Annotated in this window: 51 protein-coding genes; 24 read left to right on the forward strand and 27 right to left on the reverse strand. The window is 65.8% G+C overall.

What is annotated here, in order from left to right; translation table 11 throughout:
• Together DKM43_RS12655 and DKM43_RS12660 are read right to left on the reverse strand one after the other, a co-directional pair.
• The coding region (locus tag DKM43_RS12655; RefSeq protein ID WP_145960524.1) for a hydantoinase/oxoprolinase N-terminal domain-containing protein at positions 1-878 on the reverse strand (878 nt) is incomplete at its 3' end.
• 7 nt (positions 879-885) lie between these two features.
• Positions 886-1,800 carry a hydroxymethylglutaryl-CoA lyase gene (locus DKM43_RS12660; RefSeq protein ID WP_109798867.1) on the reverse strand — a complete coding sequence of 305 codons (915 nt, stop codon included), beginning with the start codon at positions 1,798-1,800 and terminating at the stop codon, positions 886-888.
• Between the two features lie 334 nt (positions 1,801-2,134).
• On the opposite strand from DKM43_RS12660, the gene DKM43_RS12665 reads away from it, so the two are divergent.
• Both DKM43_RS12665 and DKM43_RS12670 read left to right on the forward strand, forming a co-directional pair.
• A complete protein-coding gene (locus tag DKM43_RS12665) occupies positions 2,135-4,660 on the forward strand; it encodes a TonB-dependent receptor (protein WP_109798868.1) in 2,526 nt (841 codons plus the stop codon).
• A 106-nt stretch (positions 4,661-4,766) separates the two neighbouring features.
• Entirely contained in the window at positions 4,767-5,429 is a 663-nt protein-coding gene (locus DKM43_RS12670) for a GntR family transcriptional regulator (protein WP_109798869.1), read from the forward strand.
• On the opposite strand, the gene DKM43_RS12675 is transcribed toward DKM43_RS12670, so the two are convergent.
• From DKM43_RS12675 to DKM43_RS12690, 4 genes are all read right to left on the reverse strand, one after another.
• The gene (locus DKM43_RS12675) at positions 5,426-5,800 is read right to left on the reverse strand and encodes a (2Fe-2S) ferredoxin domain-containing protein (protein WP_109798928.1); all 375 of its coding nucleotides are present in this window, start codon (positions 5,798-5,800) and stop codon (positions 5,426-5,428) included. The genes DKM43_RS12670 and DKM43_RS12675 overlap by 4 nt on opposite strands.
• A 40-nt stretch (positions 5,801-5,840) precedes the next feature.
• Entirely contained in the window at positions 5,841-6,263 is a 423-nt protein-coding gene (locus tag DKM43_RS12680) for a DUF2497 domain-containing protein (RefSeq protein WP_109798870.1), read from the reverse strand.
• 66 nt (positions 6,264-6,329) lie between these two features.
• Positions 6,330-7,799 (reverse strand): TolC family outer membrane protein, encoded by a 1,470-nt coding sequence (locus DKM43_RS12685; RefSeq protein ID WP_109798871.1) that lies wholly within the window; start codon positions 7,797-7,799, stop codon positions 6,330-6,332.
• 5 nt (positions 7,800-7,804) lie between these two features.
• The gene (locus DKM43_RS12690) at positions 7,805-8,428 is read right to left on the reverse strand and encodes a protein-L-isoaspartate O-methyltransferase family protein (protein ID WP_109798872.1); all 624 of its coding nucleotides are present in this window, start codon (positions 8,426-8,428) and stop codon (positions 7,805-7,807) included.
• Between the two features lie 190 nt (positions 8,429-8,618).
• Here DKM43_RS12690 and DKM43_RS12695 point away from each other — a divergent pair, with 190 nt between their 5' ends.
• The 3 genes from DKM43_RS12695 to DKM43_RS12705 all read left to right on the forward strand — a co-directional run bounded on the left by DKM43_RS12695 (position 8,619) and on the right by DKM43_RS12705 (position 12,411).
• Positions 8,619-10,142: a fumarate hydratase gene (locus DKM43_RS12695; RefSeq protein WP_109798873.1), complete on the forward strand. Its 1,524-nt coding sequence runs from the start codon at positions 8,619-8,621 to the stop codon at positions 10,140-10,142.
• A gap of 82 nt (positions 10,143-10,224) precedes the next feature.
• The gene (locus DKM43_RS12700; protein ID WP_109798874.1) at positions 10,225-11,649 is read left to right on the forward strand and encodes a histidine kinase; all 1,425 of its coding nucleotides are present in this window, start codon (positions 10,225-10,227) and stop codon (positions 11,647-11,649) included.
• A 12-nt stretch (positions 11,650-11,661) separates the two neighbouring features.
• On the forward strand, positions 11,662-12,411 hold the full coding sequence (locus DKM43_RS12705; protein ID WP_109798875.1) for a LytR/AlgR family response regulator transcription factor: 750 nt from the start codon (positions 11,662-11,664) through the stop codon (positions 12,409-12,411).
• A gap of 26 nt (positions 12,412-12,437) precedes the next feature.
• On the opposite strand, the gene DKM43_RS12710 is transcribed toward DKM43_RS12705, so the two are convergent.
• From DKM43_RS12710 to DKM43_RS12720, 3 genes are all read right to left on the reverse strand, one after another.
• Positions 12,438-14,270, reverse strand: coding sequence for an AMP-dependent synthetase/ligase (locus DKM43_RS12710; protein ID WP_109798876.1), 1,833 nt, complete (start codon positions 14,268-14,270; stop codon positions 12,438-12,440).
• Positions 14,271-14,380: 110 nt separating this feature from the next.
• A complete protein-coding gene (ggt, locus tag DKM43_RS12715) occupies positions 14,381-16,138 on the reverse strand; it encodes a gamma-glutamyltransferase (protein ID WP_109798877.1) in 1,758 nt (585 codons plus the stop codon).
• Positions 16,139-16,148: 10 nt separating this feature from the next.
• A complete protein-coding gene (locus DKM43_RS12720) occupies positions 16,149-17,198 on the reverse strand; it encodes a quinone-dependent dihydroorotate dehydrogenase (RefSeq protein WP_109798878.1) in 1,050 nt (349 codons plus the stop codon).
• A gap of 475 nt (positions 17,199-17,673) precedes the next feature.
• Between DKM43_RS12720 and DKM43_RS12725 the strand changes: the two genes are divergently transcribed.
• The 9 genes from DKM43_RS12725 (at position 17,674) to DKM43_RS12765 (ending at position 25,179) form a co-directional block, all read left to right on the forward strand.
• Positions 17,674-18,129, forward strand: coding sequence for an RrF2 family transcriptional regulator (locus DKM43_RS12725; protein WP_109798879.1), 456 nt, complete (start codon positions 17,674-17,676; stop codon positions 18,127-18,129).
• The gene (gene sufB / locus DKM43_RS12730; RefSeq protein WP_109798880.1) at positions 18,126-19,607 is read left to right on the forward strand and encodes a Fe-S cluster assembly protein SufB; all 1,482 of its coding nucleotides are present in this window, start codon (positions 18,126-18,128) and stop codon (positions 19,605-19,607) included. The genes DKM43_RS12725 and sufB overlap by 4 nt, the downstream gene beginning before the upstream one ends.
• On the forward strand, positions 19,604-20,113 hold the full coding sequence (locus tag DKM43_RS12735; RefSeq protein WP_109798881.1) for an endonuclease domain-containing protein: 510 nt from the start codon (positions 19,604-19,606) through the stop codon (positions 20,111-20,113). The genes sufB and DKM43_RS12735 overlap by 4 nt, the downstream gene beginning before the upstream one ends.
• 11 nt (positions 20,114-20,124) lie before the next feature.
• Positions 20,125-20,868, forward strand: coding sequence for a Fe-S cluster assembly ATPase SufC (sufC, locus tag DKM43_RS12740; protein ID WP_109798882.1), 744 nt, complete (start codon positions 20,125-20,127; stop codon positions 20,866-20,868).
• Complete coding sequence (locus DKM43_RS12745) at positions 20,865-21,602, forward strand: SufD family Fe-S cluster assembly protein (protein ID WP_109798883.1); 738 nt, start codon at positions 20,865-20,867, stop codon at positions 21,600-21,602. Before sufC ends, DKM43_RS12745 begins: the two co-directional genes overlap by 4 nt.
• A 26-nt stretch (positions 21,603-21,628) precedes the next feature.
• Positions 21,629-22,810, forward strand: coding sequence for a cysteine desulfurase (locus DKM43_RS12750; protein ID WP_407938498.1), 1,182 nt, complete (start codon positions 21,629-21,631; stop codon positions 22,808-22,810).
• Entirely contained in the window at positions 22,807-23,325 is a 519-nt protein-coding gene (locus DKM43_RS12755; RefSeq protein WP_109798885.1) for an SUF system Fe-S cluster assembly protein, read from the forward strand. The genes DKM43_RS12750 and DKM43_RS12755 overlap by 4 nt, the downstream gene beginning before the upstream one ends.
• Before the next feature lie 35 nt (positions 23,326-23,360).
• Positions 23,361-23,729: a HesB/IscA family protein gene (locus DKM43_RS12760; protein WP_109798886.1), complete on the forward strand. Its 369-nt coding sequence runs from the start codon at positions 23,361-23,363 to the stop codon at positions 23,727-23,729.
• Positions 23,730-23,823: 94 nt separating this feature from the next.
• Positions 23,824-25,179, forward strand: a complete 1,356-nt coding sequence (locus tag DKM43_RS12765) for an oxygenase MpaB family protein (RefSeq protein ID WP_109798929.1) — start codon at positions 23,824-23,826, stop codon at positions 25,177-25,179.
• Between the two features lie 20 nt (positions 25,180-25,199).
• Here the strand turns inward: DKM43_RS12765 and DKM43_RS12770 are convergent, their stop codons facing one another.
• From DKM43_RS12770 to thrS, 3 genes are all read right to left on the reverse strand, one after another.
• Entirely contained in the window at positions 25,200-26,144 is a 945-nt protein-coding gene (locus DKM43_RS12770) for a hypothetical protein (RefSeq protein WP_109798887.1), read from the reverse strand.
• Between the two features lie 65 nt (positions 26,145-26,209).
• The gene (locus DKM43_RS12775) at positions 26,210-26,959 is read right to left on the reverse strand and encodes a sulfite exporter TauE/SafE family protein (RefSeq protein ID WP_269089619.1); all 750 of its coding nucleotides are present in this window, start codon (positions 26,957-26,959) and stop codon (positions 26,210-26,212) included.
• Complete coding sequence (gene thrS, locus DKM43_RS12780) at positions 26,956-28,950, reverse strand: threonine--tRNA ligase (protein ID WP_109798889.1); 1,995 nt, start codon at positions 28,948-28,950, stop codon at positions 26,956-26,958. The genes DKM43_RS12775 and thrS overlap by 4 nt, the downstream gene beginning before the upstream one ends.
• A 398-nt stretch (positions 28,951-29,348) precedes the next feature.
• Here thrS and DKM43_RS12785 point away from each other — a divergent pair, with 398 nt between their 5' ends.
• The 5 genes from DKM43_RS12785 (at position 29,349) to DKM43_RS12805 (ending at position 38,330) form a co-directional block, all read left to right on the forward strand.
• Positions 29,349-30,083, forward strand: a complete 735-nt coding sequence (locus DKM43_RS12785) for an alpha/beta fold hydrolase (protein WP_236632572.1) — start codon at positions 29,349-29,351, stop codon at positions 30,081-30,083.
• A gap of 7 nt (positions 30,084-30,090) precedes the next feature.
• Positions 30,091-31,038: a tetratricopeptide repeat protein gene (locus DKM43_RS12790; protein WP_236632573.1), complete on the forward strand. Its 948-nt coding sequence runs from the start codon at positions 30,091-30,093 to the stop codon at positions 31,036-31,038.
• The gene (locus DKM43_RS12795) at positions 31,035-32,039 is read left to right on the forward strand and encodes an LLM class flavin-dependent oxidoreductase (protein WP_109798891.1); all 1,005 of its coding nucleotides are present in this window, start codon (positions 31,035-31,037) and stop codon (positions 32,037-32,039) included. The genes DKM43_RS12790 and DKM43_RS12795 overlap by 4 nt, the downstream gene beginning before the upstream one ends.
• A 272-nt stretch (positions 32,040-32,311) precedes the next feature.
• On the forward strand, positions 32,312-36,973 hold the full coding sequence (locus tag DKM43_RS12800; protein ID WP_109798931.1) for an NAD-glutamate dehydrogenase domain-containing protein: 4,662 nt from the start codon (positions 32,312-32,314) through the stop codon (positions 36,971-36,973).
• 127 nt (positions 36,974-37,100) lie between these two features.
• Positions 37,101-38,330 (forward strand): NAD(P)/FAD-dependent oxidoreductase, encoded by a 1,230-nt coding sequence (locus tag DKM43_RS12805; RefSeq protein WP_109798892.1) that lies wholly within the window; start codon positions 37,101-37,103, stop codon positions 38,328-38,330.
• Here the strand turns inward: DKM43_RS12805 and queG are convergent.
• The gene (gene queG / locus DKM43_RS12810) at positions 38,327-39,340 is read right to left on the reverse strand and encodes a tRNA epoxyqueuosine(34) reductase QueG (RefSeq protein WP_236632574.1); all 1,014 of its coding nucleotides are present in this window, start codon (positions 39,338-39,340) and stop codon (positions 38,327-38,329) included. The genes DKM43_RS12805 and queG overlap by 4 nt on opposite strands.
• Before the next feature lie 82 nt (positions 39,341-39,422).
• Here queG and DKM43_RS12815 point away from each other — a divergent pair, with 82 nt between their 5' ends.
• From DKM43_RS12815 to msrB, 4 genes are all read left to right on the forward strand, one after another.
• Positions 39,423-40,424 (forward strand): ABC transporter ATP-binding protein, encoded by a 1,002-nt coding sequence (locus DKM43_RS12815; protein WP_109798894.1) that lies wholly within the window; start codon positions 39,423-39,425, stop codon positions 40,422-40,424.
• The gene (locus tag DKM43_RS12820) at positions 40,421-41,653 is read left to right on the forward strand and encodes an ABC transporter permease (protein ID WP_109798895.1); all 1,233 of its coding nucleotides are present in this window, start codon (positions 40,421-40,423) and stop codon (positions 41,651-41,653) included. Before DKM43_RS12815 ends, DKM43_RS12820 begins: the two co-directional genes overlap by 4 nt.
• A gap of 93 nt (positions 41,654-41,746) precedes the next feature.
• Positions 41,747-43,084, forward strand: coding sequence for a cytochrome P450 (locus tag DKM43_RS12825; protein ID WP_109798896.1), 1,338 nt, complete (start codon positions 41,747-41,749; stop codon positions 43,082-43,084).
• 150 nt (positions 43,085-43,234) lie between these two features.
• Entirely contained in the window at positions 43,235-43,747 is a 513-nt protein-coding gene (gene msrB, locus DKM43_RS12830; RefSeq protein WP_236632575.1) for a peptide-methionine (R)-S-oxide reductase MsrB, read from the forward strand.
• 90 nt (positions 43,748-43,837) lie between these two features.
• On the opposite strand, the gene rpmB is transcribed toward msrB, so the two are convergent.
• Complete coding sequence (gene rpmB, locus DKM43_RS12835; RefSeq protein ID WP_109798897.1) at positions 43,838-44,122, reverse strand: 50S ribosomal protein L28; 285 nt, start codon at positions 44,120-44,122, stop codon at positions 43,838-43,840.
• A gap of 121 nt (positions 44,123-44,243) precedes the next feature.
• Here rpmB and DKM43_RS12840 point away from each other — a divergent pair, with 121 nt between their 5' ends.
• Entirely contained in the window at positions 44,244-44,699 is a 456-nt protein-coding gene (locus DKM43_RS12840) for a nucleoside deaminase (protein ID WP_109798933.1), read from the forward strand.
• A gap of 39 nt (positions 44,700-44,738) precedes the next feature.
• Here DKM43_RS12840 and DKM43_RS12845 read toward each other — a convergent pair whose 3' ends face one another.
• From DKM43_RS12845 to DKM43_RS12905, 13 genes are all read right to left on the reverse strand, one after another.
• Positions 44,739-45,398: a ribonuclease T2 gene (locus DKM43_RS12845; RefSeq protein ID WP_236632576.1), complete on the reverse strand. Its 660-nt coding sequence runs from the start codon at positions 45,396-45,398 to the stop codon at positions 44,739-44,741.
• Positions 45,399-45,454: 56 nt separating this feature from the next.
• Positions 45,455-45,856, reverse strand: a complete 402-nt coding sequence (locus tag DKM43_RS12850) for a hypothetical protein (RefSeq protein ID WP_109798898.1) — start codon at positions 45,854-45,856, stop codon at positions 45,455-45,457.
• 14 nt (positions 45,857-45,870) lie between these two features.
• On the reverse strand, positions 45,871-46,737 hold the full coding sequence (nadC, locus tag DKM43_RS12855) for a carboxylating nicotinate-nucleotide diphosphorylase (protein WP_109798899.1): 867 nt from the start codon (positions 46,735-46,737) through the stop codon (positions 45,871-45,873).
• Positions 46,738-46,849: 112 nt separating this feature from the next.
• Positions 46,850-47,647: a LytR/AlgR family response regulator transcription factor gene (locus tag DKM43_RS12860; RefSeq protein WP_109798900.1), complete on the reverse strand. Its 798-nt coding sequence runs from the start codon at positions 47,645-47,647 to the stop codon at positions 46,850-46,852.
• A 125-nt stretch (positions 47,648-47,772) separates the two neighbouring features.
• The gene (locus DKM43_RS12865; protein WP_109798901.1) at positions 47,773-48,930 is read right to left on the reverse strand and encodes a sensor histidine kinase; all 1,158 of its coding nucleotides are present in this window, start codon (positions 48,928-48,930) and stop codon (positions 47,773-47,775) included.
• A gap of 33 nt (positions 48,931-48,963) precedes the next feature.
• Positions 48,964-49,770, reverse strand: coding sequence for a DsbA family protein (locus DKM43_RS12870; protein WP_109798902.1), 807 nt, complete (start codon positions 49,768-49,770; stop codon positions 48,964-48,966).
• An 11-nt stretch (positions 49,771-49,781) separates the two neighbouring features.
• A complete protein-coding gene (locus DKM43_RS12875; protein WP_407938499.1) occupies positions 49,782-51,176 on the reverse strand; it encodes a M48 family metalloprotease in 1,395 nt (464 codons plus the stop codon).
• Positions 51,177-51,201: 25 nt separating this feature from the next.
• The gene (locus tag DKM43_RS12880; protein WP_236632577.1) at positions 51,202-52,173 is read right to left on the reverse strand and encodes an alpha/beta hydrolase; all 972 of its coding nucleotides are present in this window, start codon (positions 52,171-52,173) and stop codon (positions 51,202-51,204) included.
• Positions 52,174-52,245: 72 nt separating this feature from the next.
• Positions 52,246-53,676, reverse strand: a complete 1,431-nt coding sequence (locus DKM43_RS12885; protein ID WP_109798903.1) for a PAS domain-containing protein — start codon at positions 53,674-53,676, stop codon at positions 52,246-52,248.
• A 90-nt stretch (positions 53,677-53,766) separates the two neighbouring features.
• The gene (locus DKM43_RS12890; RefSeq protein ID WP_109798904.1) at positions 53,767-54,612 is read right to left on the reverse strand and encodes an HpcH/HpaI aldolase/citrate lyase family protein; all 846 of its coding nucleotides are present in this window, start codon (positions 54,610-54,612) and stop codon (positions 53,767-53,769) included.
• A gap of 38 nt (positions 54,613-54,650) precedes the next feature.
• Positions 54,651-55,082, reverse strand: coding sequence for a DUF2141 domain-containing protein (locus tag DKM43_RS12895; protein WP_109798905.1), 432 nt, complete (start codon positions 55,080-55,082; stop codon positions 54,651-54,653).
• Positions 55,079-55,789 carry a sterol desaturase family protein gene (locus tag DKM43_RS12900; protein ID WP_109798906.1) on the reverse strand — a complete coding sequence of 237 codons (711 nt, stop codon included), beginning with the start codon at positions 55,787-55,789 and terminating at the stop codon, positions 55,079-55,081. The genes DKM43_RS12895 and DKM43_RS12900 overlap by 4 nt, the downstream gene beginning before the upstream one ends.
• A 91-nt stretch (positions 55,790-55,880) precedes the next feature.
• Positions 55,881-57,380, reverse strand: a complete 1,500-nt coding sequence (locus DKM43_RS12905) for a DEAD/DEAH box helicase (RefSeq protein ID WP_109798907.1) — start codon at positions 57,378-57,380, stop codon at positions 55,881-55,883.
• Positions 57,381-57,516 lie beyond the last annotated feature (136 nt).

Below are 57,516 nucleotides of genomic sequence, written 5' to 3' on the forward strand. Positions count from 1 at the left end.
GTGCCGCCGACATCGAGGGTGAGGATGTTGCGGATGCCCGCGTTGCGCCCCACCCAGATCGCGCCCGTCACCCCGCCCGCCGGGCCAGACATGAGGATGTTGACCGGGTGCTCCTCGGCCTTCTCGGCGCTCATCAATCCGCCGTCGGAGCGCAGCAGCGAAAGCTTGCCGTTCATGCCCGCTTCGGCAAGGCGCGAGCGCAGGTTCGAGACATACTTGCCCACGACCGGGCGCACGGCGGCATTGGCCACGGTGGTGAGGGTGCGTTCATACTCCTGCATTTCCGGCAGGACTTCGTGGCTGAGCGAGACCGGAACGCCCGGCATGATTTCGGCGACAAGTTCGCCCACACGCCGTTCGTGCGCGCCGTTGGCATAGGCATTGATGAGGCTGACGGTGATCGCTTCCACACCGTTGGCCTTGAGCACCGAAATCTGGGTGCGGATATCGGCATCGTCGATCGGGCGGATCTCCTTGCCTTCGGCACTGATCCGGCCCCTGATCGTGACCGTATCCTCAAGGGCGGCCAGCGGCTGCGGCTTGGGCCAGACGATCCATCCGGCAAGCCCGCCCGGCACGAAACTGCGGGCAATCTGCATGATGTGCCGGTAGCCTTCTGTGGTGACGAGGCCGACGCGCGCGCCCTTGCCTTCGAGCACGGCATTGGTGGCAACCGTGGTGCCGTGCAGGAAATAGTCGATATCGCCCGGCGTGATCCCGGCTTTCTCGCAGATCGCGCTCACGCCGTTCAGGATGCCTTCCGAACTGTCGTGCGGGGTGGATGGCGTCTTGTGCCGCCAGAATGTGCTGCTCGCGGTATCGAACAGCAGGAGATCGGTGAAAGTGCCGCCGACATCGACGCCAAGGCGATAGCCCATTGTTCGGTTACTCCTGGACAGATTTCGGAAATGCAGGTGCCTGGGCCACCATTGCAGGAAGCTTGCGGTCCATCACGCCGGACAGCCAGCGGTTGGCCTCGATCAGTTGCGCAAGGTCCATGCCGGTGTCCACGCCTGCGCGGTGCAGCATATAGACCACGTCCTCGCTGGCGACGTTGCCGGCGGCGCCCGGCGCAAAAGGACAGCCGCCAAGGCCGCCGAGCGCAGCGTCCACAACGCTCGCGCCCGCTTCGATCGCCGCCCAGACATTGGCGTTGCCCGTGCCGCGCGTGTTGTGGAAATGAACCCGCACCGGCAGAGGGGCAATGGCCTGCACCACGCGCTTCACAAGGCGGGACACGTGCGCCGGATCGGCCACACCGATGGTGTCGGCCAGCGCGATTTCGGCCGGATCGGCCTTGGCAAGCGCGGCTGCCATGGCGACCACGCGGTCTTCGCTCACCTCGCCTTCGAACGGGCAGCCGAACGAAGCGCCGATCGTGACCTGCCCCTTCAGCCCGGCCGCCTTTGCCATGGCGATGATGCTGCTGGCCGCCGTCAGCGATTCGTCGCTGGTCTGCGCCTGATTGGCAATGGCAAAGCCGTCGGTCGAGACACACACGGCGCCGAGTTCATGCAGGCGCCCGGTGGCAATCGCCCGCTCCGCCCCCTTCGCATTCATCACCAGCCCGATGTAGCTGACCCCGGCCGCATCGGGCAGCCCGGCGCAAACCGCTTCGGCATCGGCCATCTGCGGCACGCGCTTGGGATTGACGAAGCTCGTCACTTCGATGCGCCGCGCGCCCGCGGCAATGCTGCGGCGGATCAACTCCAGCTTGTCGGCTGTCGAGACGAGCGTCTTTTCATTCTGCAGCCCGTCGCGCGGGCCAACTTCGACGAAGCCGATCCTGCGCCCGCTCATGCCGCGGGTCCGACATGGCTGGGGTCTTCGGGAAAGGGGTGGCGCGCCGGTATCATCGCTCTCGCTTTTCGTTTCAGATGCAAAATCGGATCGTATGCAAAATTACTGTGTGACCAATGGCCAACACCCTGAAACCTGCCCATAGGTGCAGGAATCTTCGTGCCTTGACCAATCGAGTTTGTATACAATAAGCTGCCTCTACGACAAGCAGGCGTCAAGAGGGGGGTGAAAGCCCGAACGCCTGCCGGGTTTGTGATGTGCATCTTTGAAAAGGGTATCCGGTGAGTTCGCGCGGGATGCGCCGCCGCTGCCGGATCGAAAGGGAGGTTTGAGAATGCGTGCCACCCGTCTTCTGTTGAACACCGCCGTGCTTGGTCTGCTGGCAGCCAGTGCTGCGCCTGCCTTTGCGCAGGAAGCCCCGCAGGATGCGACGGGCGCCGATGAAGCCGGCGATGCGATCATCGTCACCGCCCGCCGCCAGAACGAGCGGTTGCAGGATGTCCCGGCCTCGGTTTCGGTGCTGACGGCCAGCGCGCTCCAGAATACCGGTGCGGTCAAGGCCGAGGACTTCACCCAGCTCACCCCCGGCGTGACGATCGTGACCGGCACCGCCGAAGCAGGTGACACGCAGATCAACATCCGCGGGATCAACGGCGCGCGCGATGCCGAAAGTTCGGTGGCGCTGGTGGTGGACGGCATCCTCAAGACCAATACCGCCCAGCTCAACCAGCCGCAGGGCACGCTGACCCAGGTTGAAATCCTGAAAGGTCCGCAGGGCGCGCTTTATGGCCGCAATGCTGCGGCAGGCGCCATCGTGCTGCAAACGCAGAAGCCCACCGAAACCCTCAGCGGCGGGCTTCGCGCCAGCTATGCCAACGAGAACACGGTCGAGGCGACCGGCTACATCGCCGGGCCGATTGCCGAAAATGTCGGCTTCGTGCTTTCGGGATACTATTTCCAGACCGATGGCTGGTGGCGCAATGCGTTTCTGGGCAATTCCAAGACGGTCGACGACAAGAAGAACTGGTCGGTCGATGGCCGCCTGATGTTCGGACAGGGCACGGCCACGCAGGTTGACGTGAAGGCCCGCTATGCCGAGTTCAGCGGCGCCTCGCTGCCGTTCAATGCCTCGTTCCACCTCCCGCTGTTCGCGGCCGTGAACCCGGCCTTCTACGAGGACGTGAACAAGCACCAGTTCAACTTCTACAACAACATCCGCGCCACCAACGACCAGAAGAGCTTCGATGCCTCGATCAAGCTCGATCACGAGTTCGGCAATGGCATGAAGGTGGCGGCCTGGGCGCTCTATTCCGACGTCAAGCAGGATCTGGTGGCCGACGGCACTTCGGCCGATTTCGCGCGCTTCATCAGCAATGCCGATCCGGCCGTGAACTCCTCGGTGGCAAGCTGCTTCTCCAGCACGGCAGCGCTCACGGGCTATCCGGTCAACCAGCCGGGCTTCATCGGCCAGATTCCGGTGCCCTTCATCTTTGCGCCCGCCAACGGTTCCACCTTCGGCCCATACAGCCCGACGACCTGCGACGGCACGCAATACCAGCTGCGCGAACAGGAAGACATCAGCGCCGAACTGCGCCTGCTGTCGAACGATGACGGCCCGCTGACCTGGCAGCTTGGCGCCTACTTCCTGCACATCAACCGCAAGACCGGGGTCAGCCTTGGCGCCGATACCGGGCAGGGCGTGATCAAGCAGCTCTACAACGCGCCCAACTCGGCCAATCCCACCTCGCTGCTGCTGGCCGACAAGTTCCGCACCAATGTCTATGCTGCGTTCGGCGCGGCGGAATGGAAGCCGTCGGAACAGTTCACCGCCGGGTTGGCACTGCGCTATGACATCGAGGACCGCGCTGCCAATTCGCTGGTGCCCAACGTGCTTGATCCGTTCACCGGCGGGCCGATCAACCCCGGCCTGGCCTTCGGCGCGTTCCAGCCGCAGAACGCCACGTTCAAGCAGCTTCAGCCCAAGGTCACGCTGAGCTATCGGCCGATGCCGACACTCAACCTCTATGCCAACTGGGGCATCGGGTTCAAATCGGGCGGGTTCAACAACCAGGGCTCGTCCGCCGTGGTGAACCAGAACTTCAACCAGTTCATCAATGCCGGCGTCACCATTGACGATCAGTATCGCAAGGAGCGGTCGAGCGCGTTCGAGGGCGGCGTGAAGGGCGAGCTGTGGGATGGCCGCATCACCTTCGATCTTGCCGGATATTACACCCGCGTCACCGATATGCAGTTCTTCGAGTTCTTCGTTGGCGGCTTCGGCCTGCTGCGCGTCGTCTCGAACATCGACCGCGTGGACATCAAGGGCGCGGAACTGAACCTTTCCGGCAAGATCATCGATGGCTGGAAGGTCTTCGGCTCGTTCAACGTGACCGACAGCGAGATCAAGAAGAACCGTTCGCGGCCCTATACGGTGGGCAACAAGTCGCCCTATACGGCGGACTGGACGATCAACCTCGGCACCGAGATCAACGCGCCGCTGAGCGACAGCGCCAAGCTGCTCCTGCGCGCCGACTATCGCATCACCGGGCCGACGTGGTTCCATTCGGTGCAGGATCAGGAGCGCCCGACGCTGTTTACCGGCCTGCTTCCGATTTCGGCGCTGGCGCTGCCCGGCTTCGTCGGGAATGCGCGCTATGACGTGGCGCAGCGTGATGCCTTCGGCGTCCTGAATCTGCGCGCGGGGATCAACATGGACCGCTATCGCATTGCCGTCTTTGCCGACAACCTGCTGGACCGGCGCTATGTGTCCGAAGTGATTCCGGCGATCGAATTTGGCGGATCGTTCATCACTCCCGGCGCGCGCCGCCTGATCGGGGTTGAAGTGGGCGCTACATTCTGATGAGGCCCGACAGAAGAAGGCCAGCCTGAAAAGGCCCGGCTCAAAAGGCCCGCAGGCAAGGGCAGGTTGACCGGCCTGTCCTTGCCCGCATGACGCAGGAGCTGACGTGTCCAAAGCCTCGCAGGAAGCCTATCGCAAGATCCGCGCAGGCATTCTTTCAGGCCATTTTCCGGCAGGCCAGTTCGTGCCGGAAGACGAGTTCGCGCAATATTGCGGCCTTTCGCGCACCCCGGTGCGCGAGGCGATTGCCGAACTTGTGGCGGAGATGCTGCTCCAGCGCTCCGACACGAACCGGGTTTTCGTGCCTGTCTGGTCGGACGATGACGACGAAGAGCTGTTCACCTTGCGCGCCATGCTGGAAAGCCATTGCGCCTCGCGCGCAGCAAGGCTCATCACCGACGATCAGATCGCCCGTTTGCGCGCGCACTGTGATTTCATAGACCGCGCAATTGCCGCGCCCGGCGGCCCTGATGTTTCCGGTTTTGTCGAAGGCAACCGCCATTTTCATGACGTGATCCTTGCCGCCGCACAGTCGGAGCGGCTGGCGCAACTGATGAAGTTCGTCGTCAGCCAGATCGTGGTGCACCGCACTGCCGAGCAGTATTCGCGGGCGGACATGGAGCAGAGCCAGCGTGACCATCGCGATCTGGTGAGCGCCTTCGAGTTGCACGACGCAGACTGGGCTCGCGCCGTTGCCAACACGCACATTCGCCGCGCGGCCAGCGTCTATCGCGCGATGCGGCAGGGCGCAGAGGCGCCTCAGGCTTAGGCCGCCGGGGGTTTCAGGCGGTATTCCTCGACTGGCACGCCGCCGATCACATGTTCCTGAAGGATGCGTTCCAGCACTGCCGGTGTGCAGGAATGATACCAGACATTGTCGGGATAGACGACCGCTACCGGCCCGGCGATGCAAACTCTCAGGCAGCCCACCTTGTTGCGCAGGATGCCTTGCGCTCCGCCCAGCTTGAGTTCGCCCATGCGGCGTTTGAGGTAGTTCCACGCCTCGTCGCCCACGCTGCGCGGCGCGCATTTGTCCTTTTCGGGGCCAGCGCAGAGCAGGATGTGCCGCTGCGGATTGAACCCGCCCAGCTTTTCAAGCGCGGCTTCCGCCTGCCGGATGTCTTCGGGCGATGCAGTCACGCCACTGGTCCCTGCAAGGGCAACGCCGGGCGGCGCGGCTTCAACCGCGCTTGCCCGCAATCCGGGCGATTTCGGCGGCGACCATGCGTTCGACCATGGCCGGCAGATTGCGGTCCAGCCAATCGGCCAGCATCGGCCTCAAGAGATCGCGCACCAGCCCCTCCAGCGAGGTTTCGCCAGAGCGAACGATCTGCGGTGCAGCGCCCGGCTGGGCCAGCATGGAGAGCGCCGCGAGCGATTCGCGCATGGCGGTGGCGGCAGTATCGGCGATAAGGCCGCCGTCTTCCTCGTCCGCATCGGCGGTTTCGGTCAGTTCGAGAACGTCGGCACGCGGCACGGGGCGGGCTTCAGCGACGGGGCCAGGCCGGGACCGCGCGGCCAGATCGGCCCGGCTGTCACGCGCGATCACCTTCTTGATCGATTCGAGGATTTCCTCGACAGACGGTTCACCGGCCTGACGCATTGCACACTTGCCCCTCTAGCTTCCCTGTTGCCGCCAATCCTTCTGCGACGTGCCGCGCGGCCTGTCTCAGCGCATCGGTGCAGGCGCGATTGTCGCATCCTGCGCGGGCGTGTCAACGGTGCGCGTGGACACGGCCTTCGGCTGGGGATCGCTGTCCCAGTCCCAGATGCGGTGGCGCACGCGCTCGTAGTTTTCCTGCGGATCGTAGAGCGTGCCGCCATCAAGGCCCAGATCGTCGGCATCCGCCTTGCCCATGGCCGCCAGCAGGTTGAAGCCCGCGACATAGGCATTGCGCCGCGCCGCCACGAGCTGCACCTGCGCCCGCAGGAGTTCCTGCTCGGCATCGAGAATGTTGAGGATGGTTCGGTTGCCCACGGTGTTTTCGGCGCGCACTCCTTCGAGGCTGAGTGCGGCGGCATCGACCGCTGTCTGGTTCATGGCGATGATTTCGTTCGCGGCCTTCCACGATGCGAAGGCCGAACGGACCGCAGCGATGACCTGCCGCTCAACCCCGATTTCCTGTTCGAGCGAGGCTGATTCGCGCGCCTGGGCCTGGCGGGTCTGGGCCGCGGGGCCACCACCCTGGAACAGCGGCACGCGCACGTTCACGCCCGCCTGGGCAGTGGTGATGCCTTGCCGCAGCACTTGCCCGGAGCCTTGAAAGCTGCCCTGAAACGCCTGATAGCTGGTGCTGGAGGACAGCGACACCGTGGGCTTTGCGGCTGCTTCGGCCACTTTCACGTCGAACCCGGCCGCCTTGCTGCGTTCGCGTGCGGCAATCAGATCGGGGTTGTTCTCAAGCGCAAAGTCCACCGCAGCGTCAGGCGTATCGGGCAGGCCCGGCAGGGGCGGGGGCGGCGCAAGGTTTGTCGGCGCCTTGCCGACGATCTGGATGAAGCGTTCTCGGCTGGCAACAAGGTTGACCTCGGCATTGCGCAATTCGCCCTTCGCCAGCGCAAGGCGCGAATTGGACTGCGCAACGTCGGTGCGCGTCACGTCGCCGATCTCGAAGCGGTCGCTCGTCGCCTTGAGGTTCACTTCAAGCACGCCGACATTGTTGCGGTTGAGTTCCACGATCGCGCTGTCGCGGATCACGTCCATGTAGGCGGCGACGACATCGCTGAACACGCCCGATTCGGTGGCGCGCAGGTCTTCCTGTCCGGCTTCGACGCGGGTCTTGGCGGCGCGCAGGGCGTTCTTGACCGACCCGCCCGAATAGATCGGCAGGCCAAGGCTGACGTCCACGTTCGCCGACCAGTCTGCCACGAGGAACGAGGCAGTATTGGGCTTGAGGATCTTGGTATAGTTCGCCTGCCCATTGAGGCTGGGCAGGGCGCGTGCGCGGGCGATCGGCACGCCTTCATCGGTGGCGCGCTGGTTGGCGCGGGCAGCCTGAAGGGTGGGATTGGAATTGTATGCGCTGACAAGCGCGTCGCGCAGATCGTCTGCACGGGCGGCGCCGATGACAAGCGGGGAGGCCGCAACCGTGGCGGCGCTGGCCGCCAGCAGCAGACGCAGCGCCATGGTCCGGGTCATGGGTATCAGAAGCTCCAGGTCTTGGGCGCGGCGTATTCGGGCAGCACCGCGAAATCGGCATCGGCAAGCGCTGTGGCCACCACCCTGCCTGCGGCCTTGCGGGCAAGGGCGAGCCGGGTGACACCGCGGTCAACGATGCCGCAGACGATGCGGCCATCATCGGCCAGCAGGGCCGCAAGCGCATCGGGCAGGACTTCTGCTGCCCCGTCGATCAGGATCAGCGAATAGGGACCGCCCTTGGCATCGGCGAGGCTGTCGGCGCGGACCGTGGTGCCGGCCAGTTGCTCGGCAAGCGCGGCGAGATAGCCGTTGGGCGAGAGCACGAGCACCGAATCGGCAGTGGTCGGCACTGCTGCTTCCAGCATCTGGCCATATGTGAGCGCAGGCGAGAGCACCTTGCCCTCTCCCAGCGGAACCGCCCGGTCCATGTAGGCCACAGCGCGGCGTTCTGCGGGGACGAAATCCTCGCGCGGGACGGCCGCGAAGGCGGCAAGAATGGCAGGCGAATTGACGCCGCTCACGCGGAGCTGGCTGTCGATCATCGCGCGGCGGGCAACCTGAAAGTCTGCGGCCGAACTGTCTGCGGCAGCGTTGTTTGCAGCAGCCGGGCGATCTTCAACCACGGTCATTCGAACCCTCATCTTCGCTAGACGGACGCGCAAGACCCCGTGCGGGGCCGCGTTCCCAGGTGATCCAATGGCAGGAGCCTGTAGATTATCGATGTGCCCTTTCCAAGGGATTTGGCCAAGGGATTTGCATGTCGCTCGTCGAAGCGTAAGGGGCGTTTGCAGTTTCTTGGGCTTTGAAGGAAATCCTAAAATGGCCGAAATGGTGACGATCAAGGAAGCCGACCTGATCGAGAGCGTGGCGGATGCGCTGCAATACATCAGCTACTTCCACCCGATGGACTATATCCGTGCCCTGGGCGCAGCCTATGAGGCCGAGCAGGGACCGGCGGCCAAGGACGCCATCGCGCAGATCCTCACCAACAGCCGGATGTGCGCCGAAGGCCACCGTCCGATCTGCCAGGATACCGGCATCGTCAACGTGTTCATCAAGTGGGGGCAGGACTGCCGCCTTGAATCCGACCTTTCCCTGCAGGACGTGGTCGATGAAGGCGTGCGCCGCGCCTATCTGAACCCCGACAACAAGCTGCGCGCATCGGTTCTGGCCGACCCGGCCTTCACGCGCCGGAACACTCGCGACAACACGCCCTGCGTCCTGCACGTGGAGATGGTCAAGGGCAACAAGGTCGTCGTCGACGTGGCCGCCAAGGGCGGCGGCAGCGAGAACAAGTCGAAGTTCAAGATGATGAATCCCAGCGATTCGATCGTGGACTGGGTGATCGAGATGCTCCCGCAGATGGGCGCGGGCTGGTGCCCGCCGGGAATGCTCGGCATCGGTATCGGCGGCACCGCCGAACACTGCGTGCTCCTTGCCAAGAAGGCGCTGATGGAGCCGATCGACATGGCCCAGCTCAAGCAGCGCGGGCCACAGAACGACATCGAGAAACTGCGCATCGAGATTTTCGACAAGGTCAACGCGCTGGGTATCGGTGCGCAGGGCCTGGGCGGCCTTTCGACGATCCTTGACGTGAAGATCATGGATGCACCCTGCCATGCCGCGGGCAAGCCGGTGGCGATGATTCCCAACTGCGCGGCCACGCGCCACGCGCACTTCGTGCTCGACGGTTCGGGGCCGACCTATCTCGAACGCCCGAACCTTGATGAATGGCCCAAGGTCCACTGGGCGCCGGATTCGGCGGCAAAGCGGGTCAACCTCGATACGCTGACGGCCGAGGAAGTGCAGAGCTGGAAGCAGGGCGATCGTCTGCTGCTCAACGGGCGGATGCTGACGGGCCGCGATGCCGCGCACAAGCGCATTCAGGACATGCTGGCCAAGGGTGAGCCGCTGCCGGTCGATTTCCGGGGTCGGGTGATCTACTACGTCGGCCCGGTCGATCCGGTGCGCGATGAAGTGGTTGGTCCGGCCGGCCCGACCACCGCGACGCGCATGGACAAGTTCATGGACATGATGCTGGAGCAGGGCCTCCTAGCCTGCGTGGGCAAGGCCGAACGCGGCCCGGCTGCCACACAGTCCATCGCCAACCACAAGAGCGCCTATCTGATGGCGGTGGGCGGCGCGGCCTATCTGGTGGCCCGCGCGATCAAGCAGTCGAGGGTTGTCGGCTTCGAGGATCTGGGCATGGAGGCCATCTACGAGTTCACCGTAGAGGACATGCCCGTGACGGTGGCGGTCGACAGCGAAGGGCGCAATGTCCACCAGCTTGCCCCGCTGGTATGGAAGAAGAAGATTGCCGAGGAAGGCCTGCTGCCAGCCTAACCTTTCGCTTCGATGAACGGCATGTTCCGCCCGACCGCCGTCATGGTGTGTCGGGCGGAATGGCATTAGGCTCATACCCGCAATGAGCGCAGCATTCGATCCCGCCAACCCGCGCGTGCCTGCCCGGCAGGTTATCCTTTCGGCAGCGGCCCTGTGGCTGTGCTATTTCCTGCTGGTCACGGTGCGCGGGCTGGTAGTGGACCTGGGCGATTTTGCCGATCTCCTGTGGCGGAGGGGGCTGGTAAGCGTGGCCGGTATCGTGGTTACGGTGGCCTGCTGGCCGCTGCTGCGGCGCTTCGATGGCCGTGCGCTGTCAGTGCGGGTGGCGGCGGCGCTGGTGATCATGCTGCCTGCCGCGCTGGCCCTTGCGGCGATCAACCAGTGGGCCTTCGCGCCAGTGGAACAGCGCCTTCTGGAAAAGCTGGCCGAAGAGGAGACGAGGCTGCGGCAGGATGCACCTGCACTGCCTTCCCTGCCTGCGCCCCCGACCGCACCTTCTCCGAAGGCTGCGCCTTCATCGCAGGTTCTGGTCATCGGCAAGGAAGGCCGGGGCGCCGTGAGCATTCGCCGCGATACCGCCGGGAACATGATGATCGACGTGCTGGACGAGGGCCTTGGCCCGTTGCCTACCCCGTCTGCGCCCCTGCCACCGGTGCCGCCGTCCGGCAGCGCAGCGGATGCGGCCAGACCGGTGCCAGCGACGCCGGCAGTTTCGGTGATCCGCAAGCTGGCCGAGAAGGAAGGGCTGTGGCGGCAGCTTACCGATGTGGCGCTGGGCCGCTATTTCCTGCTGATCGCGTGGGCCGCGCTCTACCTTGCGCTGGGCAACGGCGAACAGTTGCGCGCCGCCGAATACCGAGAGGGCGAATATCGCCGGGCGGCGAAGGCGGCGGAACTGCGTTCGCTGCGCTATCAGGTCAACCCGCACTTCCTGTTCAACGCGCTCAATTCGCTCTCGGCGCTGGTCATGGTGGGCCGGGCAGAGCAGGCCGAGCGCATGATCCAGTCGTTGTCACGTTTCTACCGGCACAGTCTGGCGGGCGATCCCACGGCCGATGTCCCGCTTGAGGACGAAATCGCGCTTCAGCGGCACTATCTGGAAATCGAGGCCGTGCGCTTTCCGGAGCGGCTGGTCTGCGAGTTCGATGTGCCCGCCCCGCTGTTGAGCGCCTGTGTGCCCGGCATGATCCTCCAGCCGCTGGTGGAGAACTCGATCAAGTATGGCGTTTCGGCAACGACCCGTCCGGTCACGATCCGCATTTCTGCGCGCGAGGCCGGAGGATTTCTGGTGCTGAGCGTGGCGGATGACGGTCCGGGCGCCGCAGCTGTCGCAGCGCCGGGCCGGGATGCGGCGACAATCGACAGCACCGGCATCGGTCTCGCCAACGTGAGGAGCCGCCTTGCCGCGCGCTTTGGCGAAGGCGTCGGCCGGGTGGAAAGCGGCGCTCTGCCAGCAGGCGGTTATGCCACGGTGCTGACCATGCCGCTGGTGCGCAACGAATGCTGATGGGGAGCTGATGTGCGGACGCTGATTGTCGATGACGAACCCCTGGCGGTGGAGCGGATGCAGATCCTGTGCGCGCGCATACCCGCGTTGCAGGTGGCGGGCACCGCCACTGATGGCGCTGCGGCGCTTCGCCTGATCGAGGCGCTGGCCCCCGATCTCGTGCTGCTCGATATCACCATGCCGGAAGTGGACGGCCTCGGTGTGGCGCGGGCGCTTTCGGGCAAGGAGCATCGCCCCGCCGTGGTCTTCGTGACCGCGCATGATGACTTCGCGGTCGAGGCCTTCGATTGCGAGGCGGTGGACTATGTCCTGAAGCCCGTGGCGCAGGACCGGCTGGAACGGGCGGTGGAGCGCGCGCAGACGCGGCGCGGCGCAGCGCCGGCCGTTTCGCTCGAACCGGAAAAGCCGCATAGCGAATGGATAGAGGAGTTCTGGGTGCCGCACCGTTCGGAGCTGATCCGGGTGGCAGCCAGCGATCTTGAACGCATCGATGCCGAGCGCGACTATGTGCGCCTGCACGTAGGCCACCAGAACGGGCAGGGCCGTTCCTACCTCATGCTGCACACCATTGCCGGGCTGGAGGCGCGTCTTGATCCGGAGCGCTTCATCCGGCTGCACCGGTCCACCATCGTGCGGCGCGATCGTATCGCAGGGCTGCGCCACGACGGGCTTGGCGTCTGGTCGGCCGAACTGGCCGATGGCACGGTGCAGCGCATCGGCCGGACCTATCTGGCCAAGGTCAAGGCAATGGCGGGCCGCTGAGCAGCACACCTTTTCTCTGCCGAGCTTCAGCCCTTGTAGAGCGCGTCGATCCTAGCGCCATAGCGTTCGCGGATCTTGTGGCGGCGGATCTTCATGCTGGGCGTCATCTCGCCGTTCTCGATGGTGAAGGCCTCGTCCGCGAAGGTGAACTGGCGCACCCTTTCGATCACCGAAAGATCCTTGTTCACCCGGTCCACCGCGGCGCGCACGGCATTGCGGAAGGCTGGCAGATCCTGCAGCGCCTTCATGTCGAAGGCTTCACCCTGCGCACGCGCCCATTCCAGCGCCCATTCCGCATCGGGCACGATCAGCCCGACGATGTAGGGGCGCTTGTCGCCTGAGACCATGGCCTGCGCGATCTCCGGCTGGAGCGTCAGCATGCCCTCGATCCGCTGCGGCGAGACATTGTCGCCCTTGTCATTGACGATCATGTCCTTTTTGCGGTCGGTGATGACGATGCGGCCCTTTGCGTCGAGATGGCCGATGTCGCCAGTGTGCAGCCAGCCTGCGTTCGGCCCTTCGCGCGGGATGGCGCGCAGGGTTTCGGCCTCGTTCTGCCAGTAGCCGTGCATCACCAGTTCGCCGCGCACGAGGATCTCGCCGTCATCGGCGATCTTTACCTCCACACCTTCCATCGGCGGGCCGACGGTATCCATCTTCAGGCCGACCTTGGGCCGGTTGCACGAGATCACGGGGCCAGCCTCGGTCTGGCCATAGCCCTGGAGCATGGTCAGGCCCATGGCATCGAAGAACACCCCCACATCGGGATTGAGCGGTGCGCCGCCCGATACCATCGCCTTGATCCGGCCGCCGAAGCGGGTGCGGATCTTGGGGCGCAGGGTGCGTTCGAGGATGAGATTCATTGGCGCATCGATCAGCCGCCCGCGTCCGGCCGCCTTGCGCGTGCCGATGGCCAGCGCCCGGTCCATAAGGTAGTTGGCGACCTTGCCCTGCTTTTCCACCTGCTTCATGATGCGCGTGCGCAGCACCTCGAACAGGCGCGGCACCACAACCATGATGGTCGGGCGCACTTCCTCGATGTTCGAGGCCAGCTTCTCCAGCCCTTCGGCATAGAAGATCTGCGCGCCCATGCCGATCGGCAGGAACTGGCCGCCGGTATGTTCATAAGCGTGGGACAGCGGCAGGAACGAGAGGAACACCTCTTCGCCCCAGCCGAAATCGTTGGCGAGGATTTCCGCCGCGCCAGCCACGTTGCACAGGATCGATCCATGGTGCAGGCGCACCCCGCGCGGGCTGCCGCCGGTGCCGCTGGTGTAGATGATGCAGGCCAGATCGTCCCGCCCGATTGCGGCGATCCGCGCATCCACCGTGCGCCGCGCCGCCGCGCCATCGCCGCCCGCCCCGTCCCTTGAGATCAGCGCCGACCAGTCGTGGAACGAAAGCTTGCCCGCCTGCATCTGGCGCAGCGGCTCCATGCCGATCACGTGTTCCACCCCCGGCGCGGCCAGCGCAGCGGGCAGAAGCGGCTGCGAAAGTCTGGCCGTGGAGACGATCACCGCCCGCGCGCCGGAGTTTTCGAGGATGTGCAGATGATCGCGTTCGGTGTTGGTCACATAGGTCGGGACCGTGACCAGTCCTGCCGCCATGATCGCGTGATCGGCGATGCACCATTCAGGCCGGTTTTCCGAGACCAGCGCCACACGGTCGCCGGGATTGAGGCCAAGCCCGCGCAGCGCCTCGGCCAGAACGCAGACCTGCCGTGCCGCTTCGGCCCAGCTTATGGCCTGCCACTGACCGTTCTGCTTGGCCGAGAGGAATGGCGCATCCCCGCGCGCATCCGCGCGATCAAGGAACATCGCCACCAGATTGGGGAAACCTGCGAAATCGGAAAGCTGCACGTGTGATTCCTCGCCCCCGGCCCTTGGCGGGCCGCGTTATCATCAGGCGCGTGAACCTAGTGGGCCGCTGCCCTTACGGCAACATGTGTCGCAAGGGCAGTTCAGCACAATCAGGGCGCAACGGCCGCACCCTCGCTGCGCGGGTCGGCCGCCCCGCGCCAGCGCCCGCCCACCAGTTCGATGGCATTGGCCTTGAACGAGGGGGAACGGGCCGTGACCTGCGCGTGGCCCAGTGCCTGAAGCGCGGGAATCATGGCTTCGAGGCTGGTGCCCTGCTCCACGAAGACAGCATTGCCGCCGGGGGCATAGATCACCGGAAGGGCGATGGCATCGCGCGCGGAAAGGCCCCAGTCGATCACGCCGATGATGGCCTTGGCCACCTGCGCGGGAATGGTTGTGCCGCCCGCCGCGCCGATGGCAAGCCGCAGCCGTCCGTCAGGCCCGTAGATCAGCGTGGGCGCCATCGAACTGCGCGGGCGCTTGCCGCCTTCGACGCGGTTGGCGGTGGGCTTGCCGTTGCGGTCGGGCACGATGTTGAAATCGGTCAGCTCGTTGTTGAGGAAATAGCCGCCCACCATCAGTCCCGAACCGAAAGGCCCTTCGATGGTGGAGGTATAGCTGGCAGCATTGCCCCAGCGGTCCACCGCGACGAAATGGGTGGTGCCATGCTCTTCCTGCGGAGCGGGGCGCGCAAAGGCGAGCGTGGCGCCGGGCGGGGTGCCCGCTGTGACCGAGGGCAGGGCGCGTTGCGCCGAGATCAGGGCCGAACGCTGTGCCAGATAGGCCGGATCGGTGAGGCCCCTGACCGGCACCTGCACGAAATCGGCATCGGCCAGATACTGTTCGCGGTCGGCATAGGCGAGGCGCTGCGATTCGGCGATGAGATGCCACGATGTAACGCTGGCCGGGCCAAGCGCCTTCATGTCGAAGCGTTCAAGCTGCTTGAGAATCGCGAAAACGGTGGTGGCCCCGGAACTGGGCGGCCCCATGCCGCAGATCCTGTGTGCGCGGTATTCGCCGCAAACCGCCGGGCGCCTCACCGCGCGATAGGCAGCAAGATCGGCCGTGGTCATGGGCGCGGGATTGCGCGGCGCGGTGCCGACCTTGGCGGCAAGGTTCGTTGCGTTCTCGCCGGTATAGAAACTGTCGGCACCGCGCGCGGCAATGCTCTCCAGCGTGGCTGCCAGCGCGGGGTTGCGCACCACGGTGCCTACGGGAAGCGGCTCGCCGTCGGCGCCGTAGAACAGCGCGCGTGCCGCCGGATCGAAGGCGCCTGTGCGGTTTGCCGCGCGCAGGATGGTTTGCAGGCGCGGCGTTATGGCAAAGCCGTCGCGCGCCAGGCGAATGGCGGGCTGGAACAGGGTGCGCCATGAAAGGCGGCCCTTTTCGTTGTGCGCCATTGCCGCCAGCCTGAGATTGCCGGGCACGCCCACGCTTTTTCCGCCGATCACGGTATCAGGCCAGACCAGCGGCTTCCCATCCACATGAAACCACAGCGGATGGGCCGCGGCAGGTGCAGTCTCGCGTCCGTCGATGGTCTCGACCGCGCCCGCCGCATCGCCCAGAACGAGGAAGCCCCCGCCGCCAATGCCAGAGCTTTGCGGCTCCACCACGGTCAGCGCCAGCATCGTGGCGATTGCAGCATCGGTGGCGCTGCCGCCAAGGCGCAGAATCTGCGCGCCCGCTTCGGCGGCGCGGGGGTCGGCGGCGGATACCAGCCCCGGACCATCAAGCGGCACGCCATCGCGCGCATCGGCAACCGGGGTGGCGCGCGGCGGCGCGATTGCGGCATCGGGCGGGGGAACGCAGGCCCCGGCAAGCAGGGCAAGCGATAGCGGCAGCAGGTGAAGCGGTTGGATCAGGGTCATGCAGGCAGTGCTATTCGCTGCCGACCGCCTCGGCAATGGATGTCAGCCCTGCTTCGCGCACCTTTGTTTCAAGCCCCTTGACGATCCGGCGCGCCAGCCCCGGTCCTTCATAGACCATCGCGCTGTAGATCTGGATCAGGCTGGCCCCGGCGCGGATGCGCGCCCAGGCGTCTTCCGTCGATGCGATTCCACCCACCCCGATCAGCGGAATGGCGCCGCCGCTCGCCTTGCGGAAATCGCGCAGCCGCTGGAGCGCCAGATCGCGCAAGGGGGCGCCTGAAAGCCCTCCGGCCTGTCCGGCATGAACCGAGCGCAGCGGCGGGCGCGTGATCGTGGTGTTCGAGACGATCAGCGCGGCAAGCTGCCGTTCCAGCGCGATGCGGCAGATCGCATCGATATCGGCCGGCTCCAGATCGGGCGCTAGCTTGAGGAAGATCGGCACGGCAATGTTGCCGCGCGCCTCGATCACCGCATCGAGCAGCGCCGCCAGCGCGCCTTCATCCTGAAGCGCGCGCAGGCCGGGCGTGTTGGGCGAGGAGATATTGACCGTGAGATAGGATGCCAGCGGCGCCATCAGCCGGGTCATCTGCGCATAATCGGCGATGCGGTCGGCCGAATCCTTGTTGGCGCCGATATTGACGCCGACAATGCCGGGCAGGCCGTTTGTGCCGGTTTCCCGCCTGCGGATCAGGCGATTGGTGACAGCCTGCGCCCCTTCGTTGTTGAAGCCCATGCGGTTGATGACCGCGCGGTCCTCGACCAGACGGAACAGGCGCGGTTTGGGGTTGCCCTCCTGCGCCAGCGGGGTGACTGTGCCCACTTCGACAAAGCCGAAGCCCATGGCCAGCATGGCATCGGGCACTTCGGCGTTCTTGTCGAAGCCCGGCGCCATGCCCACCGGATTGGGAAAGGCGATCCCCGCGACTCGCTGGGCCAGACTGGGCGTGGGCGCAAGCGGCGCGCCCGGTTGGGCAAGCGACAGGGCCTTGATCGTCAGGCGATGGGCGGGTTCTGCGGGAATGCGGAAGATCAGCGGGCGCAGCAGCGAATAAAGCGACACAGGCAAACGGTTCCGGTACTGCGGACGGCGCGACCGCCGGGCCGCAAGTGTTGCAGCCGTCCGGCGTGAAGCGCGCGTGAAGGTTCTCAAGATGTCTTTGCGACGAGTCTCGCCCGGTTCCAAGTGCCTTCTGTTCGATTCTGACAGCAATTGTCATTGAACGTGCAGGCAATGTTGCTCAAATGCCACCGAGATTGTCGAATCCATACAATTCACCTGCTGCTCTTTGCGGGTAGGAAGGCGCTGCGACCCGAAGGGCTCGGTGCAGTGATGTATCGGGTTCCTGACTTTCAAGGCGGCCGATGACCCTGCGGGGCCGGCCGCCCTTTTTTTCCGAGGCAGCAGGTCTGACGATGGCTTTCCGGGCGATTTTGCCGGGAGCATGGTTGCGCTCTTGTGCCATGCCGCCCCTGCGCCTAGATAACCGGAACGATTCGGTCTGATTTGCAGATCGCCTGTTCCGGAAAGCTGTTCGATGCGCCTGTCCAGCATGGCCGATTATGCCGTTGTCACGATGAGCGCCGCCGCGCGCCACTGCGGTCTGTCGGGTGGCACGGGGCAGCGCATCTCTGCCCAGCAACTGGCCGATGAAACCGGTCTGCCTGCGCCAACGGTGCAGAAGCTGGTCAGCAAGCTTTCTGCCGCCGGACTGCTGAAGGCAGTGCGCGGCGCGCGGGGCGGGCTGAAACTGGCGCGCCCGGCGGCGGCTATCACTTTGGCGGATATCGTCGAGGCCGTGGAAGGCCCCATTGCGCTGACGCCGTGCAGCGAGCATGGGCGGCACGATTGCACGCTTGAGGCCGCCTGCACCGTCCGTCCGCACTGGCCTGCCGTGGATGCGGCGCTGCGCGGCGCGCTGGCGGGCATACCGCTTACCCAATTGTCCCGTCCTGCCGGTGCAGCGGCATTGTCGGCTGAGGTTATGGCATGACTGATAACGTGGAAGTGAAGGATCAGGCTGCCCGCGAAGCTGCCGCCAGAGTGGCCGAATACGAGCATGGCTGGGTTGCGGACATAGAGCAGGAATACGGGCCGAAGGGCCTGTCGGAAGAGACGGTCCGCTTCATTTCGGCCAGGAAGGACGAGCCCGAATGGATGCTGGAATGGCGCCTGAAGGCCTATCGCCACTGGCTCACCATGCCCACGCCGGACTGGGCCAAGCTGAACATTCCCCCGATCGATTACAACGAAGCCTATTACTGGGCCGCGCCCAAGGCCAAGCCCAAGCTCGGCAGCCTTGACGAGGTCGATCCGGAAATCCTGCGCGTCTATGAAAAGCTGGGCATTCCGCTGGAAGAGCAGAAAGTGCTCGCCGGCGTGGAGGGCGCGCGCAAGGTGGCGGTCGACGCGGTGTTCGACAGCGTTTCGGTGGCCACCACCTTCCGCAAGGAACTGGAAGCGGCGGGCGTCATCTTCCGCTCGATCTCCGAAGCGATCCGCGAGTATCCGGACCTCGTGAAGAAGTGGCTGGGCAAGGTCGTGCCGATGCACGACAACTTCTTCGCCACGTTGAACTGCGCGGTCTTTTCCGACGGCACCTTCGTCTATATCCCCGAAGGCGTGCGCTGCCCGATGGAGCTGTCCACCTATTTCCGCATCAACGCGGAAAACACCGGGCAGTTCGAACGCACCCTGATCGTGGCGGACAAGGGCAGTTACGTGTCCTATCTCGAAGGCTGCACCGCCCCTCAACGCGATGAAAACCAGCTTCACGCCGCCGTGGTGGAACTCGTCGCGCTCGACGATGCCGAGATCAAGTATTCCACCGTTCAGAACTGGTATCCCGGCGATGCGCAAGGCCGGGGCGGCATCTACAATTTCGTGACCAAGCGTGCGCTGTGCCAGGGCGCGCGCAGCAAGGTTTCGTGGACGCAGGTGGAAACCGGCTCGGCCATTACGTGGAAGTATCCGAGCTGCGTGCTGAACGGCGAGGATTCGGTGGGCGAGTTCTACTCGGTCGCTGTCACCAACAACCACCAGCAGGCCGATACCGGCACCAAGATGATCCACAATGGCAAGGGGTCGCGCTCGACCATCGTGTCGAAGGGGATCTCGGCCGGCAAGAGCAACAACACCTATCGCGGCCTCGTCCGCGTGGCCCCGCAGGCCGAAGGCGTGCGCAACTTCACCCAGTGCGACAGCCTGCTGCTGGGAGCCGAATGCGGCGCGCACACCGTGCCCTATATCGAGGTGAAGAACCCCAGCGCCACGATCGAACACGAAGCCACCACCAGCAAGATCAGCGACGACCAGCTGTTCTACGCCATGCAGCGCGGCCTCGATCAGGAAAGCGCGGTTGCCCTGATCGTCAACGGCTTCGCGCGCGAAGTGCTCCAGCAACTGCCGATGGAGTTTGCCGTGGAAGCGCAGAAGCTGCTCGGAATCAGTCTTGAAGGATCGGTCGGTTGAAGAAGACTCTCTCCATCCGCCCTGTCGGCGAACGTGCCGAAGCGCCCAAGATCCAGAAGAAGGGGCGCGGCTGGGCCATTTCAGGCTCGCGCCTTGATGCGATCCATGATCGTGCACGCCAGCTTCGCCGCGAACCGGACGAGGCGCATGTCGCGCTGGCAGAGGAACTGGCCAAGGAAGACCTCGGCAAATACCGGTTCAAGCGCTATGCCGTGATCGGCTCGGCCATCGTCGATTTCGCCAGCCAGCCCTTGAAGCTGGTCGTTGCGCTTGATCGGGGCGAGGCGCCGGAAATCGAGCGCCGCCGCGATGCCAGCCTTGCCGAAGTCGGCCTCAAGGTGATCCGCTATGATGCAGCCGAAGTGCTCGGCGATCCCGAAGGCGCCTGCGCGGCTGTCCTGCGCGAGATGAAGGCCCGCTACGACGAACTGCGCGCCGCCGCCCGGCCCAAGCGACCCTCCCAAACGCGCTCCGGCGCCCGCCCGCAGCGCACCGTTCGCGGTTGAAAGACAGACCCATGCTCAAGATTGAAAACCTCCAGGCCACCGTTGCCGACAAGCCGATCCTCAAGGGTCTTTCGCTCACCATAAATGCGGGCGAGGTCCATGCCATCATGGGGCCGAACGGGGCGGGAAAGTCCACGCTGGGTTATACGCTTGGCGGGCGGCCCGGCTATGAAGTGACCGGCGGCTCGGCCACGCTGGACGGCGCCGATCTGCTGGCGATGGAACCGCACGAGCGCGCGGCGGCGGGCCTGTTCCTCGGCTTCCAGTATCCGGTCGAGATTCCGGGCGTATCGTTCGTCCAGTTCCTGCGCGAAGCGGCCAATGCGCAGCGCAAGAGCCGGGGCCAGGCACCGCTTTCGGGCGGAGAGTTCCTCAGGCTCGCCAAGGAGAAGGCCGCCCTGCTGCGCATGGACATGGAAATGCTCAAGCGCCCGGTGAACGTCGGCTTTTCGGGCGGTGAGAAGAAGCGCGCCGAGATGGTCCAGATGGGCATTCTCGATCCCAAGATCGCCATCCTCGATGAAACCGATTCCGGTCTCGACATCGACGCGCTGCGCATCTGCGGCGAAGGCATCAACGCCATCATGCGCAAGAGCGACAAGGCCGTGCTGCTCATCACCCACTACCAGCGCCTGCTCGATTACGTGAAGCCGGATTTCGTCCACGTGCTGGCCGGTGGCCGCATCGTGAAGAGCGGCGGCCCGGAACTGGCGCTCGAACTTGAAGAGCACGGCTACGAGGCTGTCGCGGCATGAGCGAGGCTCTGGCCCTGCCCACGCGCAAGGACGAAGCGTTCCGCTATTCCGATCTTGCCGCGCTGGAGACGCTCTGGCCGGTGCCCCGGCGCGACATCCATGTTGCGGCGGGCGAACAGGGCGCAAGCACCGTCGTGATCGATGGCGCCAATGATGCCGCGCAGGATATCGTCATCACGCTGGAGGACGGCGCGGAGTATGATCTGCGCCTGCTCAACGCCGGGTCCGCCTATGGCCGCATTGCGGTCAGGGTCAGGCTGGGCAAGGGCGCGAAGTTCCATCTGGGAGCGGCGCAGATTGCAGGCGGCCAGCAGACCGCCGAGATCGTCACCGAAGTCGTCCATGCCGAGCCTGATGCGATCTCAAGCCAGGTCGTTCGCTCGGTCCTTGGCGGCAAGGCCACCGGCACATATCTGGGCCGTGTGGTCGTGGCGCGCGGGGCCATCGGCACTGATGGGGAGCAATCCATCCGGGCCATGCTGCTGGATCGCACCGCTACCGCCAATGCCCGCCCGGAGCTTGAAATCTTCGCGGATGATGTGAAGTGCGCGCATGGCTGCGCGGTGGGTGAACTGGACGCGCAGGGCCTGTTCTATCTGCAATCGCGCGGCCTGCCGCCCGCCGAGGCCAAGAAGCTGATGCTTCAGGCGTTCATCGCCGAAGCCTTTGTCGGCGCGGCCGACGAGGAGGCACTGACCAGAGCCGCATTGCAGGCGCTGGAGGCGCTGCTGTGACCACCGCAACGCTTGCCCGCGATGCGATCTGGCCCGGATTAGTGAACCCGGAAGGTAGCCGCTGGCACTATCTTGATACCGCCGCCACCGCGCAGAAGCCGCAAGTGGTGATCGATGCCATGATCCGCGCGCTGGGCAGCGATTACGCGACGGTCCATCGCGGCGTCTATGCCCGCTCGGCCGACATGACGCTGGCCTTCGAGGCAGCGCGGCGCAAGGTGGCCGGCCTGATCGGCGGGGACGAGGGCGAGATCGTCTTTACGCGCGGCGCGACCGAGGCGATCAATCTCGTCGCCCAGACATGGGGGCAGGCGAATCTCAAGGCGGGCGACCGCATCCTGATCTCCACGCTGGAACACCATGCCAATATCGTGCCCTGGCAGATGCTGCGCGAGCGGACCGGGGTTGCAATCGACGTATGTCCGCTGACCGATGACGGGCGCATCGATCTTGATGCGGCGGAGCGGATGCTCACCCCGGCGCACCGGCTGGTGGCGCTGGCACATGTCTCGAACGTGCTCGGCTCGGTGCTCGATGCGCCGTGCGCGGTGGCTCTGGCGCGCTCGGTCGGCGCGAAGATCCTGCTGGATGGCTGCCAGTCGGTTGCGCGCCTGCGCGTGGACGTGAAGGCGCTGGATGCCGATTTCTATGTGTTCTCGGCGCACAAGCTCTATGGTCCCACCGGCATCGGTGCCTTGTGGGCAAAGGCCGAGATCCTCGATGCCATGCCTCCGTGGCAGGGCGGCGGCGCGATGATCGACCGCGTCACCTTCGAGCGCACCACTTATGCCCCTGCGCCGCAGCGCTTCGAGGCGGGAACGCCTGCCATTGTCGAGGCCATCGGCTTCGGTGCAGCGGTCGATTTCGTGACCGGACAGGGGCTTGATGCGATCCATGCCCATGAATGCGCACTGGTGCAGGCCGCGCGCGAGGCGCTGCGCGGCATCAACGCGGTGCGCCTGTTCGGGCCGGAAGACAGCGCAGGGATTGTCAGCTTCGCGCTGGAAGGCGTGCATCCGCACGATCTGGGCACGATCCTTGACGAAGAGGGCGTAGCGATCCGCGCCGGGCATCACTGCGCCCAGCCACTGATGGCGCACCTTGGCGTGCCGGCCACGGCGCGGGCCAGTTTCGGCATCTACAGCGATGAAAGCGATATAGCCGCGCTGGTGCGCGGGATCGAACGGACCAGGAGGATCTTCGGATGAGTGCAAGCGATCCCCGACAGGAAACAGGGTTTGCGGTGGAGGAAGTGGCGCAGGTCAGCCCGCCGCGCCGTGCGCGGGTTGATGACATTGCCGAACCGGCAGGCGATGCGGCAACCACCGAAACGGCTGCCGAAAAGCTTGAGCGCAAGCGCGACTATCTGGAAGGCTTCCTTGCCGCCAAGCCCGCAGGCGCTTCCCCCGGCGAGCCGGGCGGCGATCTTTACGAAGGAGTCATCGCCGCGCTGCGCGAGATTTTCGATCCGGAAATCCCGGTCAACATCTATGACCTTGGCCTGATCTACGGGGTAGAGGTTTCCGATGAAGCCGATGTCACCGTGACGATGACGCTGACCACGCCGCATTGCCCCGTGGCCGAATCGATGCCGGGCGAGGTGGAGCTGCGGGTCTCCTCGGTGCCCGGTGTGCGTGATGCCGAAGTCAATCTGGTGTGGGATCCGCCGTGGGATCCTGCCAAGATGAGCGACGAGGCCAAGCTTGAGCTGGGAATGCTCTGAGCAATTTTCGAACAAGGCCCCATATAGGTGCTGCCATGACGACCGAGACCCAGACCAGACCCCGCCGCCCGCGCCCTGCCGCCGTGGTGCTGACGCCCGCCGCCGAGGCGCGCATTGCCCATCTGATGGCCACCGCCCCCGAAGGCGCGATAGGGGTCAAGCTGTCCACCCCGCGCCGGGGCTGTTCGGGCCTTGCCTATTCGGTCGATTACGTGACCGAGGCCAGCCCGCTGGACGAGAAGATCGAGACGCCGGGCGGCCTGTTCTTCATCGACAGCGCGTCGGTGCTCTATCTCATCGGCAGCACGATGGACTGGCAGGAGGACGATTTCACCGCCGGCTTCGTCTTCCAGAACCCGAATGCCAAGGGATCATGCGGTTGCGGGGAAAGCTTCACCGTCTGATCCGCCGGGCAGGTCTGATCCGTCATTAAAGGCTGCTTGCCACCTTGCGGTTCTCCCGGTTCAATCAGGCAGGTTGAACACCGGGAGCCGCGCGATGCACAGCCTTGATGACCTGCGCCGGAAGGTTGAAAGCCAGAAGACCGGCAACCCCGCGATGTATGGCGGCATCGATTTTGCCGCCCGGCCCGAACGCCTGCTGCCCCATGACCCGACCGGTGGGCAGGCGCATCTATCCGAACTGCGCGGGCGGTTCGCCGCCGATGCGCCGCGCCTGCTGGAAAACCGCGAACTGATGGGCCGCATGGCGCTCTACACCATGCTGGGCGATACGGTGGCCGATCCCTATGCCGCGCTCATGCCGCAGCGCGGCTTCCGCCCGCTGGTGGAGATGCTGGTGAGGGCCTGCGACGAGGGGGTGGAGGCCGTGACCGAGGCGCCGCCGGAACTGGTGCGCTTCATCCGCGCGATGGAAGACACGCCGCCGTGGGTGGACATGACGCTGATCGAGCGCGGGGCGCGCATCCAGCGCAATGCCATGGCCAATTTCGCGCCATGGGCAATTCGCGGCGGGTTCATCGCCACTTTCATGAACAAGTATGCCGCCCTGCCCATGGCGCTGACGGGCACGCTTTCGCACAAGACGGCGGCGCGCCGGATCAAGGAGACCGCCACCTTCTTTGCCACCAGCACCCTGCCCGGCGCGCTCAGGCGCGATGGCGCGGGTTTCAAGGCGGCGGCGATGGTGCGCCTGATGCATTCGATGGTGCGTTTCAACGTGCTGTCGCAGGGCCGGTGGGACCAGACCGTCTATGGCATCCCGATCCCGCAGGTCGACCAGATGCCCGCCGGGCTAATCGGCGATTTCTTCCTGTCGTCAGGCGCCTTGCAGCAAGGGCGCAGCACCTTCAACGCGGATGAACGCGCGCAGGTGGAACTTTCGCGCTATCGCTGCTTCCTGCTGGGCCTGCCGCAGGATCTGTTGGGCGACAATCCGCGCGACGTGGTGGATCTCTGGAACGCGCGGATGCTATCCCTGCGTCGCGGATTCGACCCGCAAACCTGCGGCGCACTGCTGAAGGCCACGATGCAGGCGCGGCTGGGCGATACTTCAACCCCGGCGGGCGCGCTGCGCGAACGCTTCGAGCGGAGCTTTTCCAAGATCTACTTCCTGCAGAACTTCTGCGACGGCAGGGACGAGCGCGCAAAGGCCTTCGGCGTTCCGATAAGCGCGGTGGACAAGGCGCGCGCCGCCGTGGTGGGGGCGCATGTCTTTGGGCGGATGCGCGCCTATACGGCCGCCGCGAAAGTGCCGGTGCTGGGTGCGATTGCTGATCGGCGGCTGACCGCGCGGCTGCGACGCTACCTTGGCACGCTTGGCCATGCCGAGTTCACCAGCGATGCAGCGCAATACCGGCCCGCGCCGCTGAAGGGCGAAGCTGCAACCGTCTGAACCTGCCGCCGAAGGGTGGTTCAGTCCCCGCCTTCTAGGAAGCGCAGCAGCGCCTGATCGAGCGGATCGACCTGATCGTTGGCGTCGATCTGCGATTCCAGCCAGAGCCGTTCGGCATCGGTCACGCCGTGGTCCCCGGCGGCTTCGGTGGCAATGTCGCGCATCGGCTGCTTGCGGCCGAAGGTCACTTCGCGCAGGCCTTGCGCAAAGCCGCTGGCGCTGGTGCTCGCCATGCGCCCGAAGAAGCGTCCGACGTGGCTCGTGCGGTCGTTCATGAAGGCTTCGAGTTCACCCGCGCGTTCGCGCGAAAGGCCCTTCGCGCCGTTCCAGCCCTGAAGGTAGTTGCCCACCCCCTGCACGAAGAGGCGCTCCCATTCCGGAGCATTGGGCGCGCCCAGCGTGCGGTCCTTGAGGCGGAAGAGCATTTCGGCCTCGCGCTGGCTGACGCCTGCCGGGCGCTCTCCGCCTGATGCGAAGATGGTGCGCCGGATCAGCGCACATTCGGCTGCGGTTATCACGCCGGGTTGCAGTTCGCCGCCGCAGCGGGTGGGGCCTTCACCGCTCAGCACTTCGCGTTCAAGCTGTTCAAGCACGAACAGGCGCAGCGCTTCGGGCGCGGACAGCGCCTTTTCCAGCACGCGCACCAGCAGTTCCAGTTCGGTCAGGCTTTCCACCTTGCCATCGTGCGATACGCGCTCGATCAGCCAGCGGGCGTTCTCGTCCGAGACATGGCCGCGCGGCTCGGTGCCGTTGACGGTGAACTCCACCAGCGCCTCAAGGAAGAAATCCGACCATTCGCGCGTGGGTGCGGCAAGCTGGTCGTTCATGATGAAGATGGCCTCGGCCTCTTCGGGATCGATCTTGCCATCAGGCCACGCCGCGCGGCGCAGCGCAAGGATTTCGTCGGCGGAAATCGTGCCGTCCCCGGCGGCCTGCGCGGCCAGTGCGCGGAAATGCAAGGTCATGCGTATCTGGTCCCTTCCTGCACCGGCGTGGCGGCGATCCTGCGCTGGGACTTAAGGGAAAGCGCTTAATTTGGGGTTATCAGCCTGACGACCGCCATCAGCCCCGAAAGCGCCAGCAGGAAGCCCACGAAACCGCGCCAGGCCGCATCGCTGACCTTGCCAAAGGCCATGGCCCCAAGGTGATTGCCCGCCAGAACGGGGCCGAACAGCAGCAGCGCGAAGATTGCCTGACGCCACGTGGCCAGACCCAGCGCGAGCGCGGAAAGCGTGCTGGCGACCGAGGTGAGGAGGAATACCGTGAGCATCGAGGCGCGTGCCACCTCGCGCGGGATCGGGCGGCGCAGGTAGAAGGGCACCACGGGCGGCCCCGGCATTCCGGCAAAACCTGTCAGCAGGCCCGCTGCGGCTCCTGTCAGTCCGGTTTCCACCGCGCCGGGGGCATGGCCCGGACGGGCTGGCAGGAGAACCATGACAAAGGCCCCGATCGCCACCAGTGCAATGAGCACGCGCGCAAGGCCGGGCGGGGTGGCGAAAAGCAGCAGCAGCCCGGCAGGCGTCAGCAACACGGCCGCGCCGCCGATCATGCCCGCGCTCTTCTCGCTCTGCCGCCAGACCTTGCGTGCGCCGACAAGGCCGATCAGCAGCGCCAGCATGTTCGACACGACAACCGCTTCGCCCGGCGGGATCACCAGCGCGATCAGCGGCACCAGCAGGATTGCCATGCCAAAGCCCGCCAGCCCGCGCACGAATGCGGCAACGAATGCCGCCAGCGCGCAGAGCGCGAGCGAGAGGAGCGGAAGGCCGAGCGCGGTCAGTGGCGCAGATCCGGCGGCGTTGCCTCGCCCTTCAGCAGGGCGATGGCCTCATCCAGCGGCATGATCTTCTGGTGCTGTTCCCCAAGGATGCGGATGGCAACCGTCCCCTCCTCGGCCTCGCGCTTGCCCACCACCAGCAGGTAGGGGACCTTCTGAAGCGAGTGTTCGCGCACCTTGTAGTTGATCTTCTCGTTCCGGAGATCGGTTTCCGCGCGGATACCGGCAGCCCTGAGCCGGGCGAGCGCGTCTTTCGCATAGTCGTCGGCGTCGGAAACGATCGTGGCGACCACGGCCTGGACCGGCGCGAGCCAGACCGGCAGGCGGCCGGCAAAATGCTCGATCAGGATGCCGATGAAGCGTTCATAGCTGCCGAAGATCGCACGATGCAGCATGACCGGGCGGTGCTTTTCCCCGTCCTCGCCGATGTAGCTGGCATCGAGCCTTTCGGGCAGGACGCGGTCCGACTGGATCGTGCCCACCTGCCAGGTGCGCCCGATGGCGTCGGTCAGGTGCCATTCCAGCTTGGGCGCATAGAACGCGCCTTCGCCGGGCAACTCCTCCCAGCCATAGTCCGCCGTGGCAAGACCGGCGCGCACCACCGCATCGCGCAGTTCGCTTTCGGCCTTGTCCCACATTTCCTCGGTGCCGAAGCGCTTTTCCGGGCGCAGCGCCAGCTTGATCGCATAGGTAAAGCCGAAATCCCTGTAGATGCGGTCGGCCAGTTCGCAGAACGCCTGCACTTCGGCCACGATCTGGTCCTCGCGGCAGAAGATGTGGGCATCGTCCTGCGTGAACTGGCGCACGCGCATCAGCCCGTGCAGCGCGCCATGGGGTTCGTTGCGGTGGCAGCAGCCATTTTCATACAGGCGCAGCGGCAGATCGCGGTAGGACTTGATGCCCTGCCGGAAGATCAGGACGTGCGCCGGGCAGTTCATCGGCTTCAACGCCATCCAGTCGGCATCGTTCGAAACGATCGGGCCCTCGTCATCGACATTGGGCACTTCGTCGGGGATGACGAACATGTTCTCGCGGTATTTGCCCCAGTGGCCGGATTGCTCCCACTGGCGCGCGTCCATCACCTGCGGGGTCTTGACCTCGCGGTAGCCCGCGCCATCGATCGCGCGGCGCATGTAGGCTTCCAGTTCGCGCCAGATGAGATAGCCCTTGGGGTGCCAGAACACGCTGCCATGGGCTTCCTGCTGAAGGTGGAACAGGTCCATTTCCTGCCCCAGCTTGCGATGATCGCGCTTTGCTGCTTCCTCAAGCCGGGTCAGGTGCGCATCAAGCTGCTTCTTGTTGAGCCAGCCGGTGCCATAGATGCGCGAAAGCATGGCGTTCTTCTGGTCGCCGCGCCAGTAGGCACCCGACACGCGCGTCAGCTTGAACCCTTGCGGATCAAGCTTGCCGGTGGAGGGCAGATGCGGGCCGCGGCACATGTCGAGCCAGTCATCCCCGCTCCAGTAAACCGTCAGTTCCTCGCCTTCGGGCAGTTCAGCGGCCCATTCGGCCTTGAAGCTTTCGCCCTGCTGCTTCCAGCGGCTGATAAGCTGCTCGCGGCTCCACACCTCGCGGCGCAGCGGCTTGTTGGCGGCGATGATGCGGCGCATTTCCGCCTCGATCGCGGGCAGATCCTCGTCGGTAAACGGGCGCTCTGCCGGGGCGAAATCATAGTAGAAGCCGTCGTCCGTGCTGGGGCCGAAGGTGATCTGCGTGCCGGGAAACAGCGCCTGCACCGCCTCTGCCAGAACATGCGCGTAATCGTGCCGGGCAAGATCAAGCGCCTCGGCCTCGTCCTTGGCGGTAATGAGCGCCAGCGCCGAATCCGTGGTGAGCGGGCGGGTGAGATCGACCAGTTCGCCATCCACCTTTGCCGCCAGCGCCGCCTTGGCAAGGCCGGGTCCGATGGCGGCGGCAATATCCGCAGGCGTGGTGCCGGGGGCAACCTCGCGGAGCGAGCCATCGGGCAGGGTGATCTTCAGCAGTTCGGACATCGGGGTCTCTCTACAGCAATCTGGCCAAATCGATCTGGCAAACGCGATTTTGCCGGTGCCTTGCCACAGGAACAGGGCCGCCGGAAGGGTGCGCATCGGCTAAATCGGATCGGTTCGGGAGGCGATGCGCGAAATCCGCCCGGACCGGGCGGCGGCATCGCGGCGGGCCTCAGCCCTGCGGCGACCGCCCCCGGCCCGCGGTAGTAGTGCCCGCGTGCCGGGTAACGGCAAAAGTGGCGGCAGGTGTGATGCTGGTGCGGTATGCCATTGTCCACGCCTCTAGCCGGGATTTGCGGCGGTGTCATTAGCTGCCACTCCGGATGTCGCGGCGCACTTGCTCCCGCCCTGTGGCCAGCGCCCTGTTGCCAGCAGAAGGGCGCCGCGCCATGACGGCAGGCATGACCGACATTGCCCGCTTCACCCTGCCGTCGGGCCAGCAGATGGCCTATCGTTTCCACCCCGGCCGATTGCCCGCTCTCGTTTTCCTGCCCGGCTACAAATCGGACATGGCGGGGGGAAAGGCGCAGGCCGTGCTTGCCTGGGCGCAGGCGCAGGGCCGCGCCTGTCTGCTGCTCGACTATACCGGTTGCGGGCTGAGCGACGGGGACTTTGCCGATGGCCGTCTTTCGCAATGGCGCGACGAGGTGGCGCTGCTGATCGATCATCTGGCTATCTCGGCGGTGCAGCTTGTCGGGTCGAGCATGGGGGGCTGGCTCATGCTGCTGATCGCGGAAAAGCTGGGCGAGCGGGTGGATGCCATGGTCGGCATCGCGCCCGCGCCCGATTTCACCGAATGGGGTCTTTCGCCTGCGCAGCGAATCGAACTGGCAGCCGGACGCACGATCTTCGAGGACAACCCCTATGGCCCGGAGCCGACGCCGACCCATGCCGGGTTCTTCTCCGATGCCGAACGGCACCGGCGGCTTGGTGGCGAGATCGTCTTCGATGGCCGGGTGCGGCTGCTGCACGGACAGGCCGATGCGGATGTGCCGTGGGAGATATCGCTGCGGCTGGCGCGCGCCCTGCGTTCAGCCGACGTGCAGGTCCATCTCATCAAGGACGGCGATCACCGGCTTTCGCGGGAAAGCGACATCGCGCTGCTCCTGCGGGAAATCGCCGGGCTGGAAGGATGATGCGACCATGATCGATCTGCCCGTGCCCCAGTTTGCGCAGGAGGTTGTCTTTGTGCAGGCGCAGGAAGTGGCGCTGATGCAGGTTGGCGGCGGCACGATTCCCCGCCGCGAATCCGAACTGCCGCTGCCGCACCGGCGCAAGGGCAAGGCCGATCCCGCCGCGGGCTGGAACGGGCAGGGTAAGCCGACGCTGGAACGCCCCGATCTTCCTGAACGCGATCGTCTGGCCGATTGCCTTGCCAAGGCCGCCAGCAATCCCGATGCCGCCATGGTCGAGGCGCAGGTCTGGCTGGGCGAAGGGCGCAGCGCAGCGCAGCAGGTGCGGGCCAACCACTGCCTTGGCGTGCTGCGTGCCAATGCCGGCGATTTTGATGCCTCGGCCGATGCCTTTGCCGCGGCAGTGGCAGGCATTCCGGCCGAGCAGGAAGTGGCGGCGGTGCCGCTCATGGCGATGGCGGGCAATGCTGCGCTTGCGGGCGGCAAGGCGGATGCGGCGCTGGGCTGGTTCGACCGGGCGCTGGCGGTGAAGGGCTATGCCGACGCGCCCGCGCTGGGGGCGATCCAGATCGACCGGTCGCGCGCGCTGGTGGCGCTGGGCCGCACGGTCGATGCGGCGGCGGCCCTGCACGAAGCGCACCGGCTGGCGCCCGCCGATGCCGAGGGCTGGCTGCTTTCGGCCACGCTCGCCCGGCGGCAGGGCAGCCTTGCGCTGGCGCAGCGCGATATCGAGACGGCGGCAGGGCTTGATCCGCGCGATCCGCGCATCGGGCTTGAGGCCGGGGTCATCGCCGTGCTTGCCGGGCGCGACGAGGCAGCGCGCAAGTCGTGGGAATCCGTGATCGCGATGGACCGGGACGGCGATCTTGCCCGCACCGCGCAGAGCTATCTTGACCAGCTTGGCCCGGTGGCCGACACTGCGACCCCTGCCGCGAAGGGGGAGAAGTCCGGCTCATGAAACTGTCCGTTCTCGATCTGGTCAGCGTGGTCGAGGGCGGCACCGTGCGCGCGGCGCTGGACAATGCAGCCGCCGCCGCGCGTCAGGCCGAGGCATGCGGCTACCAGCGCTACTGGGTGGCCGAGCATCACGGCATGGAAGGGCTGGCAGGCGCGGCCACGGCGGTGGCGCTGGCGCACATCGGGCAGGCCACAACCACCATCCGCATCGGTGCGGGCGGGATCATGCTGCCCAACCACAATCCGCTGGTGATTGCCGAACAGTTCGGCACGCTGGCAGCGCTTTTTCCGGGGCGGATCGATCTGGGGCTTGGGCGCGCGCCGGGGGCGGACCAGCGCATCGTGCGCGCCCTGCGCAAAGACACGAACCGCGCGGCCGAGGATTTCCCGCAGGACGTGGTGGAACTGCAATTGCAGTTCGCCGGCGATCCGCGCGTTCCCTTGCAGGCCCATCCGGGCAAGGGGGCGGATGTGGCGATCTGGATTCTTGGGTCGAGCCTCTATGGCGCGCAGCTCGCGGCCATGCTGGGCCTGCCCTATGCCTTCGCCTCGCATTTTGCGCCCGATCATCTTGATGCGGCGCTGAAGATCTACCGCGAACGGTTTCAGCCTTCGGCGGTGCTCGATGCACCCTATTGCGCGGCGGCGATCAATGTCGTGGCAGCCGATACCGACGCGGAAGCGCAGTTGATCGCTTCATCGATGGATCAGGCTTTCGTGGCGCTGCGCACCGGCAATCCGGGCAGACTGAAACCGCCCGTGCCGGGATACCGCGAAAGCCTGCCCGCGCCCGCGCGCGCCATGCTGGAGCATGTGCGGCAGGTAAGCGCCTGCGGATCGGTGACAACCGTGCGGGCGCAGCTTGCCGCCTTTGCCGCGCGCACCGGCGTGGACGAGGTGATCGTTGCGGGTTCGTTCTTCGATCAGGAGGCCCGGCTGAAGTCTTTGCGGCTTACGGCCGAGGCTGCGCGGGAACCCGTGGCCGCAAGCGTGGTTTCCTGACGAAATGGCGCAGGCCCTCGCTGCGGCATGATCCGCCGCCAGCACACGCCACAACGGAAGGGTTAAGCCACAGGCGCCATTGAACCGGACTTGAGCCGCCGACCGGGGTGGATTACCATCTGGAACAATGATACAAGTGCGTATTCTATAATTACAAGAGAGAGCAATATACTCTCTCGCAGGAGAGCTGGAGAAACGCCATGGCGTCCCCGTCCGCACCCACGCTTGCCCCGTCTGAACCGTCTGCGACGCCGGGGGTGAACAGCCTCGACATGCCCGGCGGCGATCTTGCCCACGCCCTGCTCGAACGGTTTTCGGCAGCGCTTCTGCCTGATGAGGCCCGCGATTTCGATGCAGCGCGCCTTGCCGAGGCGGCACGCTTCACCGCCGCGGCCGCCGCCGTGCGCAAGGCCGCCGAGCCTGCCATCGTCATCGAAAGCGTGAGCGCTGCCCGCGGGGCCGAGCGGCATCTGCGCATCGCCATCATCAACGATGACATGCCGTTCCTTGTCGATTCGGTCACATCGGCGATCACCGCGCAGGGGCTGGCGATCGATCGGCTGGTGCATCCCGTGGCCGCCGTGCGCCGCGATGGCGAGGGGCGGCTGATCGGCCTGCCTGCGGGCGATGCCAGCGGCGAGCGTCGCGAATCGATCATCTATCTGGAAACCGAACGCGCCGATGCGCGCCAGCGCCGCGCGCTGGCAGGGGTGCTGTCAGAAGTGCTGGCCGATGTGCGCGCGGCCGTGGCGGACTGGCCGCTGATGCAGGCAGCCATGCGCGCCGATGCCGACGGACTGGCCGATCCAGAGGGCGCGGCGCTGCTGCGCTGGCTGGCCGACGGGATGCTGACCCAGCTGGGCAGCGTAACACGGCTGCGCGACGGCGCCAATGAACAGCCGCTGGGCATCTGCCGCGCCAGCGCCCGCAGCCTTCTGGCCGCGCCATCCTATGAGCGCGCGTTCGAGTGGTTCGACAGCGGCAAGGGGCGCGCGCCGCTGATCGTCAAGGCCAACCGCATTGCCAACGTTCACCGGCGCGTGCCGCTTGACCTGTTCATCGTGCCGCGCATCGAGAACGGCAAGGTTGCCGCGCTCAGCGTCCATGCGGGGGTGTGGACCAGCGCCGCACTGGCGGCCGCGCCCGACCGCGTGCCGCGCCTGCGCACCCAGCTTGCCGAGTTGATGGACCGGTTCGGCTTTGCGCCCAAGGGCCATGCCGGAAAGGCGCTGGTCCATGCCATGACCGCGCTGCCGCATGATCTTCTCATCAGCTTTGCCGAAGCCGATCTGGAGCGCGTTGTGACAGCCACGATGAGCCTCGTGGACCGCCCGCGCCCGCGTCTTGCGCTGGTCGAGGCGCCTCTTGCGCGGCACCTCTTCGCATTCGTCTGGCTGCCGCGCGATCTGCTTTCGACACAGGTGCGCCTGTCGATCCAGGCGATGCTGGAAAGCGCCGCCGGGGCGCAGGTGATCGACTGGGCCTTGCAGGTGGAAGGCAGCACGCTGGCCATGCTGCGCTTCGTGCTCGACGTGCGCGAACAGTCCGATGCGGGCGCTGACGAGGACGCCCTCGACCAGCAGTTGCAGGGTCTGGTGCGCGGCTGGGCCGGGGCGGTGGAAGCCGAACTGGCAAAGGCTGAGGAACCGGCGCGCGCGGCGGCGCTGGCGGCGCGCTATGCCGATGCCTTTCCGCTGGCGTTCCGCAATGCGTCCGGGCCGGAAGAAGCCGCAAGCGACATCCGCGTGCTGCGGACCTTGGCCGGATCGAAAGCCCCGCGCCGTGCCGCGCGCCTGCACCGCCATGCCGGGGAAGAAGCGCTGCGCCTCAAGCTCTACCAGCGCGAAGGCGCGATCGTGCTTTCGGATGCAGTGCCGGTTCTGGAAAACTTCGGCTTCCGCGTGCTGGAAGAAGTGCCGACCCCGCTGGCGGGCGGCAAGCTGGGCTATATCCATGATTTCATCGTGGCCCATCCGGCAGGCAGCACGGTGGACGAACTTCTGGCGCGGGCAGCCTCGATCGAAGCCTCGCTGGCGGCCGTGCTCAATGGTGCGGCGGAAGACGATGCCTTCAACCGCCTGATCGTGGCAATCGGACTTACCGCGACCGAGGCGAACTGGCTGCGCGCGTTCTACCGCTATCTGCGGCAGGCGGGCATGACCTTCGGCATCCCCACTGTGGTCGATGCGCTGAGGTCTGCCCCGGCCGTAACGCGCGGCCTGATCGATGCCTTTTCCGCGCGCCATGATCCGGCCTTTGCCGGAGACCGCGAAGAGGCTTTTGCCGCCGCCGAAGAGCGGATCAGGACCGGTCTTGCCGCAGTGGCCGCGATCAACGATGATCGACTCCTGCGCGCCTTCCGTGCGCTGGTGGGGGCGATCCTGCGCACCAATGCCTTTGCGCCTGCGGCAGCCGAGGCGCTGGCCTTCAAGATCGATTCCGCACAGGTGCCCGGCCTGCCCAAGCCGCTGCCGTGGCGGGAAATCTTCGTCTATTCGCCGCGCGTGGAGGGCATCCACCTGCGCGCCGGGGCCGTGGCACGCGGGGGGCTGCGCTGGTCGGACCGGCGCGACGATTTCCGCACCGAAATCCTTGGCCTGATGAAGGCGCAGCGCGTGAAGAACGCGGTGATCGTGCCCACGGGCGCAAAGGGCGGTTTCTATCCAAAGCAGTTGCCCGATCCGGTGCGCGACCGCGAAGGCTGGCTGGCGGAAGGCAAGGCCAGCTATCAGGTGTTCATCCGCACGCTGCTGTCGCTGACCGACAACATCGTTGGCGGCAGGGTTGTGCATCCGGCAGGCGTGGTGGTGCGCGATGGGGAAGACCCCTATTTCGTCGTGGCCGCCGACAAGGGCACGGCAACCTTCTCCGACGTGGCCAATGCCATTGCCCAAAGCCGCGATTTCTGGCTCGATGATGCCTTCGCCAGCGGTGGCTCCAATGGCTATGACCACAAGGCCATGGGCATCACCGCACGGGGTGCGTGGCTTTCGGTGCGGCGCCACTTCCTTGAGATGGGCGTCGATGTCCAGACCGATCCGGTGCGCGTGGCGGGCTGCGGCGACATGTCGGGCGACGTGTTCGGCAACGGGATGCTGCTTTCGCGGACGATCAAGCTGGTTGCGGCTTTCGATCACCGGCACGTCTTCCTCGATCCCGATCCCGATCCCGCCGCAAGCTGGCAGGAGCGCGCGCGCATGTTCGCGCTGCCCCGGTCAAGCTGGGACGATTACGACAGGAGCCTGATTTCGGCGGGTGGCGGGGTATTCCCGCGCAGCATGAAGGCAATCCCGCTTTCGCCGCAGGTGCAGGCCATGCTGGGGCTGGACGCAGCCGAGATCGATCCGGATTCGCTGATTTCGGCAATCCTGCGCGCCAAGGTGGACCTGCTCTGGTTCGGCGGGATCGGCACGTATGTGAAGGCGGGCCACGAGAACAACGTCGACGTGGGCGATCCGGCCAACGATGCCTTGCGCGTATCGGCCCATGAAGTGCGCGCCCGCGTGATCGGCGAAGGCGCGAACCTTGGCGTCACGCAGGCGGGCCGCATCGCCTTTGCGCTCTATGGCGCCGATGGCGCGGGCGGGCGCATCAACACCGATTTCATCGACAATTCGGCAGGGGTCGATTGTTCGGACAACGAGGTGAACATCAAGATCGCATTGGCAGCGGCCAAGCGTGCAGGGCGGCTCGACGAGGCGGCGCGGGTCGAACTGCTGGCTGCCATGACCGACGACGTTGCCCACCTCGTGCTTGAGGACAACCGCCTTCAGGCGCTGGCGCTTTCCATTGCCGAGCGCGGCGGTGCGGCGGCCATGCCTTCATGGTCGCGCCTGATCGATGTGCTGGAGGAAGGTGGCGATCTTGATCGCCGGACCGAAGGGCTGGCCAGCGCCGAGGAACTGGCGCGTCGCGCCGCGGCAGGGCAGGGGCTGACCCGGCCCGAACTGGCGGTGCTGCTGTCCAGCAGCAAGCTGGCCTTGCAGCGCGCGCTCGAGGAAAGCGCGGTGGTGGACGATCCAGTGCTGGAAGCGGAACTGATCGCCGCGTTTCCGCCCCGGATGCGCGAAGCCTTCCCTGCCGAGATCGCGCAGCACCGCCTGCGCCGCGAGATCATTGCAACCAAGCTGGCGAACCGCATCGTCAACCGCATGGGTCCGGTCATGCCCTTCGAACTGTGCGAGGAGGAGGGCGTTTCGCTGGCGCAGATGGCGGCGGCCTTCGTCGCGGCCGAACGGCTGCTCGATCTCGGCAGGACATGGGACATGCTCGATACGGCAGTCATGTCCGAAGCGCTGCGGCTCATGCTGTTCGAACGTGCGGCGCAGGGTCTGCGCGGCCATGTTGCCGATGTGCTGCGCGCGGGGCACGGTTCGCTGCAACCGGGCGCACTGATTGCCATGCTCGATGCCGATGTCGGCCTGCTTTCGGGCGCGGCGGCGGGGCTGCTGCGCGGCGAGGCGCAGGCACAGGCGCGCCAGATGGCCGATGATCTGGCCGCCGCCGGTGCGCCTGCCGAAGTTGCCGCGCGGCTTGTCCATCTGTTCGACATGGACGGCGCGGTGGGGCTTGCCCATCTGGCGGGCGACCTGGGCGTGGATGCCGCGCTTCTGACGAGGGCCTTTGCCGATCTGGGCGCAGAACTGGGGCTGGACTGGGCGCAGCAGACGACCCGCAAGCTTGCCGTGTCCGATACGTGGGAGCGCCTGCTGGTGGCGGGGCTGGGACGCGATTTCGAGCAGATGCGCCTCGATTTCCTTGGCCGATGCGGCGATGCCGGGCCAGACCGGTTCGCGCGCGAATGGCTGGCCGGCCATGCCGATGAAGTGCGCCAGTTCCGCGCGCTGGTGGCCCGTGCGCAGTCAGCACCGGCGGTCACGCCTGCCATGCTGGCGCAGGTGGCCAGTCAGGCCCGGACCCTGCTGGGGCGGTAGCTGACCCCGACGTGCCCTGACCTCTGGCAAGAGTGGTCCCTTTTTTGATGCGAGTCAGTTGACGCAGGGCCGCTTTTGTCCAAACGGCTGAGCCATACCTGAGAGGATTCGACGGATGGGCAGTGAAATGGATCGCGCGGACGTTATTATCGTGGGTGCGGGACACGGCGGAGCGCAGGCCGCCATCGCATTGCGCCAGAACGGTTTCGAGGGGCGCGTTCTGGTGATCGGACGGGAGCCGGAAATCCCCTACGAACGTCCGCCACTATCCAAGGAATATCTTGCGCGCGAAAAGACCTTCGATCGCATCTGCATCCGCCCTGCCCAGTTCTGGCAGGACAAGGGCGTGGAAGTGAAGCTGGGCGCAGAAGTCGTCTCGCTCGATCCGGCGGCGCACACGGTCACGCTGGGGGATGGTTCGCAGGTTGCCTATGGCAAGCTGATCTGGGCAACCGGTGGCGATCCGCGCAGGCTTTCATGCGCCGGGGTCGATCTTGGCGGCGTCCATGCCGTGCGCACCAAGGAAGATGCCGACCGGCTGATGGCTGAACTGGACGCCGGAGCGAAGCGCGCGGTGGTGATCGGCGGGGGCTATATCGGGCTGGAAGCCGCCGCCGTGCTGACCAAGTTCGACGTGCACGTCACCCTGCTTGAGGCGCTGCCGCGCGTGCTGGCGCGCGTGGCCGGTGAAGCGCTTTCCCAGTTCTACGAGGCCGAGCACCGTGCGCACGGCGTTGACCTGCGCACCAGCGCGGCGATGGACAGCATCGTCGGCGAAAATGGGCGCGTGACCGGCGTGAAGATGCAGGATGGCGAAGTTCTGCCAGCCGACATCGTGATCGTGGGCATCGGCATCGTGCCCTGCGTGGGGCCGCTGCTCCAGGCGGGCGCGGCAGGCGGCAACGGGGTGGATGTCGATGAATATTGCCGCACCTCTCTGGCCGATGTCTATGCCATCGGCGATTGCGCGGCCCACGCCAATGCTTTTGCCGATGGCGCGGTGATCCGGCTGGAATCGGTGCAGAACGCCAACGATATGGCCAATGCCGTGGCGAAGGCCATCTGCGGCAATCCGGTGCCCTATGCGGCCACCCCTTGGTTCTGGTCGAACCAGTATGACCTGAAGCTCCAGACTGTCGGCCTTTCGACAGGGCACGATCAGGCCGTGCTGCGCGGCGATCCGGCAGCGCGCTCTTTCTCGGTGGTTTACCTGAGGGCCGGCAAGGTCGTTGCGCTCGATTGCGTGAACATGGTCAAGGACTATGTGCAGGGCAAGAAGCTGGTAGAAGCGCGCGCCGCGATTGCCCCCGAACTGCTGGCCGATGCCAGCGTGCCGCTGAAGGAAATGGCGGTCTAGCCAAGGCGCTGCATGGCCCAGTGGGCGGCGTCGGCGATGGCCGGGTCAGGATCGTTCGCAAGGGCCTGCACCGCGGGAAGCAGGGCCGGATCGGCGCTGTTGCCCGCAGCATAGAGGCAGTTGCGCACCCAGCGGTCGCGTCCGATGCGCTTGATCGGGCTGCCGCTGAACACGCGGCGGAAGGCCGCATCATCAAGCGCCAGCATGTCGGCAAGGCGGGGCGCGGCCAGCTCCGCGCGCGGCAGGAAAGCGCGGTTGGCCTGTGCGGCGGCGGCAAAGCGGTTCCACGGGCAGGCGGCAAGGCAATCATCACAGCCATAGATGCGGTTGCCCATCGCGGTGCGGAACTCGTGCGGGATTGGGCCCTTGTGCTCGATCGTGAGGTAGGAAATGCAGCGCCGCGCATCGAGCCGGTAGGGCGCGGGAAAGGCATCCGTGGGGCAGGCCGTCTGGCAGGCGGAGCAGGTGCCGCAGCGATCGGCGTGGGGCTGATCGGGCGAAAGGGCAAGCGTGGTGAAAATCGCGCCAAGGAACAGCCACGAGCCATGGGTGCGGCTGACGAGATTGGTATGCTTGCCCTGCCAGCCGATCCCGGCAAGCTGGCCCAGCGGCTTTTCCATGACCGGCGCGGTATCGACGAAGACCTTGACCTCTGCGCCCGGCTGGTCCGCCACCAGCCAGCGCGCCAGCGCCTTCAGCCCGCGCTTGACCACATCGTGATAGTCGGCCCCTTGTGCATAGACCGAGATGCGCGCGCGGTCAGGATGGGCTTGCAGCATCCGGGGATCGGCAGCGGGCGCATAACTCATGCCCAGCGCGATCACGCTTTGCGCCTCAGGCCAGAGCGAGCGCGGGCCGCGCCGGTGGTGGAGGCGCGTCTCCATCCATTCCATCGTGCCGTGGCAGCCATCGCCCAGCCATTGTTCCAGCCGACGCGCGCGCAGCGGATCATCCGCAGCAGGCGCAATGCCGCAGGCGGCAAAGCCGAGCGCTGCAGCTTCGGCCTTCAACCGGCTTTCCAGATTTCCTGCCGTGCCGTTAACCAAACTTGTGGCCTCGCTCGTTCATTCGCTATCGCTAGGGGGATGAGCCATGAAGATCGAGCTAGGGCAATGGCGGGCGGGAGGCAACTTGGCAGGCAACGGGGTTGACCTGACGGGCAGGGAACTCGCCATCGAGGCGCGCGGGCTGGTGAAGCGGTTTGACGGCTTTACCGCAGTGGACGGCGTGGACATCGCCGTGCCGAGGGGCGCGATCTACGGCATCCTTGGTCCCAACGGCGCGGGCAAGACCACCACGCTGCGCATGCTGCTGGGCATCATCGACCCGGATGAAGGCTATCGCCGCGTGCTGGGCGCGGAGCGGCCCACCGATGTGGCGCGGCGGATCGGCTATCTGCCGGAGGAGCGCGGGCTATACCCTGCGATGAAAGCCTATGAGGCCATCGGTTTCCTTGCCGCGCTGCGCGGAGTGCCGCTGAAGGAAGGGCGACGGCGGGGGCGCGAACTGCTGGAGGCGCATGGCCTTGGCTATGCGGCAGACCGGCAGATCCGGCAGATGTCGAAAGGCATGGCGCAGACCGTGCAGCTTCTGGGCACGCTGGTGCACGAACCCGATCTGGTGGTGTTCGACGAGCCTTTCTCAGGTCTCGACGCGCTCAATCAAGGCAAGCTGGAGCGGATGATCCGCGATCTGGCGGCGCGCGGCACCACGGTGATCTTCTCAACCCATGTCATCGCCCATGCCGAACGCCTGTGCGATCAGGTGGCGATCATTGCGGGCGGCAAGGTGCCCTTCGCCGGTCCGGTGGACGTGGCGCGCGACCGGCTGCGCCCGCAGGTGCGGCTGGAAACGCGCGCGCAGGACGGGCCTTGGCGGGCGGCGCTTCCGGCGGATGCGCGCCATGAAGGCGCGTTCTGGTTCTTCACCCTGCCCGAAAGCGGCGTGGAGCCGCTGTTGCGGGCACTGATCGAAGGGGATGCAGGCATTCTCAGCCTGTCGATCGAACGCGCAGGGCTGCACGATGCCTTCGTGGCGATTGCGGGCGAGGCGGCGGCAAAAGCGCTTGAGGAAAGCGCGGGAGAAACCCGATGACCGGATGGACCGAGAAGCTGCGCGCCGCGCTGGTGATCGCACGGCGCGATTTCGTGGCCGTGGTCTTTTCCAAGACCTTCATCTTCTTCCTGATCGGCCCGGCCTTTCCGGTGATCGTGGGCGGGCTTGCGGGCAGCATCGGCGACAAGGTGCAGCAGAACGTGGACCGGCCGACCATCGGCCTTGCCATGAGCGCGGCCGATGCCGGACGCATGGTGGCGGCCCGTGCGGAACTGGACGGGCGGGTGCCGGGCACTATTCCTGAACTGGTGGTGCTGGCCGACGTGCGCCCCGGCGAGGCGTTCGATGCGCGCGCGGCGCTGGCCGATGGCGCAAGGCCGGTCGCGGCGGTTGTCGGCGGCACGCTCGACGCGCCGACGCTGACTGCCCCGCGCGAGCGGGCCCGCCAGTGGGTGGGCGTGGTTTCCAATCTTGCGGCGCGGGCGCGGGCAGCAGAACCGACCGTCTATCCCGAAGTTGCGGTAGAGGAAGTGGCCACATCGGTGGCCAAGGTGAAGACCGGCCAGACCTATACCGCGCAGGGCGCGCAGGTTCTGCTGTTCCTGTTGACCATGCTGCTGGCGGGCATGGTGCTTTCCAATCTGGTCGAGGAAAAGGGCAACAAGATCATCGAGGTTCTGGCCGCCGCCATTCCGATGGACGCGATGTTCATGGGCAAGCTCTTTGCCATGCTGGCTGTCAGCCTTGTCGGCATTGCGGTATGGGGCAGCGTGGGCGGGGCCATCGTGCTGGCGGGCGCCAAGAGCCTGCCTTCGGTGCCGGCCCCCGCCGTGGGCTGGCCGCTGTTCGCGCTGCTGGGCTTTCTCTATTTCGCCATGGCCTATCTGCTGATGGGATCGCTGTTCCTTTCCATCGGGGGCATGGCCACCACCGTGCGCGAAGTGCAGACGCTGTCGATGCCGGTCTCGATGTTCCAGCTCATGGTGTTCTTCTTTTCAAGCTATGCTCTGACCTCGCCCGGCACATGGGTGGAATGGTTCTCGCTGATCTTCCCGGTATCTTCGCCTTACGCCATGCTGGCGCGCGCGGCGCAGCATGGCGAAGTCTGGCCGCATGTGCTGGCGCTTGGCTGGCAGGGTCTGTGGGTGATCGTGATCGTGCGGGCCGGGGCGCTCCTGTTCCGGCGGACAGTGATGAAATCCGGCCCGGCACAGGGAAGGCGCGGCGTCTGGGCACGACTTTTCGGAAAAGGCGCGAAGGCTTATTGACAAGAATGTAGGTTGTGGCAGCTTGCATTGGCAAGGAGGACCGCGAGGCACAGGCGCGGCCGCCGCACGACGGACCCATTCCGGAGGATAGCCATGGCAACGCAGCTTGCACCCGAAGCGCAGCAGTTCACCTACCGCAGTTCACCCACCGCGATCGAAGCCTTCACCGCATGGCTGAAGGAAAACCCGCAGGCCATTCCGGCCCATACCCACAAGTGGGACGTGAGCCGGTCCGACATCTACCTTGAAGACCGCTGGCAGCCGATCTTTGCCGAGATGCGCGCGCAAGCCCCGGTCAACTTCGTGCCCGAATCGCCCTATGGCGCCTACTGGAACGTGGTGAACCACAAGGCGATCCAGCACGTCGAATCGCTGCCCGAACTCTATTCCTCGTCGTGGCGCTATGGCGGCATCACCATTGGCGATCCGCCGGATGATGTCGATCCGGCGGTTCTGGCCGAGCGCCAGCTGCCGATGTTCATTGCCATGGACCGGCCCGAACACACCGGCCAGCGGCGCACCGTGGCCCCGGCCTTTACCCCCGCCAAGATGGTGGAGATGGAAGCCGACATTCGCCGCCGCACCGGCGAAGTGCTCGATTCGCTGCCCTGGGGCGAAAAGTTCGACTGGGTCGACAAGGTTTCGATCGAGCTGACCACCGGGATGCTTGCCATCCTCTTCGGCTTTCCCTGGGCCGACCGGCGCCTCCTGACCTTCTGGTCGGACTGGGCGGGCGATGTGGAACTGATCCTTGCGCGCGAACTGTCGGACATGCGCTTTTCGTTCCTGGGAGAGATGGCGCACTATTTCCAGCGCCTCTGGGCCGAGCGGATGCGGGCCGCGCCTTCGGGCGATCTCATCTCCATGATGATCCATTCCGAAGCGATGAACCACATGAGCCCGCAGGAGTTCATGGGCAATCTGGTGCTGCTGATCGTGGGCGGCAACGATACCACGCGCAACACCATGTCGGGCATTGTCCATGCGCTCGACCAGTTCCCCGACCAGCGCGAACTGCTTGAACGCGATCCTTCGCTGATCCCGAACGCGGTGCAGGAATGCATCCGTTTCGTGACCCCGCTGGCGCACATGCGCCGCACCGCCACGGCCGATGCCGAACTGTTCGGGCAGAACATCAAGGCGGGCGACAAGCTGATCCTGTGGTATATCTCGGCCAACCGCGACGAGACGGTGTTCGAAAACCCCGACAAGCTGATCGTCGACCGGCCCAATGCCCGGCGGCACCTTTCCTTCGGCCACGGCATTCACCGCTGCGTGGGCGCGCGCCTTGCCGAACTGCAACTGCGCATCCTGCTTGAGGAAATGCACGAGAGGCGGATGCGGGTGCGCGTGGCCGGCACGGTGGAGCGCGTGCGCGCCAACTTCGTCCACGGCTTCCGCAAGCTGGAAGTCATGCTCGAAAAGCGGTAATTCGCCAGGCGTCGGCCTGTGCTATGCCGCAGGTCACGATTGGCAGGGCGGAACCGGGCTATTGCTTGCCCTGTCCTGTCGGCGGGCCACCGCCCCCCGGAGTTTCGCCTCCCGGCCAGTCGGCAGGACACCGGGAGGTTGCCGTCAGTCATGCCCTCGTTCGCAGCCATGCCCCTATCCGCCATCGACCGCCGCCGCATGGTCGCGCTGCTTGTTGCCGGGGCCGCCATGCCGCTGGCTTCGGCCTGCGGCGCGCAGCCTGCCGGAAGGGGGCGTTATCCCGTTGAGAAAAGCGAGGCGGAATGGCGCAGGCTGCTCAGCCCCGCGCAATACCGCATCCTGCGCGAAGCGGGGACGGAGCGGCCCTTCACTTCGCCGCTTCTGAACGAAAAGCGCAAGGGCACGTTCACCTGCGCGGCCGATGGCACGGCGCTGTTTGCCTCGTCCACCAAGTATGACAGCGGCACCGGCTGGCCCAGCTTCTGGAAGCCGCTGCCGGGCGCGGTGGGCACCAGCACCGATCGTTCGCTGGGAATGGTCAGAACCGAGGTGCATTGCCGCCAGTGCGGCGGGCATCTGGGCCATGTTTTCGATGACGGCCCGTCGCCCACGGGCCTGCGCTACTGCATCAATGGCCTTGCACTGAAGTTTGTGCCCGGCTGAACGCCAAGTTCAAGCGCATAAGCAAGAAAAGCCCCCGTTCCGCGAGGGAAGGGGGGCTTGATCTTGGTGCATCCCTTGCGGGATGGACAATCAGGCAGCCGTGGCCTTCACCAGCTCGCGCTTCACCTTGAGGGCGCGCGGCGAAAGCTTGGCATCCGACTGCTTGAGCAGCCAGTTGTCGAGACCGCCGTTGTGCTCGACCGAGCGCAGGCCATGGGTCGACACGCGGAACTTGAAGCTGCGCTCCAGCTTTTCGCTCATCAGCGTGACGTTCTGCAGGTTGGGCAGGAACAGGCGCTTGGTCTTGTTGTTGGCGTGGCTTACGTTGTGACCGACTTGGCGGCCCTTACCGGTCAGTTCGCAGATACGCGACATGGCTGAAATCTCGCTTGTGTTCGATAATACCTATCGGGAAGGCGCGGCTCTTATCGATTCATGGGCCGAAGTCAAGGATTCGGAGTTTGAAAGCGATGATCGGGCACTTATACCGCGCGCCATGACCCGCTGGCCCCTGCCCGAACCGATGCGACTGGCGCTGGAGGAAGCAGCGCGGGCCGCGGCCGAGGGCGAAGTGCCGATCGGCGCGGTGGTCGTCAGGGACGGCAAGGTCATTGCCGCCGCGCACAACCAGCCCCGCGCCCTGAATGATCCCACCGCCCATGCCGAAATGCTGGCGATTCGCGCGGCCGCTGCGGCACTGGGGCAGGAGCGTCTGGACGGGTGCGACCTGTGGGTGAGCCTTGAACCCTGCGCCATGTGCGCGGGTGCCATCGTTCATGCGCGCATCGCCCGCGTCTATTTCGGCGCCGCCGATCCCAAGGGCGGCGCGGTCGACCATGGCGCGCGGGTCTTCGACCAGCCAACCTGTCTGCACCGGCCCGAAGTCTATTCCGGCATGGGCGAGAGCGAGGCGGCAGATCTGCTGCGCGGCTTCTTCCGCGCCAGACGTTAGACGGACGTCGCTAGAGAGCTGTCGCCCGAAAAGGCCGCGCTAGAAGCTTCGCCAGATCTTCACGGGCACATTGTCAGCCGGACCGGTGCCCTTTGGACAGCGCGCAGGCTTCATGCGGCGCGAATGGCAAACGTGGATTTCGCGCAGCCAGCCGTCGCGGCCCAGCAGCAGGCGGATCATGTCGGGCCTGAGGCGCGGATTGGCGATGACCATGGCCTGGCGCACCTTGCCCGCGTTGAGGCCGGGCGTGCGTGAAAGACGGGCCATGTCGGGAAACTGCATCGCCTGAAACAGGGCGCGTCCCTGATCGAAATAGGCCGCAGGGTCATCGCTCATGCAGGTGCCATGCTTGGCCCATTCGTGCATGAGCAGATCGGCCGAAGGCGTGGTGCAGAAATTGCGGCGTAGCGTCTGCGCATCGGGCTGACGGCGGGCGGGGCAATATTGCGGATAGAGACCGTCCCGCCCATCGGGCCAGAGACCGTGGAGAATGAAGCCGAAGCGGCCATGCCGGCCTGAACACTGCGTGGCATGGCTCGGATCGTCCTTGCGCGTGCGGCAGAACTGAGGCGACCAGCTTATCGCAAGGGTATAGCCCGTGATCGGCACGACGCGAGGCGGGCCGTCCGGCTCCGGCAGGGGCGGCACAGTGATCTGCGGCGGCACCTGGCACTGCCAGTCCTGCGCGGCTGCTGCCATGGGCGCCAGCGCAAGAAGCAGGGCGCAGCAGCTCCTCATGACGCCGGGCATGGCGGTCAGGCCGCCTTGTCCTGCTTCAGCCACGCCGATGTGGCGGGCAGGAACATCAGCACCGCCGCCGCCAGCATCAGCAGGATGGCGATGGTCGAGAAGATGGCAAATGGCAGGCCGATCATCTTCGCGACCACGGGTATTCCGGCAAGTCCCACCGCATCGAGCGCGATGATGACCGCAAGGAACCAGCGCGCCACCCCGAAGCGTCCGCGCGTGATGACAAGGGTGAGGCCGATGGCGACAAAGGCATTGGCAAAAGGCCCGATCAGAAGCTTGGTGCGATCAATGTCGAGTGCGGCGGCCATTGCCCCGGCATGAACCAGCACGTTGACAATGCGCAGCAACTGGCTGGTGATGACACCATATTCCAGGAGACGGACGGGGACGGGGCGCATATCGGCCATGGCAGGGCGTTCCTTCAGGAAAGCGGGGTGAAATCAAGGCCGATGTCGGCGGCAGGCGCGCTCTGCGTGAGGCGGCCGACCGAAACATAATCGACGCCCGATCCGGCAATGGCGGCGATCGTGTCGAGCCGGACACCGCCTGACGCCTCGCATGGCACCCGCCCTGCCACCAGCGCCACGGCTTCGCGCAGAAGATCAGGTCCCATGTTGTCGAGCAGCAGGCGCGTGGCCCCGGCGGCAAGCGCGGGTTCGATCTGGTCGATCCGGTCAACCTCGCAGATCACGTCCTTCACGCCCGCGGCAAGCGCGCGGCGCACCGCTTCGGCAACGCCGCCTGCAACAAGGACGTGGTTGTCCTTTATCATCGCGGCATCCCACAGGCCCATGCGGTGATTGGTGCCGCCGCCCATGCGCACTGCATATTTTTCAAGGTGGCGAAGGCCCGGAATGGTCTTGCGCGTATCAAGCAGCTTTGCGCGTGTCTGGCCCATGGCATCGACATAGGCCCGCGTGAGCGTGGCCACGCCCGAAAGGTGCTGCACCGTGTTCAGCGCGCTGCGCTCTGCCGTCAGCATGGCGCGCGCATTTCCTTCAAGCCGCATCAGGTCCGATCCCGGCGAAACCCGCGCACCTTCTTCCGCCAGAATCTCGACCGTCATGTCCGGATCGAGCGCACGGAAGAACGCGGCGGCAATCGGCAGCCCGCAAACCGTGATCGCATCGCGGCTGTCCATCACGCCGGAAAAGCGCGCGTCGGCGGGAATCACGCTCTCGCTGGTGACATCATGCCCGCCGCACGGAAGGCCCTCGCCCAGATCCTCGGCCAGCGTTGCCGCGACGAAGGCTTCCACATCGAAGCCGGGAATGGAGAAGCTGCTCATGCCCTCGCCCTATCGCTGCGGGGCGCGTGTGTCGAGCGGTGGCGCCTGCCTTACCGTGCCGCCAGCTCCAGTGAACCCGGCCCCAGTGAACCTGGCCCCAGTGAACCCGGCCTCAGTGAACGAAGCGCGCCACGACATCGCGATAGGAGCGCGATACCTTCACCTCGGCGCCCGATGCCAGCACCAGGAAGCATTCGCCATTGGTGTGCGGACGGACCTGACGGACCTGATCGAGGTTGACGATCTTCGAGCGGTGGACGCGCTGGAACACGCGCGGATCGAGACGGCGCTCAAGATCCTTCATCGTCTCGCGCAGGATCAGCGAATTGTCGCCGGTGTAGATGCACATGTAATCGCCGGCCGCTTCGATGCGTTCGATGCTGTCGACATCGACGCGGAAGATCTGGCCGCGATCCTTGATGTTGATGAGCTTTTCGAAACGGCCTGCGGCCGGTTCGCCCTCGTCCTCGATTTCGGGCATGGCGCCGGGGGCCACTTCGGCCAGCACGGTCTTGAGCTTTTCGGCCTCCTCGCGCCCGCGCTTTTCCGAAATGCGGGTGCGCGCCCGGTCGAGCGCATCGGCCAGACGATCGGTCTCCACGGGCTTGAGCAGGTAATCGACTGCATTGGCCTCGAATGCCTTGATCGCGTGCTCGGAAAAGGCCGTCACGAAGATGAACAGCGGCGGGTCGATCTCCATCACGCCCTTGACCACGGAGAATCCGTCGAAACCGGGCATCTGGATATCACAGAAGACTAGGTCGGGCTTTTCGGTCTTGATCTTGCGGATCGCCTCGCGACCGTTCGAGCAGGTGTCGATCACCCCGACATCGGGAAAGGCCTGAAGGCGCAGTTGCAGCCCCTGGATCGCCAGCTTTTCGTCGTCGACGAGGATCGTGCGGATGGTCATGCGGTTTCCTTGTTCACCCGGTAAATGGCATCACGTTGCGCCCCCGTGATGGTTCCCCCGTTGCGTCTGGATTTCGGCGATTGCCTTATCGCAGGACGATGAACCGGCCTTGAAGTTCCCGCACGTCATGCGATTGTTCCTGCGGGCCTGCGCGATGCGATCATGCCGGGCGCTGCGGCAGCGGGCGGTGCCTTTGCCTCGAAAGGCAATTCGAGCACGACCTGGAAGCCCCCTTCGGGCCGGTTGGAAATCTCGAAGCGCTGGTTTTCGCCATAAGCCTGAAGCAGCCGGTCGCGGATGTTGGCAAGGCCGATGCCGGTGGAATCGCTGCTGGCGCCAAAGACGCTGGCAGGGTCGGTGCCCGCAGGCAGACCCGGCCCGGTATCCGAAACCCTGACGCGCAGCATCGGGCCGACAAGTTCCGCCTCGACCGTGATCTCTGCCCCGTATTCCAGCGGGCTGACCGCATACTTGATGGCGTTTTCCACCAGCGGTTGCAGCAGCAGCGACGGCATGAGCGCGTTCATCACGGCATCATCGATGCGGAAATCGGTGCGCAGGCGATCCTCGAAGCGCATCCGCTCGATGTCGAGGTAGAGCTTGAGCGTCTCGATCTCCTGCGCCACCGTCACGCGCGCCGTCGGCTCGTTGACGAGGGTGTAGCGCAGGAACGAGGACAGGCGCGAAAGCATGGCATTGGCCGGTTCCGTCTGCTTGAGCAGGACCAGCGTGGAAATGGAGTTCAGCGTGTTGAACAGGAAGTGCGGGTTGAGCTGATAGCGCAGCATCGCCAGTTGCGCGCTGGTGGCCTGTGCTTCCAGCCGCATGAGCTGATCGTTCTGTTCTTCCACCTGCAGGAAGAAGTTGATCGCGTAGTAAAGCCCCGTCCACGAAATCAGCAGCGTGAGATCGAGGTAGAACACGCCAAGGAAAAGCTGCGCGAAGCTGGCATCGCTGCCCTGCCGGTAAAGGCTGATGACCCATGAATCGATGAAGGCATAAAGCCCCACCGCCACCGACAGCGCGAACGCGGTAATGCCCCAGGTAATCAGCGGTCGGCGGTTGATGAGCGCCCGGTAGATCACCGAGAGGATCAGCGAGATCGAAAAGCCCGTGATCGTGGCGATCACCACGATGACAAGGAACGACCACGGCTGGCCGTTGGCGATCGAGGACATCGCGCGCAGCAGCATCGCGCCGCCCCAGCCAAGGAACTGCAGGCGCCAGAACGCGCGGTTCTTGTTGCCGAAGAACGGCGTGGGTCTGAACGGCAGGGCTGCCATGGCGCTGGTTGTAACGACTGGTTCAGCCCAGCGCTAGAGCGCCTTGCCCGTGCGGGCCGCATCGATGGCCGACTGGAGATCGGCGGCCGGAACCGCGCCGTTGATGATGCGCCCGCCGATGATCCAGGCGGGCGTCCCGTTGATGCCAAGTTCGCGCGCGATTTCGAGGTTGCGCTGCAATTCGGCGGTCACATCCGCGCGCGCCGAGGCAGTGCGCGCGGCGGCCAGATCGAGACCTGCGGCAGTGGCGGCGGCGGCGATGCTGGACGGCGATGGGCGTTCGCCAGCGAACATGGCCGCATGATAGGCCGGATACTTGCCCTGCGCCGCCGCGGCGAGCGCCATGCGCGCGGCATCCTCGCTTTCGGGGGCGATGATCGGCAGTTCGCGCACCACCACCCTGAGATCGGGATTGGCGGCCACGAGCGCCTCGATCGCTTTCACGCTCTGGCGGCAGTAGCCGCAGGCAAAGTCGGTGAACTCGACCAGTGTCACGCGCCCCTTCGGATTGCCCAGAATTGCGCCGGGAAAGGGCTTCTCCACCTCGGCGCGCATGGGCGCCAGCCGGCTTTCGGCATCGCGGCGATGCAGGCGTTCCATCGCTTCGGGCAGGACTTCGGGATGATCGAGGATATAGGCGCGCACAAGGCTTTCGATGGCGGCGCGCTCCTTGCTGCTGATCCCGGCGCTTGCCAGGCTTGCTTCAAGCTGCGCATCTGCCGCATCGGGCGATCCGGCGCGGTGCTGCTGGAACCACCAGCCGGCCACGGCACCGGCAACGGCGAACATGGCGGCAGTGGCGGCGAAAAGGCCGAAGCGGCGGGGCTGGTGGTCGGTCATTCTCGTCAGCCTTAGCGCGATCTGCGCTGGCGTTCCATCATGGCCCGCGCAGACATGGCGATATCCTGCGCGCGCAGCCAGTCGGGCGTGCCCTTGGGCAGCGCGGATTCGGCGGCTTCGGCGCTGCGCAGCGCGGCGGGGATCTGCCCGGTCATCAATTGCTGTTCGGCGCTGGCAAGGCGCGCCCGCGCGCTGTCGCCGCGCGCTTCATAGACCACGCCAAGCTGATACCAGGCAAAGGGGTTTTCCTTGTCGCGCACAATGGCGGCGCGCAGCACCTTTTCGGCTTCGGCATAGTTGGCCTGGTCGTCGGTCGCGATCAGCGCATGGCCAAGCGTGGTGGCAATGAGCGGCGCATTGTCGGTGAGCGCCACGGCCTTTCGCAGGGGAGCAATCGCCTCGGCCGGACGTCCCGATTCAAGCAGGATCTGGCCTTCCAGTTCGAGGAAGTAGGGATTGTCGGGATCGCTGGCGATGAGCGCGCGCGATTCGGCAAGCGCCTTGTCGGGATAGGCGTCCTTGTGAAAGGCATAGGCGCGGGCGTAGCGCGCGGGAACATCGGTCAGATATTCGGGGTAGGCGCGCAGCGTGTCCTGCGGGTCGGCAAGATAGCCGTAAAGCTTGGCCTTGACGCGCAGGAACCGCGCCTGAAGATCGGGCGGCGAGGGCTTGTTCCACGCAGGATCCTGCTGATAGGTATCGAGCAGGGTGGCAAGGCGGTCTGCCGTCATCGGGTGGGTGCGGTAGAACTCGGCATCGGGGTTGCTGCGCGCGCTGTAGCCATAGCGGTATTCAAGGTTCTGGAGTTTCTTGAAGAACTCGATCGAACCGCGTCCGGAAATGCCCGCATCGGCAAGAAACTTGGCTCCAGCGGCATCGGCGGAGGATTCCTGCGCGCGGCTGAAGGCAAGGAACTTGCCCATGGCGGCCTGCTGCCCGGCCATGAACACGCCCATTGCCGCCTCGGCCGATCCAGCGGCAGCGGCAAGCCCGCCCAGCAGCAGCGAAAGCACGGTGATGCCGGTGGCGGGCTTCAGCCCTTCATCGAAGCGCACGATGTGCCCGCCGGTGATATGGCCAAGCTCGTGCGCGATGACGCCTTGCAGTTCGTTCACGTCATCCGCCGCGCCGACCAGCCCGGAATGGATGTAGATGGCCTGCCCGCCCGCAACGAAGGCATTGATCGAACCATCGTTGAGCAGAACGAGGTCTATCGCCTGCGGATTGAACCCGGCGGCGCGGAAGATCGGCGCCGAGGCATCGCGGAACAGGGCTTCGGTTTCGGCATCGCGCAGCACCGATTGCGCCGCCGCCGGTTGCACGCACAGCGAAAGCGCCGCGATCAATGCCAGCAGGCGGCCAATTGCGCGCGGGATCAGTGTGGCCGGGCGTGCGGCGGGGGGGATGGCGCGTTCCGTCACAGCCCCGACCTTAGGCGCCGGGTGCCTGAACCGCAACTGAAGCAGGCGCTTGGCGGGCCGAGGTTGCCCGGCGCAGGAAGGGCAGCACGGCATCAAGCAGGCGTGTATCGCGCGAGAACGGGCGCGCCAGCATCATGATGATGCGTTCATGGCCTACGCCTTCGAGGATGACAGGCGCGGTAGGGGCGCCGGCCTCGGTCAGGAGCCGGGCCAGACGGCGCGAATTGCGCGGCTTGACGCGCGTGTCCTCGTCGCCCGTGACCAGCAGCAGCGGCGGGGCATCGGCGCGCACGAAATTGACCGGCTGGGTTGCGGCAGGGTCCGCCGCCTTGCCGAAGCTGTGGATCGTGGCGGGCGTATCAAAGGGGAGGAAATCGAAAGGGCCTGCCAGCGAGACCGTGCCGCCGATCATTGCCGGATCAAGCCCCACGCCGCGCAGCCACTGCGGATCGAGCGTGAGCATGACCGCATTGTAGGCACCCGCCGAATGGCCCATCAGGGCAAGGCGTGACGGATCGCCCCCGCCCTTCGCGGCATTCTCGTGCACCCAGCGCAGCGCGGCCGCGCCATCTTCGAGCATGGCCGGAAACCGTGCCGCCGGATAGAGCCGGTAGCCTGCCAGAACCACGGCATAACCCTGCGCGCAGAAGGTGCGGGCGATGAAGCGGTAATCGTGCGGATCGCCGCTCGACCAGCCGCCGCCATGAATGAACACCAGCACGGGCAGCGGGCCTTGCGCGTCTGCGGGCACAAACATTTCCAGCTTCTGTGCCGGGTCCGCACCATAGCGGGCGCTTGCAGAAAGACGGATCGCACCATCGCCGCCGCTCAGCAGCCGGTCGGCCCCGTCGAGCACGGCGACCGCATTGTTGCGCATGGCATGGCGCCATGCGGCATGGCTGAGCGCGCCAAGCAGCACGAGGCTGAGCACTGTCCAGCCGATCCAGCCCATGCGTCGTCTGCCCTTTGCCGCTTCCGTCATGGCAGCAGGGCTAGCAGGCTCCTGCCCGCAGGGCAAAGCGCCTCTCAGGTCAGGTCATTCCGGCAGGGGGACTCAGCCGACAAGGTGGCGCGCGGCGCGTTCAATCAGCGCCGCATCGTCATGCACTTCGCCCAGCGCCACCACTTCCCCGTTCTCCAGACGGCGGACCATGACCAGCGCGAATTCGCAGCTTTCGGGCACGGCGATCCCGGCCACCTTGCGCGTGGGCAGGCTGCGCAGCGTTTCGGCCAGAGCTTCGGGCGCGCGCCGGGCCAGTGCCTTGCCCGCATCCTCGCGGCGCAGGCGGCGCTCGGCGTTGACCACACCCTTGAGGCCGCCGGGCGCATCGGAAAGATAGGCGGCGAGCTGGCCCCGGCCAAGGCCGATGCGCTGTGCATGGGTAAGCGCGGTGGCATATTCGGTCAGCCGCGTCTTGTCGTAATCGGCACCGAACACGAGCTTGACCACCGGGGTCATCGGCGCCCGCTCCTGCATCGTCAGGCCCGCATCGGCCAGCAGTTCGGCAAAGTCTCCCGGCGCATCCTGTGCGGCCAGCGCAAAGTCCCATGCGCGGCCGATGGCGGCATAGAGAGTCGCGCGGGTGCGGTCTTCGCTGGAATGGGCGGCATTGGCAAGTTCGCGCGCTGCGGCCAGCCAGTCGGCCAGCGCTTCGGGTTCTGTCCCGGCGCCTGCATTGCCCGCACCTGTATCGGATGCCTTGCCGGACAGCGGGAAGATGTCGTCGTCAAGGCCGAAGGCGGGCGCGGGAAAGCTGTCGAGATCAGGCGCGGCATCGGCCGATGCCGGGCCGTCGGCCCAGATGTCACCCGCCTCGATCAGCGGGCGGCGCGGCAGTTTCCTTGCCGGAGCGTTTTCAAGCGCCTGTTCGATTTCCAGGAGCAGTTCGTCGGTCGTCGCCTGATCGGCCACTTCCTTCCAGTTGATGGCGCCCATGATGTAATCGATGGCGCTGCCATTGGACGAGAACGGCAGGAGGATGCCGCGATAGAGCACGGTGCGGCCGTGCTGGTTCACGAACTCCGCCTCGAACCCGATCGGCGCCTGATTGGCGATGATCTGGAGATAGTGGTCGGTGATGCGCGAAAGCAGCGAGCGTCCGGGCACATCGCTCAGGCGCTGGATGGCGCTGCGGGTGCCGCATTCCTCGGCCAGCCTTGCGCCAAGGAAGGTGATCGCCGGATCCTCGATGCCGTTGTCGAAATGGAGCAGCACGAGATTTTCGGAAAAGTCAGGATGATCGCCTTCGAGGAACGAAGTGACCGAGGGGAAGGCATCCGTGCCCAGCAGGCTGGCCCAGTAATTGTAGGCGCGCACCTGCATCCGGCGTTCGTCCTGCCCCAACAAGGGCGGCGGTTCGCTGGCTGCGTCGTCTTCGGGCGCATCGGGTTCGCGCGTGACATGTTCGAAGCCGGAAAGATCGAGTTCGGCTTCCCTGTCCAGATCGAGGCTGGCGTCCCGATCAAATCCGCGCAACGTATCCATCAGCTTTTCCTGATCCCCTTCTTACCGGATCAGGTCTGGCGCAACTTCGTGAAGAAGTGCTTAAGTTGCGCCAACAAGGCTTCCGACTGGTTAACGCGCGGCGATGGCCGCCGCCCGCGCCAGCAGGCGCTGCGCCTGCGCAAGATGCAGCAATTCCGCCATTTTGCCGTTGACGCGCAGCGCACCCTTGCCGGCATTGGCGGGGTTGGCAAAGGCTGCAACGATTGCCTCCGCTTCGGCTATATCGGCATTACCGGGCGCGAAAACGCGGTTGCACACGGCAATCTGCGCGGGGTGGATCAGCGTCTTGCCATCGAAACCCGAATCGCGCGCCTGCACGCATTCGGCTTCGAGCCTGCCTTCATCGTCGATTGCGTTGCATACCCCGTCGAGCACGACGAGACCGTTGGCGCGCGCGGCCAGCACTGCCATTGTCAGCACCGGCACGAAAGCGGCGCGGCCCGGCAACTGGGCCATGCCGCTGTCCTTGGCCAGATCGTTGAGGCCAAGCACCATCCCGGCAAGCCGCGTCGTTGCGGCGCAATCGGCAATCCGTTCCAGCGCCAGCACCGCGCGCGGCGTTTCGATCATGACCCACAAGGCAACGGCGGCATCGAAACCTGCCGCGTCCATCGCGGCCGAAAGCGCCTGAACATCGGCCGCATCATCAACCTTGGGGGCAAGCACCGCCTCGACCGGGGCAGCGGCAAGGGCAGCAAGATCAGCGCTGCCCCATGGCGTTGCCAGCCCGTTGATCCGGGCAATCAGGCGCCGGTGCCCGAAACCGCCCGCCTGCGCTTCGGCCACCAGCGCGGCGCGCGCATCGGCCTTGGCTTCGGGAGCAACGGCATCTTCGAGATCAAGGCAAACCGCATCGCAATCAAGACTGCGCGCCTTGGCCATGGCCCGCGCGTTGCTGGCGGGCATGTAGAGCATCGAGCGCAAGGGGCGGTCATCGCGGCAAGCGGCAACAGTCACAGGTAACGGACCTTCATCTTTATGCGCATCGGCGCGCCGGTCACGTCGATGGCGGCGGCATCGAACTTGGGCGGAGACATCTTGACCGGCGCATCGCGCGAGAAGCCGAAGCCTTCCTTGGGCAGGAACAGTGCCTTGTCCATCTTCTTGTTGCCGTTTTCGTCATGCAACAGGACGATGGCATAGCGCCCCGGCATGACATCGCGCAGCACCAGCGGGCCTTCCTCGCCTGCCCTGATCGAGGCGATGCGGCGCGCCGGATCCTTGTCGCAGCCTTCGGGAAACAGCCTGGCATTGGCGGTCATGCACAGATAGACCATGCCCTTGTCGTTGCGCAGGCCGGTGACGTCCACCGTGATCGTGGTGGGAGCAGGGGCATTGCCCGCCAGCATGGCGATGGCGGCGATCGGGGCAAGGCGGCGGTTCATGGCTTGGACAGTCCCTTGTCGGTTCCGCACAACCGGTCCCAGAAGCGGAAATAGAGACCGTAGTTGCAGCGGTATTGTTCGTGATGGCGGTGGTGGTGGCTGGCGGTTATCAGCCACTGGCCTGCTGCGCCATGAACGAGCCGGCGCGGAAACATTTCCCAGCCCATGTGATTGGTCACGCCCATCACGGTCATGATGAGCAGAACCAGCCCCAGAACGGCGATGTGGATGGGGATGAAGAACACGAGCACAGGGATGAGCAGCGAGACAATCGCCGCCTCTGCCGGATGGAAGTTCATCGCCGCCCAAGCCGTGGGCGGGCGGCTGGCGTGGTGAATGGCGTGAATGTGCCGGAACACGGCTGGCCGGTGCATCCAGCGATGGGTCCAGTAGAACCAGGTATCGTGGATGAACAGATAGAGCAGCAGCGACAGGGGCATCCACCACAGCGGCAGCGCCTGCGGATCGGAATAGATGCGGGTCCAGCCGTGCTGTTGCCAGCCCCACGCCACAATGCCTGCCGGCACGCCATAGATGGCCGCCGTGGCAAGGCTCCAGCCGATTTCCGAACGGATCTGCGCCTCAAGACCGCGATAATGGCCGGGCCGCACGCGCCGGGTCAGCCATGCGAAAAGGCCGCTTGTGGCAAGATAGCGCACGGCAACGATCACGGTCATTGCAAGGGCCGAGGCAAGAACGCTTTCCATCGCGCGGTGCTATGCCAAGGTTTGCGCCGGGATGACAGCCCTGCCTTGGGGCAAGGCTGCCATGCAAAGGGGCCGGTGCGGCGGCGGGTCATCAGCCCGCGCGGCGCACCTTGTGCTTGTGCGCGCCGACACCGGGGGCGCCGCGCGGGCGGAAGCTGCGCGGCTTGCCGCCGTCACGCTCGCCGCCGTTGGCGGTGGTATCGAGCACGGGGTTGCGCACCGGGCCGCGATCATGGGTGCGATCTGCATCCCGGCGTTCCTGACGCGGGCTGGTGTCGCGCGGACGGCCATCACGGCCTTGCGCGCGTCCGCCATGGCTCTGCCGACCGGTTCGGCCATCGCCGCCCCGTCCGCCATTGCCGCGTGCATCGCGTGCATCGCGGCGGGCGTCGCGTTCCTGTTCTTCGGGCTTGCGGCTGGGCGCTGGCAGGCGTGCCGCTTCGGTCGTGAAGTTTTCGGGCAGCGGCAGGGCGGCAATCTTCACGCGCGTCAGCTTCTCGATGTCCTTGAGATAAGGCTTCTCGTCGGGCGCGCAGAAGCTGATGGCCATGCCGTCCGCTCCGGCGCGTGCGGTGCGGCCGATGCGGTGGACATACTGTTCGGGCACGTTGGGCAGTTCGAAGTTGAAAACGTGGGACACGCCCGAAACGTCGATCCCGCGTGCCGCGATGTCGGTGGCAACGAGCACCGGGCACGAACCCTGCCGGAAGGCTTCGAGCGCGGCGGTGCGCTGGGCCTGGCTCTTGTTGCCATGGATGGCGCGCGCGTCGATTCCGGCGGCGGAAAGGTGGCGCACCACGCGGTCTGCCCCGTGCTTGGTGCGGGTGAACACCAGCGCCCGGTCCAGTTCCTTCGATGCCAGCAGGGCGCGGATGCGCAGCGTGAGCAGCGCCTGCTTTTCAGCCTGGTTGATGAAGGTCACATACTGTTCGACGCGTTCTGCCGTGGTCGATTGCGGCGCCACTTCGACGCGCACCGGGTTGACGATGAACTGCTTGCCCAGATCCTCGATCGTCTTGGGCATAGTGGCCGAGAAGAACAGGCTCTGGCGGGTCTTGGGCAGGAGGTTGGCCACCCGCTTGAGCGCATGGATGAAGCCCAGGTCCATCATCTGGTCGGCTTCGTCGAGCACGAAGATCTCGGTGCGCGAAAGGGTCAGCGCGCGCTGGTCGATCAGGTCGAGCAGGCGGCCGGGCGTGGCGACGAGCACATCGACGCCGGGCACCAGACGTCGCGCCTGCTTGCCCACGGGCACGCCGCCGAACACGCAATCGACCGTCATGTTGAGGTTCTTTGCATAGCCCTTCATGTTGTCGGCAATCTGGGCGGCAAGCTCGCGCGTGGGCGAGAGCACGAGCATCCGGCACGAAGCGGGCTTGCGCGGCTTTGGATCGGCCGCGAGCCGGTGCAGCGAAGGCAGCGAGAACGCAGCGGTCTTGCCCGTGCCGGTCTGTGCGATGCCAAGCAGGTCACGGCCCTCAAGCAGGGCGGGAATGGCCTGGCGCTGGATCGGCGTCGGGTCGTTGTAGCCCTTCGATTCAAGCGCGCGCAGGATGGGTTCGGCAAGGCCGAGGTCGGAAAAATAGGACATTATGAAATGCTTTCATGGGCGCACCGGCAGGGTGCCGGCGCGCATGGGGAGTTCGCTGGGCGCAAGTGCCGCATGGACACGAGCGGGGTCGATCGTGCGACCCGTGCGTGAAAGGGGAAGCGGGCGGGGCAGGGAC

Origin of the sequence: Novosphingobium meiothermophilum (genome assembly GCF_003171715.1) — a bacterium.
Lineage (GTDB): Bacteria > Pseudomonadota > Alphaproteobacteria > Sphingomonadales > Sphingomonadaceae > Novosphingobium > Novosphingobium meiothermophilum.

Bases quoted from the DNA above. Each gene is read 5' to 3' on its own strand.
- DKM43_RS12660 (WP_109798867.1), bottom strand. From the start codon at position 1,800: ATGAGCGGGCGCAGGATCGGCTTCGTCGAAGTTGGCCCGCGCGACGGG.
- DKM43_RS12665 (WP_109798868.1), top strand. From the start codon at position 2,135: ATGCGTGCCACCCGTCTTCTGTTGAACACCGCCGTGCTTGGTCTGCTG.
- DKM43_RS12680 (WP_109798870.1), bottom strand. From the start codon at position 6,263: ATGCGTCAGGCCGGTGAACCGTCTGTCGAGGAAATCCTCGAATCGATC.
- DKM43_RS12685 (WP_109798871.1), bottom strand. From the start codon at position 7,799: ATGACCCGGACCATGGCGCTGCGTCTGCTGCTGGCGGCCAGCGCCGCC.
- DKM43_RS12690 (WP_109798872.1), bottom strand. From the start codon at position 8,428: ATGACCGTGGTTGAAGATCGCCCGGCTGCTGCAAACAACGCTGCCGCA.
- DKM43_RS12695 (WP_109798873.1), top strand. From the start codon at position 8,619: ATGGCCGAAATGGTGACGATCAAGGAAGCCGACCTGATCGAGAGCGTG.
- DKM43_RS12700 (WP_109798874.1), top strand. From the start codon at position 10,225: ATGAGCGCAGCATTCGATCCCGCCAACCCGCGCGTGCCTGCCCGGCAG.
- ggt (WP_109798877.1), bottom strand. From the start codon at position 16,138: ATGACCCTGATCCAACCGCTTCACCTGCTGCCGCTATCGCTTGCCCTG.
- DKM43_RS12725 (WP_109798879.1), top strand. From the start codon at position 17,674: ATGCGCCTGTCCAGCATGGCCGATTATGCCGTTGTCACGATGAGCGCC.
- sufB (WP_109798880.1), top strand. From the start codon at position 18,126: ATGACTGATAACGTGGAAGTGAAGGATCAGGCTGCCCGCGAAGCTGCC.
- sufC (WP_109798882.1), top strand. From the start codon at position 20,125: ATGCTCAAGATTGAAAACCTCCAGGCCACCGTTGCCGACAAGCCGATC.
- DKM43_RS12745 (WP_109798883.1), top strand. From the start codon at position 20,865: ATGAGCGAGGCTCTGGCCCTGCCCACGCGCAAGGACGAAGCGTTCCGC.
- DKM43_RS12755 (WP_109798885.1), top strand. From the start codon at position 22,807: ATGAGTGCAAGCGATCCCCGACAGGAAACAGGGTTTGCGGTGGAGGAA.
- DKM43_RS12760 (WP_109798886.1), top strand. From the start codon at position 23,361: ATGACGACCGAGACCCAGACCAGACCCCGCCGCCCGCGCCCTGCCGCC.
- DKM43_RS12765 (WP_109798929.1), top strand. From the start codon at position 23,824: ATGCACAGCCTTGATGACCTGCGCCGGAAGGTTGAAAGCCAGAAGACC.
- DKM43_RS12770 (WP_109798887.1), bottom strand. From the start codon at position 26,144: ATGACCTTGCATTTCCGCGCACTGGCCGCGCAGGCCGCCGGGGACGGC.
- thrS (WP_109798889.1), bottom strand. From the start codon at position 28,950: ATGTCCGAACTGCTGAAGATCACCCTGCCCGATGGCTCGCTCCGCGAG.
- DKM43_RS12785 (WP_236632572.1), top strand. From the start codon at position 29,349: ATGACCGACATTGCCCGCTTCACCCTGCCGTCGGGCCAGCAGATGGCC.
- DKM43_RS12790 (WP_236632573.1), top strand. From the start codon at position 30,091: ATGATCGATCTGCCCGTGCCCCAGTTTGCGCAGGAGGTTGTCTTTGTG.
- DKM43_RS12795 (WP_109798891.1), top strand. From the start codon at position 31,035: ATGAAACTGTCCGTTCTCGATCTGGTCAGCGTGGTCGAGGGCGGCACC.
- DKM43_RS12800 (WP_109798931.1), top strand. From the start codon at position 32,312: ATGCCCGGCGGCGATCTTGCCCACGCCCTGCTCGAACGGTTTTCGGCA.
- DKM43_RS12805 (WP_109798892.1), top strand. From the start codon at position 37,101: ATGGATCGCGCGGACGTTATTATCGTGGGTGCGGGACACGGCGGAGCG.
- DKM43_RS12815 (WP_109798894.1), top strand. From the start codon at position 39,423: ATGAAGATCGAGCTAGGGCAATGGCGGGCGGGAGGCAACTTGGCAGGC.
- DKM43_RS12820 (WP_109798895.1), top strand. From the start codon at position 40,421: ATGACCGGATGGACCGAGAAGCTGCGCGCCGCGCTGGTGATCGCACGG.
- DKM43_RS12825 (WP_109798896.1), top strand. From the start codon at position 41,747: ATGGCAACGCAGCTTGCACCCGAAGCGCAGCAGTTCACCTACCGCAGT.
- msrB (WP_236632575.1), top strand. From the start codon at position 43,235: ATGCCCTCGTTCGCAGCCATGCCCCTATCCGCCATCGACCGCCGCCGC.
- rpmB (WP_109798897.1), bottom strand. From the start codon at position 44,122: ATGTCGCGTATCTGCGAACTGACCGGTAAGGGCCGCCAAGTCGGTCAC.
- DKM43_RS12840 (WP_109798933.1), top strand. From the start codon at position 44,244: ATGACCCGCTGGCCCCTGCCCGAACCGATGCGACTGGCGCTGGAGGAA.
- DKM43_RS12845 (WP_236632576.1), bottom strand. From the start codon at position 45,398: ATGGCAGCAGCCGCGCAGGACTGGCAGTGCCAGGTGCCGCCGCAGATC.
- DKM43_RS12850 (WP_109798898.1), bottom strand. From the start codon at position 45,856: ATGGCCGATATGCGCCCCGTCCCCGTCCGTCTCCTGGAATATGGTGTC.
- nadC (WP_109798899.1), bottom strand. From the start codon at position 46,737: ATGAGCAGCTTCTCCATTCCCGGCTTCGATGTGGAAGCCTTCGTCGCG.
- DKM43_RS12860 (WP_109798900.1), bottom strand. From the start codon at position 47,647: ATGACCATCCGCACGATCCTCGTCGACGACGAAAAGCTGGCGATCCAG.
- DKM43_RS12865 (WP_109798901.1), bottom strand. From the start codon at position 48,930: ATGGCAGCCCTGCCGTTCAGACCCACGCCGTTCTTCGGCAACAAGAAC.
- DKM43_RS12870 (WP_109798902.1), bottom strand. From the start codon at position 49,770: ATGACCGACCACCAGCCCCGCCGCTTCGGCCTTTTCGCCGCCACTGCC.
- DKM43_RS12880 (WP_236632577.1), bottom strand. From the start codon at position 52,173: ATGACGGAAGCGGCAAAGGGCAGACGACGCATGGGCTGGATCGGCTGG.
- DKM43_RS12885 (WP_109798903.1), bottom strand. From the start codon at position 53,676: ATGGATACGTTGCGCGGATTTGATCGGGACGCCAGCCTCGATCTGGAC.
- DKM43_RS12890 (WP_109798904.1), bottom strand. From the start codon at position 54,612: ATGCTCTACATGCCCGCCAGCAACGCGCGGGCCATGGCCAAGGCGCGC.
- DKM43_RS12895 (WP_109798905.1), bottom strand. From the start codon at position 55,082: ATGAACCGCCGCCTTGCCCCGATCGCCGCCATCGCCATGCTGGCGGGC.
- DKM43_RS12900 (WP_109798906.1), bottom strand. From the start codon at position 55,789: ATGGAAAGCGTTCTTGCCTCGGCCCTTGCAATGACCGTGATCGTTGCC.
- DKM43_RS12905 (WP_109798907.1), bottom strand. From the start codon at position 57,380: ATGTCCTATTTTTCCGACCTCGGCCTTGCCGAACCCATCCTGCGCGCG.